Below are 57,671 nucleotides of genomic sequence, written 5' to 3'. Positions count from 1 at the left end.
CCCGGACCGGTGCCTCGTACGGTTTCGGTGACGGCGGTAGCTGGTTGCCGCAGCCTTCCAGCTGGGGCGAGTTGAGCGTCGAGGCGCAGACCGGCGCCCCGGACTCGACGCTGGAGCTCTACCGCGCCGCGCTCGCCGTGCGCCGCGAGCGGCCCGGCCTCGGCGCGGGCGCCGAGGTGACGTGGCGCGAGGACGCGCCGGCCGGTGTGCTGCACTTCGAGCGGCCCGGCTTCGCCTGCACGGTCAACACCACCGGCGTGCCGGTCCGCATCGCCGCGCCCGGCACGGTGCTGCTGTCCTCCAGCCCCGTCACCGTCGAGGACGGCGAGCTCGACCTGCCCGCGGACTCCACCGTCTGGTGGGCCGCGTGACGATTTCGACGCCGCGGGGTGCCGCCGAGACCGGCGGCACCCCGCGGCTCCACGACATCGCGGGGCAGGCCCGGGTCAGCGAGGCCACCGTCAGCCGGGTCCTGAACGGCAAGCCCGGCGTCGCGGCGGCCACCCGGCAGAAGGTGCTCGCCGCGCTCGACGTGCTCGGCTACGAACGCCCGGTCCGGCTGCGACGCCGCAGCGCCGGGCTCATCGGGCTCGTCATCCCCGAGCTCACCAACCCGATCTTCCCAGCGTTCGCGCAGGTCATCGAGCAGGTCCTCGCCGGATACGGATACACGCCCGTGCTCTGCACACAGATGCCGGGCGGCGCCACCGAGGACGAACTCGTCGAGCAGCTGGAGGAGCGCGGCGTCAACGGCATCGTGTTCCTGTCCGGGCTGCACGCCGACACCACGGCGGACGCGGCGCGCTACGCCCGGCTCGCCGAGCGGAAGGTGCCGTTCGTCCTCATCAACGGCTTCAACGAGCACATCAACGCGCCGTTCGTGTCGCCCGACGACCGGTCGGCGGCGCGGATGGCCGTGCGCCACCTCGTCGACCTCGGGCACGAGCGCATCGGCCTGGCCATCGGTCCGACCCGGTTCGTGCCCTCCCGACGCAAGGCCGAAGGATTCGTCGCCGCCCAGCACACCCTGCTCGGCCTGGACCGCGACGAGGCCGAGCGGCTCATCCAGCAGACCCTGTTCACGGTCGAGGGCGGCCACGCCGCCGGCGGCGCCCTGCTCGACCTCGGCTGCACCGGCATCGTCTGCGGCAGCGACCCCATGGCGCTCGGCGTCATCAGGGCGGTGCGCGAACGTGGCCTCGACGTGCCGCGGGACATCTCCGTCACCGGCTTCGACGACTCGCCGCTGATCCCGTTCACCGACCCGCCGCTGACCACGGTGCGCCAGCCCGTACAGGCCATGGCGACCGCCGCGGTGGGAGCGCTCCTGGAGGAGATCGGCGGAACTCCCGTACAGCGCACGGAATTCGTCTTCCAGCCCGAGCTGGTGGTACGCGGGTCGACCGCGCAGCGGGCCCGGCGCGCACCGGTCGCCGCGCTCTGAGGGTGCCGCCGGTCCGGACGCCGGGCGCGTGGGGCCCGGCCGGGCCGGCCCCCCGGCGCCGGACCGGAAGCGTGGTTGAACGTAACACCGCTGGAACTCTTGCGTAAGTCCTTGCAGTCAGAATTGGCAGTTTTCCTCTGAGGGTTGAGAAGGGTGTGCCCAAAGGGTTGACCGTGCTGCCGGTGACTCATACGGTCGCCCCGCAATCACTTGCAGCAAGATTCAACCGATCCCCCCTCAACAGCCGTACGGGCATGGCGCGTTGCCCTTCGCATCAGGAGGAACCATGGCCAGAAAGTCCGTGGCTGCCGCGCTCGCCGTCCTGGCGGGGGCCGCTGCCGCCGTCACGGTCCCGGCCCCGGCGCAGGCCGCGCCGCCCGGTGAGAAGGACGTCACCGCGGTGTTGTTCGAGTGGAACTTCGCCTCCGTCGCCAAGGAGTGCACCAGCACGCTCGGCCCCGCCGGATACGGCTACGTCCAGGTCTCGCCGCCGCAGGAGCACATCCAGGGCTCCCAGTGGTGGACCTCGTACCAGCCCGTCAGCTACAAGATCGCCGGCCGGCTCGGTGACCGGGCCGCCTTCAAGAACATGGTCGACACCTGCCACGCGGCGGGCGTGAAGGTCGTCGCGGACAGCGTCATCAACCACATGGCGGCCGGATCCGGCACGGGCACCGGCGGCTCCTCGTACACCAAGTACGCCTACCCCGGCCTCTACTCGTCCGCCGACCTGGACAACTGCACGGCCACGATCAGCAACTACCAGGACCGCACCAACGTCCAGGAGTGCGAACTGGTCGGCCTCGCGGACCTCGACACCGGCGAGGAGTACGTGCGTGCCACGATCGCCGGGTACCTGAACGACCTGCTCTCCCTCGGCGTCGACGGCTTCCGGATCGACGCCGCCAAGCACATGGCGGCGGCCGACCTCGCGAACATCAAGTCGCGGCTGACCAACCCGAACGCCTACTGGAAGCAGGAGGCCATCTACGGCGCGGGCGAAGCCGTCTCGCCCAGCGAGTACCTCGGCAACGGCGACGTCCAGGAGTTCCGCTACGCCCGCGACCTGAAGCGCGTCTTCACCGGCGGGAACCTCGCCGAACTGAAGAACTTCGGCACGGCCTGGGGCTACATGGCCTCCGACAAGTCGGCCGTCTTCGTCGACAATCACGACACCGAGCGCGGCGGCGACACCCTCACCTACAAGGACGGCGCCACCTACACCCTGGCCGACGTCTTCATGCTGGCGTGGCCGTACGGCTCGCCGGACGTGCACTCCGGCTACGAGTGGACCGACAAGGACGCGGGCCCGCCCAACTCCGGTTCTGTCAGCGCCTGTTACACCGACGGCTGGAAGTGCCAGCACGCCTGGCGCGAGGTGTCGAGCATGGTCGCCTGGCGCAACACCGCGCGCGGCGAGGCCGTCACCGACTGGTGGGACAACGGCGGCGACCAGATCGCGTTCGGCCGCGGCGCCAAGGCGTACGTCGTCCTCAACCACGAGAACGCGTCGCTCACCCGCACCTTCCAGACGTCACTGCCCGCCGGCGACTACTGCGACGTGCAGAGCGGCAAGGGCGTCACGGTGGACTCCTCCGGCCGGTTCACGGCGACCCTCGGCGCCAACACCGCGCTCGCGATCCAGGCCGGCGCGAAGACCTGCGGCAGCGGGAGCACGACCGACCCGACCCCGGCCGCCGGCGCCTCGTTCAGCGTGAACGCCACCACCAGCTGGGGCGAGAACATCTACGTCACCGGCGACAAGAACCAGCTCGGCAACTGGAACACCGCCGACGCCCTGAAGCTGGACCCGGCCGCCTACCCCGTCTGGAAGCTCGACGTGGCCCTGCCCGCAGGCACCTCCTTCGAGTACAAGTACGTGCGCAAGGACGCGAACGGCAACGTCACCTGGGAGAGCGGCGCCAACCGCACCGCGACCGTCTCCTCCTTCGGCGCCGTCGCGCTGACCGACACCTGGCGCAGCTGACCCGCACCCTCCTCCGGCCGCCCGGTGTCCCGCCTCCCCGCAGGCACCGGGCGGCCCCGGCTCCGCCCCCAGCACGAGCGACAGCTCCCGCACCGTCCCCGAAAGGCCCGACAAGGTGAACCGAAGAAGCGGCGCGCACGGCGCGTCACGGAGGCGAGCGGCGGCCGCCGCGGCCGTCGCCGCACTGCTCGCCACGACGCTGCACACCGCGGCGTCGGCGGCGCCCGCCCCGCCGAAACCGCCGTCCGACGCGCGCCTGGCCGCCGAGCCCGCCCGCCACGACGCGACGCGCGAGCAGTTCTACTTCGTGCTGCCCGACCGGTTCGCCAACGGCGATCCGTCCAACGACAAGGGCGGCCTCACCGGCAGCCGCACCTCGACCGGGTTCGACCCGACCGACAAGGGCTTCTACCAGGGCGGCGACCTCAAGGGCCTGACCCGCAAGCTCGACTACATCAAGGACCTCGGCACCACCGCGATATGGATGGCGCCGATCTTCAAGAACAAGCCGGTCCAGGGCGAGGGCGCCGACGCCTCGGCCGGCTACCACGGCTACTGGATCACCGACTTCACCCAGGTCGACCCGCACTTCGGGACCAACGCCGACCTGAAGACCCTCATCTCCAAGGCACACGCCAAGGGCATGAAGGTGTTCTTCGACGTCATCACGAACCACACCGCCGACACCGTCGACTACGCGGAGAAGAAGTACGGCTACCGCCCCAAGGGCGCCTACCCCTACCTCGACACCCAGGGCCGCCCCTTCGACGACAGCGAGAACGGCACCGCGAAGGTCGACACCGACTCCTTCCCGTACACGCCGTCCAACACCGGCGAGATGGTTCCGTCCTGGCTCAACGACCCGACGCTCTACCACAACCGAGGCGACTCCACCTGGGAGGGCGAGTCGACCACGTACGGCGACTTCAACGGCCTCGACGACCTGTGGACGGAACGCCCCGAGGTCGTCAAGGGCATGGAGGACATCTACGAGAAGTGGGTGCGTGACTTCGACGTCGACGGGTTCCGGATCGACACCGTCAAACACGTCGACCTCGCGTTCTGGACGCAGTGGGCCACCGCCCTCGACCAATACGCCGCCCGGCACGGCCGCGACGACTTCTTCATGTTCGGCGAGGTCTACTCCGCCGACACCGACGTCACCTCGCCCTACGTCACCCAGGGCCGCCTCGACGCCACCCTCGACTTCCCCTTCCAGGACGCGGCCCGCGCCTACGCCTCGCAGGGCGCCGACGCCGACCGGCTCGCGAAGGTCTTCGCCGACGACTACAAGTACGCCACCGACAAGGCGAACGCGTACGAGCAGGTCACCTTCCTCGGCAACCACGACATGGGCCGCATCGGTACGTTCCTGAAGTCCGACCTGCCGAAGGCGTCCGACGCCGAACTCCTGCGCCGCGACGAACTGGCCAACGAGCTGATGTTCCTGTCCCGCGGCAACCCCGTCGTCTACTACGGCGACGAACAGGGCTTCACCGGCGCCGGCGGCGACAAGGACGCCCGCCAGACCCTCTTCGCCTCCAAGGTCGCCGACTACCTCGACGACGACGAGCTCGGCACCGACCGCACCCACGCCGACGACGCGTACGACACCACGCACCCCCTGTACAAGACGATCGCGGCGCTCTCCAAGCTCCGCAGGGACAACCCCGCACTCGCCGACGGCACGCAGAAGGAGCTGTACGCGAAGGACTCGGTCTACGCCTTCTCGCGCACCGGCGACGACCGCGAGTACACCGTCGCCGTGAACAACGCGACCGAGGCGAAGACGGTGGAGCTGCCCGTCGAGTCCTCGAAGTTCCACACCCTGTACGGCGGTTCGGGCGTCGTCACGGCGTCCGGCGGCACGGTGAAGGTCACGGTGCCCGCGCTGTCCTCGCTGGTGCTGCGCGCCGAGCACAGGCTCCCGGCGCCGAAGACCGGGCCCACGCTCGCGCTGAAGGCCCCGGCCGTCGGAGCCACCGGCACGGTGACCCTGTCGGCCGACCCGGGCGACACCGCGTCCGCCCGCATCGTCTTCGCCGCGCAGGTGGGCAACGGCGCATGGCGCACCCTCGGCAGCGTCGACCACGCCCCGTACAAGATCACTCAGGCGATCCCGGGACAGGTGGCGGCCGGAACGGCGCTGCGGTACAAGGCAGTTGTTGTGGACCGCGCGGGACGGACCGTGAGCGCCCTCGCCGAGACGACGGCGGGGAAGGCCCCCGCGGCCGAGAAACCCCTCGCCGTGGACCGCGACCAAGCGGTCGTCCACTACAAGCGCGCGGACGGCGACTACGACGGCATCACCCTCAAGTCCGGTGACCGGACAAGCAAGTTCGTGGGGCGTGACGCGTACGGAGCGTTCGCCTGGGTGAAGGTCCCCGACGGCGCGAGCTCGCTCAGCTACACCGTCGAGAAGGACGGCACCGCGGACGGCGCCGCGCGCACGATCGACCTCGCCAGGACCGGAGAGGTCTGGATCGAGCAGGGCAAGGACGACCAGGCGTCGACCCGGCCCGACGGGGTCTACCCCGAGCAGGACAAGACCAAGGCGATCATTCACGTCCACCGCGCCGACGGCGACTACGACGGCTGGGGCCTGCACACCTGGACCGGCGCCGCCACCCCGACCGACTGGTCGAAGCCGCTGCAGCCCACGGGCGAGGACGCCTACGGTCTCACCTTCGAGGTGCCGCTCGCGGACAGTGCGACCTCGCTCAGCTACATCCTCCACAAGGGCGACGAGAAGGACATCCCCACCGACCGCTCGCTCGACCTGACCACGTACGGGCACGAGGTGTGGCTGAACGCGGGGGACAGCACCTACCTGCTGCCGTCCGTGGGCTCCGCCCCCGAACTGGACCTGACCAAGGCGCGGGCGCAGTGGATCGACACCGACACCGTCGTCCTGCCCAAGGACGTCGCGAGCGGCTCCGCGCTCACCACCCAGCTGGTGTACGACCGCACGGGCTCGATCACCGTCGAGGACGGGGCGCTGAGCAGCGAGGGCCGGTGGCTGCGGCTGCGGGCCTCGGAGCTGACCGACACGCAGAAGAAGAAGTTCCCGCACCTGAAGGAGTACACGGCGTTCACCGTCGACCCGCGCGACCGTGACCGCGTCCGCGAGGCGCTGGACGGGCAGGTCGTCCTCACCCAGCGCATCGGCAACGGCGCCCTGGTGACGGGGACGGGTGTGCAGACACAGGGTGTCCTCGACGACCTGTACGGCGCGAAGGCCCAACAGGCCGAGCTGGGACCGGTGTTCAAGGGGAGCAAGGTCACCCTGTCCGTGTGGGCGCCGACCGCGCAGGGCGTGTCCCTCGACCTCGCCGGCAAGAAGCTGCCGATGCGGCGCGACGACGCGACCGGCGTCTGGTCCGTCACCGGCTCGGCGGACGCCTGGCGCGGCAAGGAGTACCGCTACACCGTGAAGGTGTGGGCCCCCAGCGTCCAGAAGGTCGTCACCAACGAGGTCACCGACCCCTACTCGGTCGCCCTCACCGCGAACTCCGAGCGCAGCCTCGTCGTCGACCTCGGCGCCACGTCCCTCGCCCCCAAGGGCTGGTCGGGCCTGCGCAAGCCGAAGGCCGTCGCCATGAAGGACGCGCAGATCCAGGAAATGCACATCCGCGACTTCTCCGTCGAGGACAGCACGACGCCGGCGAAGGACCGCGGTACGTACCTCGCCTTCACCGACAGGAACAGCGACGGCTCCAAGCACCTGCGGGAACTGGCGAGGTCCGGCACGTCGTACGTGCATCTGCTGCCCGCCTTCGACATCGCCACCATCCCCGAGAAGAAGTCCCAACAGGCTTCACCCGAATGTGATTTGACCACGTTCGCGGCCGACAGCGACCAGCAGCAGGAGTGCGTGGCGAAGACCGCCGCCAAGGACGCGTACAACTGGGGCTACGACCCGTACCACTACACCGTCCCCGAAGGCTCCTACGCCACCGACCCGGACGGCACGGCCCGCACCGTCCAGTTCCGGCAGATGGTCAAGTCCCTCAACGAGGACGGCCTGCGCGTCGTCATGGACGTCGTCTACAACCACACCGCCGCCGGCGGTCAGGACACGACGTCCGTGCTCGACAGGATCGTGCCCGGCTACTACCAGCGGCTGATGGCCGACGGCTCGGTCGCCAACTCCACCTGCTGCGCCAACACGGCGCCCGAGAACACGATGATGGGCAAGCTCGTCGTCGACTCCGTCGTCACCTGGGCCAAGGAGTACAAGGTCGACGGCTTCCGCTTCGACCTCATGGGCCATCACCCCAAGGCCAATATCCTGGCGGTCAGGAAGGCCCTCGACGCGCTCACCCTCGCCAAGGACGGCGTCGACGGCAAGAAGATCATCCTCTACGGGGAGGGCTGGAACTTCGGCGAGGTCGCCGACGACGCCCGCTTCGAGCAGGCCACCCAGAAGAACATGGCGGGCACCGGCATCGCCACGTTCAACGACCGGTCCCGCGACGCCGTGCGCGGCGGATCCCCGTTCGACGAGGACCCGGGCGTCCAGGGCTTCGCCACCGGCCTGTACACCGATCCCAACTCCAGCAAGGCGAACGGCACGTCGGCCGAGCAGAAGGCCCGCCTCCTGCACTACCAGGACCTCATCAAGGTCGGCCTCTCCGGAAACCTCGCCGGATACGAGTTCACCGACACCGACGGGAAGCAGGTGAAGGGCTCCGACGTCGACTACAACGGCGCGGCCGCCGGCTACGCGGACGCACCCGGCGACGCCCTCGCCTACGCGGACGCGCACGACAACGAATCCCTGTACGACGCCCTCACCTACAAGCTGCCCGCCACGACCGGCACCGCCGACCGCTCCCGCATGCAGGTCCTGGCGATGGCGACGGCCGCCCTCTCGCAGGGCCCGGCGCTCTCCCAGGCCGGCACCGACCTGCTGCGCTCCAAGTCCCTGGACCGCAACTCGTTCGACAGCGGGGACTGGTTCAACGCCGTCCACTGGGACTGCCGGGACGGCAACGGATACGGACGCGGACTGCCTCCGGCCGCCGACAACAAGGACAAGTGGCCCTACGCCAAACCCTTGTTGACCTCGGTACCCGTGCCGGGCTGCGCGGCGATCCAGGGGACGTCGGCCGCGTACCAGGACCTGCTGAGGATCCGCACGGCCGAGCCCGCGTTCCACCTCTCCACGGCAGCACAGGTCCAGAAGGAGCTCTCCTTCCCGCTCTCCGGCAAGGACGAGACCCCGGGCGTCATCACCATGCGCCTCGGCGACCTCGTGGTCGTCCTCAACGCCACGCCGACGACGCAGCGGCAGACCGTGAAGGACCTAGCGGGGAAGGGCTACCGGCTGCACCCCACGCAGGCCAAGGGCTCCGACCCGGTCGTCAAGTCGGCCACCTACGCAGCGAGTTCGGGCACCTTCACCGTGCCCGCCCGCACGGTCGCGGTATTCACCCGCTGACATCCGTTCCGCTCTGTCCGGTCGTCCCCTCGAGGCGCGCGAGGGGACGACCGCCCCACCCATCGGCCGCACCGTCGCGGCCCGGACCGAGGAGTCCTCGTGCACCTCCCCGCACGCTCCCCGCACAGACGTACGCGCCACAGAAACCTGGTGGGCGCGCTGCTCGCGGCCCTCCTGGTGACCCTGCTGCCCGGCATGCCGCTCGGCACCACCACGGCGCGCGCCGCCGACACGAACACCGCCACCGTCTACTACTCCACGACCGCCACCAACTGGTCAGCCTACAAACTGCATTGGGCGCCGACCGGCGGCACCTGGACGACCGTTCCCGGCGTCGCCATGGAGGCGGCGTGCACGGGCTGGGTGAAGAAGACGGTCGACCTGGGGTCGGCGTCGACGTGGCAGGCCACCTTCACCGACGGAAGCGGCACCTGGGACAACAACGGCGGCACCAACTACCAGTTGGGCACCGGCCTGATCACCGTCAAGGGCGGTGTCGTCGCCCACAGCGACCCGTGCGCGGACACCGAACCGGCCGAAGGCGCCTCCGCCACGGTCTACTACAACGCCGCGACCACCAACTGGGCGGTCACCAACCTTCATTGGGCCCCGACCGGCGGCAGCTGGACGACCGCACCCGGCGTCGGCATGGAGGCGGCGTGCACGGGCTGGGTGAAGAAGACGGTCGACCTGGGGTCGGCGTCGACCTGGCAGGCCACCTTCAACAGCGGCAACGGCACCTGGGACAACAACAACGGCGGCAACTACCAGCTCGGCGCGGGCCTCAACACCGTGAAGGGCGGCACCGCCACCAAGAGCGCCAAGGACCCCTGCGCGGCCGCCGAACCCGACACCACGGCCCCCACCGCGCCCAAGAACGTGAAGGCCACCGCCACCGGCACCTCCGTCGTCCTCACCTGGGACGCGGCGAGCGACGACACGGGCGTCACCGGTTACCAGATCACCCGCACCGGCGGCACGAAGGGCACCTCCGTCATCTCCGCCACCTCAACCGTGTACTCCGACACGGGACTTGAGGCGAGGACCGCGTACACATACACGGTGAAGGCGCTGGACGCCGCCGGGAACGTATCGGCCGCGAGCGCGTCGGCTGATGCCACCACCGGCGAGAAGGCCGCCCAGGTCACGGGCACCCCGCTCGGCGGCGACCCCCGCAAGGACCCCATCTACTTCGTGCTCACCGCCCGCTTCTACGACGGCGACAGCACCAACAATCGCGGCGGCAACCAGCACAAGAAGACCGGCAACGAAGCGAACAACGACCCCATGTTCCGCGGGGACTTCAAGGGCCTCGTCGAGAAGCTCGACTACATCAAAGGCCTCGGCATGTCCGCCGTCTGGATCACCCCGGTCGTCCTCAACCGCTCCGACTACGACTATCACGGGTACCACGGGTACGACTTCTACAAGGTCGACCCGCGCCTCGAATCCGCCGGCGCCTCCTACCAGGACCTGATCGACGCGGCCCACGCCAAGGGCATGAAGATCTATCAGGACGTCGTCTACAACCACTCCTCGCGCTGGGGCGCCAAGGGCCTGTTCACCCCGACCGTCTACGGCGTCCGCGACAGCCAGTGGAGCTGGTACTACGACGAGAAGCAGGAAGGCTTCGAGTACGACGGCCTGACCGTGGAGCCCGTCTCCGGCAAGTCGTACTACAACGGCGACCTGTGGTCGACGGCCGAGCCGTCCGGGAACACCTGCCTCAACTGGGGCAAGCCCACCGGCGCCAAGAGCCCCGAGGGCTACACCCTCTACAACTGCCAGTGGCCCAGCCCCACTTCGGGCATGTTCCCCAAGTCGCTCTACCACACCTGCTGGCTCGGCAACTGGGAGGGTGAGGACTCCCGCTCCTGCTGGCTGCACGAGGACCTCGCTGACTTCAACACCGAGAACACCCAGGTGCAGAACTACCTGATCGGCGCCTACGACAAGTACATCGACATGGGCGTCGACGGCTTCCGCGTCGACACGGCCGTGCACATCCCGCGCGTCACCTGGAACCGCCGCTTCCTGCCCGCCATCCAGGAGCGCGTGGCCCAGCAGTTCGGCACCGAGAAGGCGAAAGACTTCTTCGTCTTCGGTGAGGTCGGCGCGTTCGTCAACGACAAGTGGAACCGCGGGTCCGTGAACCACTCGGCGCAGTTCTACACGTGGAAGGAGCGCAAGGAGTACTCCGCCGACGACGAGAAGGCCGCCCTCGAACAGTACGACTACGAGGAGCAGTTGGGCACCGGCAACCAGCCGACGTCCACCAACGCCTTCCTCGACGGGAACACGTACCACACCCCCGACCGCAGCAAGTTCTCCGGCATGAACATCATCGACATGCGCATGCACATGAACTTCGGCGACGCCTCCAACGCCTACAACAACGGCAAGGACTCCGACGACTCGACCAATGACGCCACGTACAACGTCGTCTACGTCGACAGCCACGACTACGGCCCGAACAAGAGCGGCGAACGCTACGCCGGAGGGACCGACGCCTGGGCCGAGAACATGTCGCTGATGTGGACGTTCCGCGGCATCCCGACGCTCTACTACGGCTCGGAGACCGAGTTCCAGAAGGGCAAGAAGATCGACTGCGGCACGACCTGCCCGCTCGCGGACACCGGCCGCGCCTACTACGGCGACAAGATCGCGGGCAGCGTCACCGCCTCCGGCTTCGGTACGGTCTCCAGCGCGTCCGGCGCCGTCGCCACCACGCTCGACCAGCCCCTCGTCAAGCACGTCCAGCGGCTCAACCAGATCCGCCGGGCGATCCCCGCCCTGCAGACGGGCCAGTACTCCACGGCCGACATCTCCGGCAACATGGCGTACAAGCGGCGCTACACCGACGCGGCCACGGGCGTGGACAGTTTCGCCCTGGTGAACGTCACCGACGGCGCCACGTATCGGAACATCCCGAACGGGACGTACAAGGACGCCGTCACCGGCGACGTGAAGACCGTCACCGACGGCACCCTCACCTCGGCCGCACCCGGCAAGGGAAACCTGCGGGTGTACGTTCTGGACCTGGGCGGCAAGAACGCGGCGCCCGGCAAGGTCGGAACGGCGGGCCCGTATCTGAAGTAGACAGGCACCAGGCAGGTGAACGTGGAAGGCGGACTGTTTCCCCGCGAACGGCGGGAGATCGCACCAGGGGCCCTCCACGTCCCCGACTGGCTGGACCCGGCCGAACAGCGACGCCTGGTCACCGCCTGCCGCGCATGGGCACGGCCCCCGGCCGGACTGCGCACCGTACGCACACCCGGCGGCGGGGAGATGACCGCACGGCAGTTCTGCCTCGGCTGGCACTGGTATCCGTACGGGTACGCGCGCACCGCCGTCGACGGCGACGGACAGCCGGTCAAGCCGATGCCGCCGGAGCTCGCCGAACTGGGACGGCGCGCGGTGGCCGCGGCCTACGGCCCGGCCACCGTGACCGAGCCGTACGACATCGCGCTGATCAACCATTACGGCGGGGGCGCCCGCATGGGCATGCACCAGGACCGCGACGAGCAGTCGTCCGCGCCCGTCGTCTCGCTCAGCCTCGGCGACACCTGCGCCTTCCGCTTCGGGAACACCGAGACACGGACCAAGCCGTACACGGACGTGGAGCTGCGCAGCGGGGACCTGTTCGTGTTCGGCGGGCCCGCGAGATTCGCGTACCACGGCGTGCCGCGCACCGAGGAGGGCACCGCGCCGCCGGACCTGGGCCTGAGCGGACGCCTCAACATCACGCTGCGGGTCAGCGGACTGTGACCGTGCGGAGTGGCCGGCCGGTGTTCACCGGCTACCATTCCAGACCGTGATCAGGGCGAGGAGTTGCTGATGGGCGGCAGGGCGGCCTCCGGAACCGGAAGCCATACGGCGGGCGGGGGTGCCGCGCGGCCACCGCGCCTGGAGCGGGGCCGCAGCGCGCTCGGTCCCGCACTCGAACTCGTCCACACGGGACGCGCGCCGACCCGCGCCGTCCTCACCGCGGAACTCGGCGTGACCCGGGCCACGGCGGGCGCGGTCGCCGCCGAACTGGAGGCCCTCGGCCTGATCAGGATCGACGCCAGGCCGAGCGCCGCCGCCGGATCCCAGGGCCGCCCTTCGCACCGGCTCTCCGTCGCCGAGGACGGACCGGTCGCGCTCGCCGCTCAGGTCCACTCGGACGGCTATCGCGCGGCACTGGTCGGGCTCGGCGGCCGCATCGTCGCCACCGCGCCCGGCTGCGAGATCATCGACCCGGACCCGGCCGACGTGCTGCGTTCCGTCGTGGAGGCGGGAGTTCGGCTCCTGGACGAGACGGGCCTGCGCTGCGTCGGCGCCGGTCTCGCCGTCCCCTCCGCCGTCGCCGAACCGGACGGCACGGCCCTCAACCCGCTCCACCTGGCCTGGCCCGTGGGCTCCCCGGTCCGCCAGATCTTCGCCGACTGCGTGCGCGGGGCGGGCCTGGGCATCCCGGCGTTCGCCGCGAACGACGTCAACCTCGGCGCGCTCGCCGAGCACCGGCACGGCGCCGGGCGCGGCGCCCGCGACCTGCTGTGCGTCGCCACCGGGCACCGCGGGGTCGGCGGCGCCCTCGTCCTCGACGGCCACCTGCACACCGGCAGCTCCGGCCTCGCCCTGGAGGTCGGCCACCTCACCGTCAACCCGGAGGGCCGGCCCTGCCACTGCGGCAGCCGCGGCTGCCTGGACGTCGAGACCGACCCGCTGGCCTTCCTCACCGCGGCGGGCCGCACCCCCGACGCCGACGGCTCGCTCCTGTCGCAGGCGCTGGGCCTCCTGGAGAACGAGCCCGGCGACCCGGGTGTCCGCGCGGCCACCAAGGCGCTCGTCGACCGGCTCGGCCTCGGACTCGCGGGCCTGGTCAACATCCTCAACCCGGACCGCATCATCCTCGGCGGCCTGCACCGCACGCTCCTCGACGCCGAGCCCGAGCGCCTGCGGGCCGTCGTGGCCGACCGCAGCCTGTGGGGGCGCAGCGGAGGCGTCCCCATCCTGGCCTGCACGCTCGACCACAACAGCTTGGTCGGAGCGGCGGAACTTGCCTGGCAGCCGGTCCTCGACGACCCGCTCGGGGCGCTTACCGCGAGCTGACCGGCAGGGGGCGGCGGAACGCTGTCCGGGACGGCGCGGCGCGCGTTCCCGCGCTCCGTCAGGTCCGGTACGAGCGTGGCGATCCCGGCGATCGCGAGCGCCGGGCCGAGCCAGAGCGGCGCCCGCAGCCCGTACGTGTCGATGACCCCACCGCCCACCGACGTCGTGATGACGATGCCGAAGGTGATGAACGACGTGTGCACGGAGTTGACCAGCGCGCCCGCGTTCGCCCGCCGCTGCACCCGCACGGCCATCGCCGGATTCATCGTGACGCCCACCAGGCCGATGCCCAGCATGCACACCACCGCCGCGGCGCTCAGCTCCGCGAAGAGCGCGAAGCCCAGCAGGAAGTGGGAGTTGAGGCCGAGGCCGACGAGCAGCACGGTCAGCGTGTGCCGGTCCGCGAGCCGCCCCACGACCATGTTGCCGACGACGGTCGCCGCCCCGTACGCCACGAGCAGCAGCGGCACCGCGCCCGCGCCGAACCCGGTGATCTCGGTGAGGATCGGGTTGAGGTAGCTGAACGCGGCGAACGTGGCGCCGATGACGAGCGTGCTGGTGGACAGCGTCAGCCACAGCCGCGCCGACCTGAACACCCCGAACTGCGAACGCAGTCGACCCGCCCCCTCGGTCCGGTCCACGTCCGGAACCCCGACGAGGGTCTCCGCGGCGGCCAGCACGGCGAGCGCCGAGATCACCCAGAACGCGGCACGCCGGCCCAGGTGTGCACCGACGAACGTGGCGAGCGGCAGCCCGAGCAGCGTGCCCAGCATCAGCCCGTTCAGCGCCACCGACACGGCGCGGCCGCGCACTTCGGGCCGGGTCAGCTGCGCGCACAGCGACAGCGCGACGCCGAAGAACGCCTGCGAGGCGATGCCGGTGACGATGCGCGCGGTCATCATCACGGGGTACGTCGACGCGGTCGCGGCGAGTACGTTGCCGGCCAGGAAGACGGCGAACAGGACGTTGAGCGCTGCCTTTTGACGCATCCTCAGCAGGGCGACCGTCAGGAACGGGCCGCCGAAGGCCATCGCCATGGCGAACGCGGTGATGAGATAGCCGATCTGCGGGATCGTCGCGCCCAGGCCGCCCGCCATCTGCGGCATCAGGCGCGCGACCACGAACTCGCTGGTGACCATGGCGAAGATGCCGAGGGCCAGGACGTATACGGCGCGTGGCCTGGGTGGTCCTCCGGGGAACCTGGTTCTGGACAGAGGTTTGGATAGATCAGTTCAAAATCAAGGCATGACGGAACCCTGCGTGGCGCCGGGTGCGGCGCCGCGAGGTTGGGGGAGGGGTCAAGGGGTCAGGGAGTGAGGGCGTCCAGTGCGATCCGTGCCGTGGACTCCAGGACGCCGCGATCGGCGCCGCCCTGCCCGGAGACACGCATGCCGCCGATCACGGCGTTGAGGAAGCGTGCCAGGTCGTCCGGGGAGCGTCGCGACGTCACCGTGCCGTCCCGCTGCCCCGCCGCGATCGTCGCCGCGAGGGCGGTGAGCCGGATCCGCAGATCCCGCTCCAGGATGCTCGCCGTCTCGGGGTCGCGCCCGGCCAGCTCGACCGTGGAGTTGACCGTCAGGCAACCGCGGCTGCGGCCGTCCTTGCGGGTCTCGATCTCCGTGTCGATGATCACCGCGAACATCGCGCGGATCCGGTCGAGCGGCGGCAGCCCGGCGTCCTCGAGCAGGGCCACCTGGTCCGCGGTCTTCTGCTCGGTGTAGCGGTGCAGGGAGCGCGTGAACAGGTCGTGCTTGCTGGCGAACGTGTTGTAGATGCTGCTGCGGCCCAGTCCGGTGGCGGTGCACAGGTCCTGGGTGGAAGTGGCCTCGTAGCCGTTCTCCCAGAAAGCGTGCATCGCCGCGTCCAGGGCTCGCTCCTCGTCGAACGTCCTCGGTCGGGCCATGAGGGAACCATAGTCATTGTGGAACGGTCGGTGCACTATCTGTTCGGGATCACTCGGCCCGGTCGAGCCGCTCCTCGGGAACGCCGGCCGAACGCCCGTACTCCCGTGCGCGCTCACGTCCCGCCGCGTCGCGATCCCGCGCCTCGAAGTCGATGAGCGTCCGGTCCGCGGGCTGCCATGATCCCGCCCGTGCGCCTCAGCGCCACTCCACGGCGAACGCCTCCGCCGGATTGCGGACGAGGACCTGCTCCACCACGTCCTTGCCGAGCGCCTCCTCGAGACGCGGCCGGACCCGGCGCAGCAGATACGGCATGCCGGGCCCGCCGTTCACCGACCGCGCCCCGGCGGTCGTCGTGTCGCCGCCGAGCAGCAGCCGGTGGGCGTGTCCGGCGTCGGCGAGCGCCGCCATCGCGTCCGGCATCCGCCAGTCCGTCGCGTGGTTGGCCCGCGACGGCCCGTCGAAGGCCAGGTACGCGCCCGAGCGCGCGGCCTCCCGCTGCGTCACGAAGTCGGGGGAGCGGTTCAGGTGGCCGAGCAGGATGCGGTGCGCCGGCACCTCCAACTCCTCGCAGAGCAGGTCGAGCACGTCCAGCGCGCCCGTGCCCAGCTCGTGGTGGACGGCGATCGGTGCCCCCGTCGCGTGATGCGCCTCGGCGGCGGCGCGCATGGTCCGGCGGGCGTGCGCGTCGAGCCCGTGGAAGCCGCCCGCCACCTTGATCAGTCCGGCCCGCACACCACTGCCCGCGATGCCCTCCGTCAGCTCGCGCACGAACACCTCGGCAAGATCGTCCTTGCGCGCCGCGAGCAACTCCGGTGCGTAGTGGGCGGCTTGGTGCATGCCCGTCGCCGCGACGATCCGCACGCCGGTCGCCTCCGCGAGCGCGGGCAGCCCGGCGGCCCGCCGCCCGAGACCGTACGGCGTCCACTGCACGACGGTTCCGCCGCCGACCGCGGCGTACGCGGCGAGCTCCTGCCGGGCGAGGTCGACGTCGTCCAGTTCCTGGCCCGCCAGGAGCGGACTGCGGAAGAAGAGGTGGTCGTGGGCGTCGACGATGCCCAACCGGCCGGGTTCCAGGTCGCCTTGGACACTGCGGACGGTCGGCGCGGCGTCGGTCACCACTGCTGTCCCTTCGGGAGTCGGTCACGCTCGGGTTCGGAAAGGTGCAGGACCTGGTAGACGTCGCCGGGCGCCTTGGGCGCCTCGTGCTCCCAGACGGAGAACGTCACCCGTTCCCAGGTGCGCGGGTCCACCCCCGACGCCGCGTACAACACGCCGTCCTCCGCGGCCAGTTCGGCCACCTCGCGCGCCGCGTCCGCGACCAGATCGGGGAGGTGCGCGGCGGCCTCGATCGGTGTCCGCTCACGCACCGCGGTCCTGGCCGTCGCGCCGGTCGCGGCTCCTTCCCCGTACGCGACACCCGCCCAGTGCTGCACGACCGGCCGCCCGAAGTCGCGGGCGAGGCCCTGAAAACCAGGGCCCCAGAGGAAGGAGTTCATGCCCTGCGGCGTGGTCCAGAGGTAGAAGGGCGCGTACTGGTTCACGGGTGAACCGTGCACACCGCGCTCGCGCATCAGATACGCCTTGGCGCCGAGCCCGGGGAAGTCGTCGAGCAAGTGCCCCTTGGTGGCGACCCGTTCACGGATCACGTCCATGTCGTAGTCGGCGGGCAGTGTGATCTCGTACTGCATCACATGCATGGTCCTGTGCCTCTCAACTCACCGCGTCGGCGTGCGCGTCCTCGACGTGCGCGCCCCAACAGGTGGTCGTCCCGTCCTCGGTCGCCTCGACGGCCGCCAGGTGCGTCATGAACGTCCGCGGCCCGGCGCCGTGCCAGTGCCACTCGTCCGGCTCGATCCGGACCGTGTCGCCCGCCCGGATCACCTCGACCGCGCCGCCCCTGCGCTGCACCCGTCCCTCGCCCTCCAGGACGTGCAGGACCTGACCGTGCGGGTGGGTGTGCCAGGCGGTGTGCGCGCCGGGCGCGAAGTGCACGTGGAACATCCGTAGCCGGGCGGTCGGGTGAGGCCCCGCGATCTCGTCCAGCCAGACCGTGCCGGTGAAGTTCTCGGCGGGGCCCTGTCGCGTGTCGGGGCGGTTGCGCGTGATGTGCATGGAGGTGTCCTCAGGCAGTCGGGGCGGGGGAGGGGGCCAGGAGCGCGAGCAGGCCGCGCACCCCCGTGTCGAAGGCGTCCGTGTCGCCCGAGGCGCGCGCGAGGACGTAGCCGCCCTGCACGGTCGCGACGACCGCCGCCGCGATCTCGCGGGGCACCAGGCGGGACGCGAACTCGCCGCTGTCCACGCCCTCTTGGACGACATCGGCGAGCCGGCTCTTCACGTACGAGATCGTCTCGTCGACCGGAGCGCGCAGCTCCTCGCTGGCGATCACGTCCGGGTCCATCGTCAGCCGCCCGACGGGGCAGCCGCGCATCACGTCGCGCTCGCGCAGCAGGTACGCCTCGACGCGCTCGTACGCCGAACCGCCCGCGCCGAGCAGTCGGTCGACGGTGGCCCGCATCTCCTCCCCGGTGCGCCGGATCGCGGCGAGCGCGAGATCCTGCTTGCCGGTGAAGTGGTGGTACATGCTGCCCTGGCCGACGCCCGCACCCTGCAGGATCGCCTTCGGGCTGGTGCCCACGTAGCCGCGCTCCCACAGGAGCTCGCGGGTCGTCTCGATCAGTCGCTCCTGAGTGCTCATGAGCACACCGTACATACTAGTAGTTACAGAAGGCAATGCCCGGCACATGTCCGGCGCGAACCCGGCGGGAGCAGCCCAGGACAGCCCGCGTACTCCCGGAGTGGTACGCGCACTGCCGCTGGCCGTACGACGACCGGGACCCCCTCGCGGCGCGACGCTCGACTCATCGCGAACAAGCGCGACCGACTTGTTGGAGATGAGCCAGATGCAGACCCTCGCGCACTTCGGCCCCGGTGACGGCCCCGGCCCGTGGATCCTGCTCCTCCCGCTGATCTGGGCGGCCGTCGTGGTCGGCGTCGTCACGCTGCTGCGCCGCACCGTGTGGCGCGGACGCCGCGGCCCCTGGCGGCCGGGACCCCGCGTCGACGAGCACTCGCCGATCGCCGTCCTCGGCCGCCGGTTCGCCGCCGGCGAGATCGACGAGGACGAGTACTGGCGCCGCCTGTCCGTCCTGAACGAGGAGTTCGGACTGCGCGGCGGCGCGGGCAAGGACGGTGCGGCATGAGCACCGTGACGCTCACCGCCGCCGCGGCCCGCGTCGAGCACGCCGTCAAGGTGTACGGCTCCGGCGACACCGCCGTCCGTGCCCTCGACGGCGTCAGCGTCGCCTTCCACGCCGGACGGTTCACCGCGATCATGGGGCCTTCGGGCTCCGGCAAGTCGACCCTGATGCACTGCGCGGCCGGGCTCGACACCCTCACCGAAGGCTCCGCCCACATCGGCGACACCGACCTGAGCGCCCTCGACGACAAGCGCCTCACCCTGCTGCGGCGCGACCGGATCGGCTTCGTCTTCCAGGCCTTCAACCTCGTACCGACACTCACCGTCGCCGAGAACATCACGCTGCCGCTCGACCTCGCGGGCGCCCGGCCGGACCGCGAGTGGCTCGACGCGCTCGTCGACACCGTCGGGCTCCGTGACCGGCTGCACCACCGGCCCGCCGAACTCTCCGGCGGACAGCAGCAACGCGTCGCCGTGGCCCGGGCGTTCGCGGGCCGCCCCGATGTCGTCTTCGCCGACGAACCGACCGGGAACCTCGACTCGCGCTCCGGCGAGGAGGTCCTCGGCCTCCTCGGCGACACCGTGCGCCGCACGTCCCGCACCGTCGTCATGGTCACCCACGACCCGGTCGCCGCGGCCCACGCCGACGAGGTCGTCTTCCTCGCGGACGGCCGCCTCGTGGACCGCATGACACAGCCCACGGCCGACAAGGTCCTCGACCGGATGAAGGCCTTCGACGGCGGACAGGGGGCCCGGTCGTCATGAACGCCTCGACCCGCCTCAGCCTCAAGTCGCTCGTCGCGCACAAGCGGCGCTTCGCGGGCACCTTCACCGCGGTGCTGCTCGGCGTCGCCTTCCTCGCGGGCACCCTCGTCATGGGCGACACCCTGCGCGCGAGCTTCGACACGATGTTCGCGGGCGCCACCAGCGGCACGGACGCCGTGGTGCGCGGCGCGAACGTCATCACGACGCCCGGCGAGAGCCAGGGCACCCGGCAGCCGGTGGACGCCGCCCTCGCCGACGACCTCGCGAGGCGGCCCGGCGTCGCCGCGGCCGTGCCCAGCATCCAGGGCGCGGGCCAGCTCATCGGCGCGAACGGCGATCCCATCGGCGGCCAGGGCCCGCCCACCCTCGCCGGCAACTGGATCGCCGACCCGAAGCTGAACCCGTACCGGCTCGCCGAGGGGCGCGCCCCCGAGAAGAGTGGCGAGGTCGTCGTCAACCGGGGCGCCGCGAAGAAGGGCGACCTCAAGATCGGCGACACGACCACGCTGCGGACGCCCGACCCGGTCCGGGTGACCGTGGTCGGCCTCGCGACCTTCGGCGGCGAGGACGGCATGGCCCAGGTGACCTTCACCGGCATGACCCGCGCCGACGCCGAGAAGTACCTCACGCCGAAGGCGGGGGAGGCCTCCTCCATCCAGGTGCGGGCCGGCCCCGGCGTCGGTCAGCAGGAGCTGGTGGACTCGCTGACTCCGCACCTTCCCAAGGGAGTCGAGGCCATTTCCGGCCAGGAGTCGGCCCAGGAGAACACCGACATGATCTCCGGCCAGTTCCTGACCCTGTTCACCACCTTCCTCCTCGTCTTCTCCGGGATCGCGCTGCTCGTCGCGACGTTCTCGATCCACAACACCTTCGCGATCGTCGTCGCCCAACGCACCCGCGAGAACGCCCTGTTGCGGGCCATCGGCGCCTCCCGCCGGCAGGTCACCGCGTCGACCCTCGTCGAGGCGAGCGTCGTCGCCGTCCTCGCCTCGGCCGCCGGACTCGCGGGCGGCATCGGCATCGCGGCCGGACTCCAGGCGCTCTTCCCGGCCATCGGATTCCCTTTCCCCGAAGGGGAGTTGGTGATCAGCGCCCTGTCCATGCTGCTGCCCCTCGCCGTCGGCGTCGCGGTGTGCCTGGGCTCGGCCCTGCTGCCCGCCCTGCGCGCCGGACGCACCGCGCCCCTCGCGGCGCTGCGCGAGACCGCCGTCGACGACTCGGGAGCCTCGCGCCGCCGCGCCGTCGTCGGCGGCACCCTGGGCGCGGCCGCGCTCGCCGCCACCCTCGTCGGCGTCCTCGTGTCCCCGTCGCTGCTGCTCGCGGGCATCGGAGCCGTCCTGGCCCTCGCCTCGTTCGTGGTGCTCGGGCCGGTCGCCTCGTCGTCGGCCGTACGCGTTCTCGGCGGCCCGCTCGACAGGCTCCGCGGCGTCACCGGCGGGCTCGCCCGGCGCAACGCGCTGCGCAGCCCGAAGCGCACCGCCGCCACGGCGAGCGCGCTCATGATCGGCGTGGCCGTGGTCTCGCTCTTCACCGTCTTCGGCGCCTCGCTCAAGGCCACCATGAACCAGACCGTCGACCGTTCCTTCGCGGGCGACCTCGCCGTCTCCACGCCGTCCTTCGGCGCGGGCGGCAGCGGCCTCAGCCCCGAGCTGGCCCCGGCCATCGGCCAGCGGCCCGAGGTGGACACGGCGGTCGGACTCGGCAGGGGCGTCGCGGACGTCGGCGGCGAGGGGCGCGCCCTCACCGTCACCGACCCGGCCGCGCTGTCCCGGGCCTTCGACCTCGGCACGGTCCAGGGAACCCTGACGGACCTCGGCACCGACGGCATCGCGCTGACCCGCGCCGAGGCCGACGCGCAGCACCTCCGGGTCGGCGACACGGCCCGGCTCGCCTTCACCGACGGCAAGACCGAACCCTTCACCGTCCGCGCCGTCTACGGGCGGTCCGAACTCGCCGGCGACTACGTCATCACGCGCGAGGCATGGGCCCCGCACCGGAGCCAGGACTCCGACACGCTGATCTCCGTCACCTTCAAGGACGGCGTCACGGCGGCCGACGGCAAGGCGGCGGTCGAGAAGGTCGCGGCCGCGTACGGCGACCCGGAGGTCCAGACCCGCGACGAGTACGCGCAGTCCTCCGCGAGCGGCATCGACATGATGCTCACCCTCGTCTACGCGCTGCTGGCCCTGGCCGTCCTGATCGCACTGCTCGGCATCGCCAACACGCTCACCCTCGCCGTGCACGAACGCACCCGCGAGCTGGGCCTGCTGCGCGCCGTCGGCCAGACCCGGCCGCAACTGCGGGCCATGGTCCGCTGGGAGTCCGTGCTCGTCGCCGCGTTCGGCACCGCGGGCGGGCTCGTGCTCGGCGGATTCCTCGGCTGGGTCCTGGTCGAGGCCTCCGACGGGGCGAGCGACAGCACCTTCGCGTTCGCGCTGCCGCCGGTGCAACTGCTGGTCGTGGCGCTGGTCGGGCTCGGCGCGGGTGCCCTCGCGGGACTCAGGCCGGCCCGCAGGGCGGCACGCCTGGACGTCCTGCGCGCCATCGCCACCGAGTGACGTACGCCCGGTGGGACCGAGCGACGTAGGCCCGGTGAACCGAGCCGCGTACACCCGGTCCGGCCGAGCGACGTACGCCCCGGTACAACCGAATGACGTACGCCCCGCTGGAAAAGATCACCGCCCGGTCAGCCTGCGACGGCCGACCGGGCGGGAGCATGCTGGGGCGCTTCGGTACGGAGCGCGTCGGACTTCCCGTACAGCGGAGGCAGCGCGGGCAGTGCCACCGCGGGGGACGGCACCGGGAGCGCGAACCAGACGACCTTGCCGCCGTCGATGTGCGGCCGTACTCCCCAGCTCTCGCTCACCGAGGCGACCATCGCGAGCCCGCGGCCGCATGTGGCGAGCGGTTCCGCGTCCCGTACCTCGGGAAGCCGCGGGTCGTGGTCGTGCACCGACACCGTGAGGGATCGCCGGTACAGCTCGATCTCCACGGTGCACAGCTTGTCCGGCTCGGCGTGCCGGTGGACGTTGGTGAGCAGCTCGGTGACTCCGAGCGCGGCAAGGTCGATCAACGGATCGAGATGCCAGTAACGCAATTGCGCCGATACGATTCTGCGGACCTGTCCGATCCGCGACGGCAGGGCTTGGAGCTCCACCGTGCAATGCCTGTTCGGCTGGCTGATCACGGCTGCGACTCCCCGAATTGAGTCCGGAAGAAGACGAGAACGGATCGAGCGGAGCGGCCGCGCTGTGACAGGACCGCCCGCTGCTTGTGTCCGGCGGGCTGGTTCGCAGCGTCATCGCCGGTAAACCCTGAGTAGTGATGTGTGACCAGAGTGACCCAGGGGGTACGGGCATGCAACTTCGGCGGTCGCTCCTCATGCTGGGGTGAGCGCTGGGGGACGCCGCGTGCGGTGCGAGGGCTCTACGTCGTGCGCGCCGCGGCCCGGCGCACGGCGTCGATGAACCGGCGGGCCGCGGGCGGCCCCGCGTCACCGCCCTGGCCACCGCCGAGTCGCAGCAGGTAGCGCCTGCCGTCGACCTCGGCCGTGGCGCGGTCCTCGGAGCCGAACCAGGGCTTGCCCGCGCGGACTTCGTCGAGCGGGGCGCTGTCGATCTCGCTGCCGTAACTCGTCAGCAGTTCCAGCCTGCCGCCCGTGATCCGGACCTGGCCGGCCCGGGTCAGCGAGCGCAGCCGCCGCCCGATCCGCACGCCCGTCGCCGTGAACTCCGGCTCCGCCATGCCGCTTCGCCCCCTCGAGTGCCTGTGTGCGGTGCAGTCTGCACGCACCTGGCCAGGAGCACCAGTGGGCATGTGGACGCGGTGTGAAGAAGTGGGCGCATACGGAATGCGCGCCCCCTTCGCACGCGCGTTCCCGGATGTCGACCGGTGTTCGCCAGGTGTGCCTTTGAGGTGCTCAAAGGTGCGTTTATGCAGGTGAGAAGCGTGCGGAACGTGTCTATGATCGAGGCGTGAGGTCATGTTCGACCGATCCCGCACCGGTCCGTACCCCGTCCCCGTCCTGGGGATCTCGTCCGGGCCGATGCTCGGAACGACACGAAGGAGCCGCGCGGTGAGCACCACGGAACAAGGCCGCCCCGTGGGCGGCGGCGCGGCCCCGGAGCCGATGCCGACGCTCGATGTCGACCACACCGACCCCGACTATCGAACCTGGCTCAAAGAAGCCGTCCGCAAGGTCCAGGCCGACAGCAACCGCTCGGCCGACACCCACCTGCTGCGCTTCCCCCTCCCTGAGCACTGGGGCATCGACCTCTACCTGAAGGACGAGTCGACGCACCCCACGGGAAGCCTCAAGCACCGGCTCGCCCGCTCGCTCTTCCTCTACGGACTGTGCAACGGCTGGATCCGGCCGGGCCGACCGGTGATCGAGGCGTCCAGTGGGTCGACTGCCGTCTCCGAGGCCTACTTCGCGAAGCTGATCGGCGTCCCCTTCATCGCGGTGATGCCCCGTACGACGAGCGCAGAGAAGTGCCGACTGATCGAATTCCACGGCGGGCAGTGCCACTTCGTCGACGACCCCCGGATGATGTACGAGGAGTCGGCGGCCCTCGCCGTGCGCACCGGCGGCCACTACATGGACCAGTTCACCTACGCGGAGCGGGCCACGGACTGGCGCGGCAACAACAACATCGCCGAGTCGATCTACCGGCAGATGGAGCTGGAGCGTTACCCCTGTCCGACCTGGATCGTGGCCACGGCCGGCACCGGCGGCACCTCCGCGACCCTCGCCCGCTACGTCCACTACATGCAGCACGACACCCGCATCTGCGTCGCGGACCCGGAGAACTCCTGTTTCTTCGAGGGCTGGACGACGCAGAACCCCGGTGCCACGAGCGACTGCGGATCCCGCATCGAGGGCATCGGGCGCCCGCGGATGGAGCCGAGCTTCGTGCCCGGCGCCATCGACCGCATGATGAAGGTCCCCGACGCGGCGAGCGTGGCCGCGGTGCGCGCCCTGGAGGCCACCATCGGCCGCAAGGCGGGCGGCTCGACGGGCACGGGCCTGTGGAGCGCCTTGAAGATCGTCGCGGAGATGGTGGCGGAGGGCCGCAAGGGCAGCGTGGTCACGCTGCTGTGCGACCCGGGCGACCGCTACCTGGACAAGTACTACTCGGATCAGTGGCTGGCCGAACAGGGCCTGGACATAAGGGTGTACGCGGAGGCGATCACGCGGCTGCTCGAGACGGGCGAGTGGTCCGACTGACCGGAGCGGCCTGCCCCGTCAGGCCGGAGCGGCGGCCAGCCGCCGCTCGAGGGACCCCACCGCATCCCGGAACGCCCGCCCGAGCCCGGCCCTGCCCACCTTCAGCCCCACGCGGAACGGGGCGACCCCGTCGGCGGCGAAGGTCCACTGCACCCGCGCCCCGCCGCTCGCCGTCGGAGAGATCCGCCACTCCTCCAACAGGGCTCGCATTCCAGGGGCGTTGGCCTCGTCGACCCGGTACGCGTACACCGCGTCCGGTTCGGCGGCCACGATCGTCTCCAGGAACCGGGTCCCGCCCTTGAGCCGTATCTCCCGCCGCGGCCCGTCGGCACCGTCCTCGACCGGCCGCGCCAGCGTCACCGCCGAGAACCACTGCGACCAGCCCTCGACGTCCTCGGCGAGCGCCCGGTACACGGCGCCGGGCGACGCCGACACCTCACGCGCGAACACCAGCCGCAGGGGCGCCGTTTCGACGAAGTCGAGGCCGACGGGGAGAAGGTGACGTGCCATGAGTGCTCAGCCCCCAAACAGGACGCGATCCAACCGTCAGGCCGGCCCAACGGGCAGTGGATGCAGGCCGGTTGACCGGGCACGGTCACCATAGCTGGCGCTCCGTCAGATGTCTGTACCGCTGGTCCGTACCGCTCGTCCTGGGGTCGGACTCCCGCTAGATGTCCGCGGCGTCCGAACCGGAATCGGGCTCACCGGCGACGAGGAGCCGCATGTGCTCGGAGATCTCCGTACGGGCCTCGACCGGCAGCCCCGCGTCCGTCACGAGCGTGTCCACCTGATCGAGCGCGGCGAACGAACTCAGGCCCACCGTGCCCCACTTGGTGTGGTCGGCGACCACGACCACCCGGCGCGCGGACTGCACCAGACGCCTGTTGGTCTCCGCCTCCGCCAGGTTCGGCGTCGACAGACCGGCCTCCGGGCTTATCCCGTGCACCCCGAGGAACAGCACGTCGAAGTGGAGAGCGGCGATGGCCTGGTCGGCGACCGGGCCCACCAGCGAATCGGAGGGTGTGCGCACGCCGCCCGTCAGCACGACCGTCGCCGCGCCCTGCCGGTTGGCCGCGGTGCGCTGCGCGGCGTGGAACACATCGGCCACCCGCACCGAGTTGGTCACCACCGTCAGGTCCGGCACGTCGAGCAGCTGCTGCGCCAGCGCGTACGTCGTCGTCCCTCCGGAGAGGGCGATCGCCGTGCCCGGCGCGGCCAGCGGCGCCGCCGCCCGCGCGATGTCCTCCTTGGCGGTCAGCTCCAGGCCCGACTTGGCCTCGAAACCCGGCTCGTGGCTGCTCGCCTCGACGACGGGGACCGCACCGCCGTGCACCTTCTCGAGCACGCCCTGCCTGGCCAGCGCGTCCAGATCGCGCCGGACGGTCATGTCGGAGACGCCGAGCTTCCTGGTCAGTTCGTTGACACGGACACCGCCCCGGCGCCGGACCTCGTCGAGGATCAGGGCGCGGCGCTGCTCCGCGAGGAGGTTCTGATTCTCGCTCACGTCCCGTGGGGTCCCTTCGACTCGTCACATCCGCCACACGGCCTGCCGGCCACTGTCTTCGTCATCCTCGCACGCGACACCGACCCCCGTACCACCGCCCGCACAACACGCCACCTGGGAGGGAGCGGCGAATCGTCCGGGTGACGTCGGGGGAGATTCCGTGACGAGGGATGCGCGAGGGGGCGGTGAGCCGGGATCCTGGTGAGCGTCAGGAACGGGGGACACACATGGACACAGCACGCGCAGAACAGCGTGAGGGTGTGGCGGCGGCCGACGAGACCGCCCTGGAACTACTCGTCCACGGAGTCGGCGGCACCACACCGCAGGAGATGCTCGACGACCCGAGCACGGTGCGGGTGTCGGGCGACGGGACGGCGGCCGTCTTCCGTCGCGGTGAGGACGTCGACGCGGAAGAACGGCCCGAGGACTACCGGGGCAAACCCGTCCCGGAGGCGTACGTGTGGTGCAACCTCACGTCGGGCAACGGCTCACGGGCGCTGTGGCTGTTGTTGCTGCCCTTCATGGTGGTGAACCTCGCCCACTGGATGCGCCCCAACGCCCGCCGCAGGTCCCGCAACGTCCGTCTGTACGGCCTCCTCGTCCGCATCGCGGGGCTCACGCTCACGGTGCTGTTCGTGGCGGGCGCGTGCGAGGTCGCGCTCGATCTGACGGCCTGGCAGTGCGCGGGCACCCCGGCGTGCGCCGCGCGACGGACCTGGCTCGGCTTCCTCGCCGACGGCTGGTGGAGCCAGCCCGGACGCCGCCTGGCGCTCGCCGCGCTCGTGCCGACCGCGCTGACCGTCCTGCTCTGGTACCTCTCGCACCGCACCTGGAGCGCCTACGAGTCGCAGCGCCCGCTGACCCACCGGCCGGACCCCGACGGCGCCGACGGCTCGGCGAGCAACGCGCTGGCCAGGCCCGGCTTCTGGTACGGGCGGCGGCTCGTCTCGCGGCTGCGCGCCGCCCACACCGCGGCGGGAATGCTCACCGTGGCCGCGGCCGTCGGCACCCCGGCGGCCCGGTACGACCGGCAGGCCGGTGGCCCCGCGCTCCTCGACACCCTGGGCTGGATCCTCGTCGGCGCCCTGATCGCGAGCACCCTCGCCGTCATCGGGGTGGTCGTCCGCCGCGGCCGCAGCGAGAACAAGCTCGACCTGGCCCTCGACCACGTCCTGGTGCGCGTCCTGCCGCACGGCACGCTCGTCCTGCTCGCCCTGACCATGCTCTACGCGGGCTGGTCCCGCCCGCACTGGCACTCCTCGGGAAGGCTGCCGGGCGACATGATGTTCGGTGGGATCGTGCTCGCCCAGGTCGCCCTGGTCGTCGCCCTCGCCGTGGTGGCGAAGGCCATCTACCGCACGGCCGTCGACCGGCGCACCGCCCTGCGCGGCCTCGGCGGACCCGCCACCGCGATGCTGGCCTGCGGGCTGGGCGGCGTGATGACCGGCGGCATCGCGCAGCGCGTCGCCGACTGGCTCGACGGCACCACCGGCCTCATCACGGGCCCGCCGGTGCTGCTGTCGTGGCAGGCCTCCGTCATCCCGCCCCTGCTGGTCGTCCTCGCCGTGGTGTGCGCCGTGTTCGCGGTGCGCACGGCCCGCAGGAAGAAGGCGGAGACCGTACAGGTCGTCGCCGACTACCACCTGGATGAGCACGCCGAGGCCGTGGGGGAGCGCCCGGACCCCGCCCGTACGTCGCGCATCGCGAGCACGCGCGCGCGTGCCGCTCTCACCGACCAGGCCCCCGTGATCATCGGTGTGGTGTCGTCCGTGTCGCTGCTCCTCGGCGCGCTGGCCGTGGCCGGGGCCTGGGCCACCGGGAAAGTCCCCGGAGCAGCCGCCGAGGGTACGTTCCCGCTCCTCGAAGGCGCCGCGGACACCGCGCAGGCGCTCGGCTCCTGGTTGATCGGCGCCGGCTTCATACTGTTCGTCACCTGGGGCCGCCGCGCGTACAAGGACCCCTCGGCCCGGCGCACCATCGGCATCCTGTGGGACGTGGGCACCTTCTGGCCGCGCGCCGCGCACCCCTTCGCGCCGCCCTGCTACGCCGAGCGCGCCGTGCCCGACCTGACCTGGCGCATGGTCACCTGGACGCGTACGACCGGAGGCCGGCTGATCCTCTCCGGCCACTCACAGGGCAGCGTCCTCGCGGCAGCCGCCGCCTGGCAACTGCCACCCTCAGTAAGGCGGCGCGTCGGACTGCTCACCTACGGGTCGCCTCTTGAGCGCCTGTACGGGCGCTGGTTCCCGGCCCAGTTCGGACCCTCGGCCCTCACGACGCTGCACCGCCAGGTCGACTGCTGGCGCAATCTGCACCGCAGGACCGACCCCATCGGCGGCCCGATCGACCTGCCCGGCGAATGCGGCCCGCAGGTCGATCACACGGCCCTCCTGGACCCGCTCGCCTACGGCCGCACCGAGGAACACCCGCTGCCCGCACCGATCCTGGGCCACAGTGACTACCAGGCCGACCCGGTCTTCGCCGAGGAGCGGGCCCGGCTCCTCGCCCGGCTCCGGCACGGGGTGCCCGCTCAGGGCAGCTCGGGCAGGTCGTCCACGTAGAGGAGCGTCAGGTCGTCCGTGCTCGGCTCGCTGACCTGGGCGACCCGGCCCGCGTGCCGCTCCACCATCGACTCGAACGTCTGCCGTGCCGTGCGGCCGTTGCCGAACGCCGGGCCCTTCGGGATCGCCGTGAAGTACTTCAGGAGTGCTTCCGAGGTCCCGGAGCCGAGCCGGTACTCGTGCTCGTCCGCCTGCTGCTCCACGATCCGCAGCAGCTCTTCGGGAACGTAGTCGGAGAAGGTGATGGTCCGTGAGAACCGTGACGCCACACCGGGGTTGACCGACAGGAACCGCTCCATCTCCGCCGTGTACCCGGCGACGATCACGACGACGGCGTCCCGCTGGTCCTCCATCAGCTTCACCAGCGTGTCGATCGCCTCACGGCCGAAGTCTCGGCCCGAGTCCTCGGGGGAGAGGGCGTACGCCTCGTCGATGAACAGGACGCCGCCATGAGCCCGTTGGAAGGCTTCTTGGGTGCGGATCGCGGTGGAGCCGATGTGCTCGCCGACCAGGTCGACGCGGGACACCTCCACGAGGTGTCCCTTCTCCAGGACACCGAGGGAGGCCAGGATCTCGCCGTACAGGCGGGCCACCGTCGTCTTGCCGGTGCCGGGGGAGCCCGTGAACACCAGGTGCCGTCGCACGGAGGCCGCCTTGAGGCCCGCCTCCTGCCGCCTGCGGCCCACCTCGATCATGTCGGTGAGCGCCCGCACCTCGCGCTTGACGCTCTCCAGGCCCACCAGGGTGTCGAGTTCACCGAGCACGGCGGTCGACGTGCGTGACGGCGGCTCGGGGGCCTCCTGCGCCTGCTGGACCGGCTGGTCGGGGACGCGGCTCAGCAGGCCCACCGTCTGCGGCGCGGTCTGCGTCTGAACGACCGGCTGCGGGGTGGACGTCGCTCCCGGCCTTATCCCACCGCTCTCGTCGCTCGTGCACTCCTCGACGATCGGGCCGTCCTCGGCGAACTCGTAGCCGCCGCGCGAACACCGTTCCGTACGGCACTTCTTGAGGGTCGTGCGGCAGCCGTCGATCACATGGAAGCCGTAGCCGTCGCTGCCCGTCACCCGGCAGCCGTGAAAGCTGCCCCGGCCGCCCGCCGAGACGTAGAAGCCCGCTTCCGCGGGCGCGGTGACCGTGCAGCGCTCGATGGTCGGGTCGGCGCCCTTAGTGACGATGACGCCGGTCTGGATCGCGTCGACCGTGCAGTTGGCGAGGGTGCCGCCGCTGCCGTGGTCGCGGAACCAGGCTCCGGTCGCGGCCTCCCGGATCCGGCAGTCGTCCAGCTGCGCCGTGGCTCCGTCGCTCACCGACACCGCCGTGTTGCGCACCTGGGACAGATCGCTGTCGACGACGTCGACGCGCGAGCCGCGGTCGAGCACGAACAGCGCGTCCGGCACGTCGTGCACCCGGCAGGCGTCGAGCACCGCGGTCGCGCCGTCGCTGACCCAGACCGCCGGATAGTCGCCCGTGCTGTCGTGGATCTCGCACTGATTGGCGTCCACGCGCGTGCCCGGGTCCCACACCGACAGTCCGTTGCGCCCGAACTGCCGCACCGTGGAACGGGTCAGCGTGAGGACGGAACGCGACCGCAGGTCCACCGCGTTCTCCGGGATGTCGTGGATGCGGCAGTCCGCGAGGGTGAGCACGGCGTCGGTGTCGAGCGTGACCCCGTCGGCCGTGGTGCGGTGCACGTCGCAGTCGGTCAGGTGCGCGGTGGCCCGGCCGGTGATCTGCACACCGGAGCCCTTGATCTCGTAGACCTCGCAGCCCACGGCCTCCAGGCCGCTGTGCTCGCCGGTCGCCGAGATCCCGGAACCCGAGGCGTGGTGCACCCGGCAGCGCTCCAGGCGCGGGTGCGCGCCGCCGCGCACCGCCACCCCGGCCTGCCCGGCCGCGACGACCTCGCACTCCTCGAAGACACCGCCCCCGCCGTCCAGGACGGCGATGCCGATGCCTCCGGGGTTGTCGACCGTGCAGCGCCGCACCGTCGGCCGGGCCCCGCCGCGCACCTCGATGCCGGACGCGGACCGGGTCACGACCCGTACGTCGATCAGCTCCGGCGCGCCCTCCTCGACCAGGAGCGCGGGAGCCGCCGAGTCCTGGCCCTCCACGTGCAGGTCCTGCACGGTCGCCGAGGCCCGGACGGTCAGCGGCACCCCGTCGACGGGCGCGATGCGCACCGAACCGGGGGAGCCCTCGGGGCCGCGCAATGTCACCGCGCGCATCACCACCAGATTTTCCCGGTACGTGCCCGGGGCGACGGTCAGCACGTCGCCGTCACCGGCCGCTTCCAGGGCGGCGGCCAACGACGCGTACTCACCTGTGCGGCGCCGCCACCGTGATGTGCCGGTGTGCGTCACCTGGACCGTGCCCTGTGCCATAGCGGTGCTGTGCCCCCACCTCGTCGTACGCGGGTCGTACTCGCGCCCCGACGGGCGCTGTTCCTGCGAAAGGTGGGTCCACCGTAGCGCGCGCGGGGCACGGCAGTTGACCGGAGTGGAGACCCCGTCAGCTGCCCGTGCCGGTCCTGCCCCAATCGGGGCCCGCGATGTCCCAGGCGTGGTCCCAGCGCGCGTACCTGCGACGGACCATGCGCCAGACCATCAGCCTGCGGGTGCCCTCGATGAGCCCGCCGGCGGCGACGGCCGCGCCGAAACCGGCGAGCACCGCGTGCGTCGTCGCCGTGGCCCGGTCGAGCGGGCGGCCCACCACGCGGCCCCGCTCGTCGGTCCACAGCGGGAACGTGTCGCCGGTGTGCGGGGCCTTGAGCGCGGCGATGACCCGGTCCCGGTGCGCCGTGCCGTCGGGCGCCGTCCAGGTCGCGACGACGCGGCTGTGCGCGTCCCGCGCGGTGGAGGTCTCCGGGTCGGGGTCGAGGGGCGGCTGCGCCATTTTGTGGACTACCGTCGCGGTGACGGCGTGGCGGTGACTGCGCTGCTCGTCCACCGTGCTGTACAGCGCGTCGCGGGAGAGGGACCCCGCCACCACACCGATCAACGGCGCGGCCACGACGATGAGGACCAGCGCGACCAGTGCGACCCAGGCCTCCGCCAGGTCGGTGCCGCGGCGCAGTGGATTGTGCCGCCAGCGCCAGAGTCCGGTGATCGCCCGCACGGCCTGCACCCCCTTCCGCGTCCGTCATAGCCCCGAACAGCAGTGCCCATGCGCGAGTGGGGCGAAGAGAGAGCGATATCACCCCGCTCGACCCGCTTGCCGGTGGTTCCGGCACTGCCATTGTCTCTCAACGAGCAGGCCGGGCTGCCGGGTTCCCTCACCGGGGGACGGTTATTCGACGATCGTCAGCGGATCCCCGGTGCGGACGGAGCCGGGGGTCTCGGGCACCAGGTTCGTGCCGAAGCACAGCTGGTCGCCGAAGCGGCGGTGGTGGGCCAGCGTGCGCAGCGGCTCCTTGCCGCGCTCGGCGGTCTCCTGATCGGTGGTCGTCACCACGCAGCGGCCGCACTTCTTGGTGATACGGAACGTGACCTCGCCGATCGTGATGCGCGACCAGTCGTCCTCGGCCCAGGGCGCGGTGCCGGAGACGACCACATTCGGCCGGAAACGGTTCATCGGCAGCGGGCCCTCGTCCGCGTGGTCACCCTGCGCGATCAGGGAGTTGAGGGCGTCGAGCGAGGAGAGCGTGGTGAGCAGGAGCGGATAACCGTCGGCAAAGCTCACCGTCTCGCCGGGCCGCGCGTATTCCGGGTCGATCGGGCGCCGGCGGGCCGGGTCGTCGAGGTGCATCATGCGGACCTCGGACTCCAGGTAGGCGCTCCACCAGGCGTGCGCGGCGTCAGCGGCGGGAACGGCCTCCACCTTGTCGCCCCACACCTGGACGGTGGCCGTCCGGTCGGGCCGGGGCACCTCGACGGTCAGCGGCCGCGCACCGGGTGCGGACAGCCGGACGGCGCCGCCGGGCAGCAGCTCGGCGGCGGCCAACGCCATGCGCGGATGCGGGCGTTGCGTGACGATCTTGCCCGTGGCGTCGACCAGTACCCAGCGGCGGTCCCCCGCGAGCCCCCACGGTTCCACGACCGCCTCGCGCGGTGCGTGCCCCCGAACCGCCTTCAGCGGGTAGACATGAATCGAACTGAGCACCGGGTTCTGCGACATGGGGCCATCCTGCCAGGGGGCACCGACACCCCCATGTCCGGGCCGGGCGAGGGCCGTGACGGTGGCCCTTGGGGTCAGTAACCCCGGTACTGCTGACGGTTGTACGGATCCTCGTACGGCGCGGGGGCGGGCGCGGGCCGCGGCGCGGCCGGACGCATCGCCTCGTAGCCGGTGCCGGCGGCCGGACGCTGCTGCTGGGCCTGGGGAGCCTGCTGGGCCGGGTAGCCGCGCGGAGCGCTCGTCTGCTGCGGGATGTAGGCGGTCGGGGCGGCCTGCATCGGGGCCTGGTGCGGGGCGTTGTAGCCGTACTGCGGAGAGGGTGCGGAGGGACCCGACGGCAGCGCGGGCAACGCGGCCGGGAGGGCAGGAAGATGACTGCCGGTGTCGTACGCGGAGGGCACCCGGATCGGGGCGATCTGGGGCGTGCCCCGCTCAGCCACGAGGGAGTCGTAGATCGGTGTGTCCGGGAAGGACGGCGCGGAGTAGTAACCGCCGCCATAGGTGGAGCGGGGGGAGGTCATGGCACATAAGTTAAGCCCACGATGTGGTCGTTGGGGTAGCCCGATAAGAGGGTTCTTTTGCGCGCCGTGTGTGACGGCGCGTCCTCAATCCGAGCGAACTCGGGAAAAACGGTCGCCGCGCGGCGTTGGGATCATGTAAAGGCAGAGTTCTGAGTGGGTTACCGCGGGTTGGCCAGTGATCTTCGAACGCGGTTCCGGGGTCCGGTCGGGGCGGAGAATAGGTTGAGCGAGAAGCCGGTGCCGAGTGTTTGGGGGCAGACATGACAATGGCCAAAGGGGCGAATGTCGCGGTGCCGGCTGCGGCCGTGCGCGTCGAATTGGGGTGGCGTACCGGTCCCGGCGTACCCGACGCCGATGCCTCGGCGCTCCTTCTCGTCTCCGGAAAGGTCCGCACCGACGCGGATTTCGTGTTCTACAACCAGCCCGCGCACACCTCCGGAGCGGTACGCCACGAAGGCAAGGCGACCACGGGCGGCGCGGTGACGGACACGCTCCGTGTCGACCTCGCGCGCGTGGAACCGGCCATCGAACGGGTCGTGCTCGCCGCGTCGGCGGACGGCGGAGCGTTCGGCCGGGTGCCCGGGCTGTACATCCGTGTCCTCGACGCCGCCTCCGGCACCGAACTCGCCCGCTACGACAGCACGGACGCCACGGTGGAGACCGCCTTCGTGCTGGGCGAGCTGTACCGGCGGCAGGGCGCCTGGAAGTTCCGCGCGATCGGCCAGGGCTACGACAGCGGCCTCGAGGGGCTCGCGACGGACTACGGGATCACGGTCGACGAACCCCAGCGGGCGGCCGCCCCGACGCGGGCCGCGACGCCCCCGCCGATGCCCACCGCACCGCCGTCCGCCCCCGGACCCGTGCATCTGACCAAAGTCACGCTCACCAAGTCCGCGCCCTCGGTGTCGCTGGCGAAGCAGGGAGGCACCTCCGGCGCCATGCGCGTGAACCTCAACTGGGAGGTGCGCAAACAGTTCAGCGGCTGGGGCAGCAAGCGCGGCAGGGCGACCGCGGGGCACCGCGATCTCGATCTCGACCTGTGCGCCCTGTACGAACTGGCCGACGGCCGCAAAGGAGTCGTGCAGGCCCTGGGCAATGCGTTCGGAGCGTTGCACCAGCCCCCGTACATCCACCTCGACGGCGACGACCGCAGCGGAAGCGTCGCCACCGGCGAGAACCTCACCATCAATCTCGACCACAAGGACGCGTTCCGCCGCATCCTCGTCTTCGTGACGATCTATGAAGGCGCGCGGAGTTTCGCCGACCTCCACGCCACGGTCACGCTGCAGCCCTTGAAGGGCGCCCCGATCGACTTCTCCCTGGACGAGTGCACCGTCCCCTCCACGGTGTGCGCTCTCGCCCTGCTCACCAACGACGGCGGCGACCTGACCGTGCGGCGCGAGGCCCGCTACCTGGTGCCCGACCGGGGCGTCAGCCCGCAGCGGACCCTGGACCGTGCCTACGGATGGGGCATGAACTGGACCCCGGGTCGCAAATAGTCGCGAGCGGCCGCCGACGACGGTCAGGGCGTGGCATCGGGCCGGGCGTACGTCCGGCCCTTCCACGCCGCGCCCCGCCCCCGGTAGTGCTGCACCGCCGAATCCACCGTCATCAGCAGGTACAGCAGCGCGGTGAACGGCAGCAGGGGCGCCAGCCACAGGGTCTGCCGGTAGTAGCGCAGCATCGGGACGTACGTCGCCGCCATCACCGCCCAGGCGAGGCCGCCCAGCAGCGCCGTGCCGGTGTTGTCCGCGGCCAGACCGACGAACAGCGCGATGGGCGGCACCAGGTACACGAGCACGAGACCGAGCACCGTGCCGAGCAGGACCAGCGGGTTGTGCCGCAACTGCGCGTACGCGCTGCGCGACACCATGCGCCACAGGTCCGCCAGACGCGGGTACGGGCGCACGCTGTCGACGTGCTCGGCCAGACCGAGCCAGATGTGGCCGCCCGAGCGCTTCACGGCCCGCGCGAGCGACACGTCGTCGATGACCGCCTGCCGGATGGAGTCCGGGATCCCGGCCCGCTCTGCCGCCTCCGTACGCAGCAGGACGCAGCCGCCCGCCGCCGCGGCCGTGCGCGAGCCCGCCCTTGCGATGCGCCGGAACGGATACAGCTGCGCGAAGAAGTACACGAACGCCGGGACGACGAGCCGCTCCCACACGCTCACCACGCGCAGGCGCGCCATCTGTGACACCAGGTCGAAGCCGCCCGCGCGGGCGGCCGCCACCAACTCCCGCAGGCTGTCCGGCTCATGGGCGATGTCCGCGTCGGTGAGCAGCAGGAACTCCGGGCCACGCGCGCGTGCCAGTGAGATGCCGTGCCGCACCGCCCACAGCTTCCCGGTCCAGCCCGCGGGCGGCTCGCCGGGGGAACCCACCGTCAAGGGAAGGCCGCCGTGCCGTTCCGACAGGGCGCGGGCCAGTTCACCGGTGCCGTCCGAGCTGCCGTCGTCCACGAGGAAGATCTCAGCGCGCCCGGGATACACCTGCGCGAGCAGCGACGGCAGGCTCTCCGGCAGCACCTCCGCCTCGTCGCGCGCCGGGACCACCACACAGACGTCCGGCCACTCGCGCGGTTCCGCGCGCGGCGGCAGCCGCAGATCGGTGCGCCAGAAGAAGCCCTGGCAGAGGAGCAGCCACAGCCATGCGGCGAGCGAGGCCGCGGTGATCCACACAACGACGTACATCCGCCGCAGTCTGCCCCACCAGCGCGGTCCCGTCGGACCGATCGTCTATGGTTTCCGGGTGAAGATCGCGCTCATGGACTCGGGAATCGGACTGCTCGCGGCCGCCGCCGCGGTACGGCACCTGCGGCCCGACGCCGATCTCGTACTCTCCTCCGACCCGGACGGCATGCCGTGGGGACCGCGCACCCCCGAGGACCTCACCGAGCGGGCCCTGGCCGTCTGCGAGGCAGCGGCTGCGCACCGACCCGACGCGCTGATCATCGCCTGCAACACGGCTTCCGTGCACGCCCTGCCCGCGGTCCGTGCCCTCCTCGAGCCGGAGATCCCCGTCATCGGTACCGTGCCGGCGATCAAGCCCGCCGCGGCCGGCGGTGGACCCGTGGCGATCTGGGCCACCCCTGCCACGACCGGCAGTCCGTACCAGCGCGGCCTGATCCGAGACTTCGCCGCCGGTGTGGACGTCACCGAGGTGCCCTGCCCCGGCCTCGCCGACGCCGTGCAGTGGGCCGACGAGGACGCCATCGACCGGGCCGTCGCGGCCGCCGCCGCGCTCACCCCCCGTGATGTACGCGCCGTCGTCCTCGGCTGCACCCACTACGAACTGGTGGCGGAGCGTATCCGCGCGGCGGTCCGGCAGCCCGGCGCCGAGCCGCCGGTGCTGCACGGCAGCGCGGGCGCCGTCGCCGCGCAGGCGCTGCGCAGGACCGGCGAGCGCGCGCAGGCCGCCGCGGGAGGCCGCGGCAGCCTCACCGTGCTCCTCAGTGGCCGGGAGGAAACGCTTCCGCAGGCGGCACTCACGTACGCCGAGGGCCGCGAGCTGCAGGCCGTCAGCCACGCCGGGTGATCGTCGCCACCGGTCCGGAGCAGTCACTCTCCGCGAGGCGATGCCTTCGCAGCTGAACATGAGTAGGCTCGTTTACATGAGGGAAGACGCCCCCGACGCGCACCCCGGGCGACGCGACTCCGCCCAGGTGACCGAGATCTGGATCGGCCGCGCACACAACCGTGTGCAGTGGCTGCTCGCGCTGGGCGGCTTCGCCTGCCTGGCGCTGGGCATCGAGCTCGCCGTGGACAATTCGTGGGCCACCGGCATCGCCGCGCTCGCCATGTCCGTGGTCGGCCTGATCGCCGTCGGCCTGCTCGTCCTGTTCGGCACCCTCGCGTTCCTGCACGTCGCCGTGAAGGTCGACAAGGACCACCTCGAGGTGCGCTGCGGTCACGTCGGGCTGCCGCGCCGTCGCATTCCCCTCGCCCATGTCGTCGACGCCGACTTCGCGCCGCGCGTCACACCCCGCCAGTGGGGCGGCTGGGGATACCGCTGGCGCCCCGACATCGGCACGGCCGTGGTCGTCCGGCGCGGTGAGGGTGTGGTCCTCAGCCTCGGTGACGGCCGGAAGTTCACCGTGACGGTCGACGACGCGGAGAGCGCGGTGCGCCACATCCGCGACCGGCTCAAGCCCACGGCCGCAGGACCGGTGGTCTGACCCCACCCAAGGACTCAGCCGCGGCCGCCCCGGACATCGACCGGGGCGGCCGCGGCGTCGTCGGGCGGCTCGTCGGTGAGCGGTTCGGCGGTGGCGATGCCCGCGAGCAGGCCCACGCCGACCGTCACGGTCGTGAAGCTCAGCGGGTTCCCCACCGTCGCGAGCACGGCCACCGCCGTCAGGGCCGCGCCGGCCGCCAGCACCACCTGCGTCGACCGCGCCGAGCGCCACAGGACGTACAGCAGCCAGCAGTACGCCGCCGCCAGCAGGGCGAGGCCGACGACACCCTGCTCGGCGAGGACCTGCAGGACCGCGGAGTGCGGTCTGCCGTCCGGCAGCGCGGGCTGGGGCGGCACGCCGGTGAAGTCCTCGAACCGGCCGGGGCCCGCGCCGAGCAAGGGATCCGACGCGGCCAGGTCCAGGGCCTGGTGCCACAGCAGCATCCGGCGCTCGGGCAGCTGAGCCGCGAGCGAGGAGGCCAGACCGGACGGCAGTGCGCCCTGCGCGAGCGCGACGCCGAGCCCGGCCACCGCCGCGGTGGCCAGTCCCAGCCCCGCGAGCCCGATCGCCCGGCGCCGCAGCCGGGCCGACGCGAGCGAGCACAGCACCACGCCCGCGCACGCCGCCGCCCCGGCCCCGGAGCCGACCACGGCGGCCACGACGACGGTCGCGGCGGCCGGCACGTGCAGCGCGACCCGCAGCCCGCGCGCCCGGGACGCCCAGGCCGCGCAGCACAGTGCCCCCGCCGACAGCGCGAACAGCGCGGCCGTCGCACCGGCGCCGCCCAGCGTCGTCGCGGTGTTCGGCGCGGGCATCGCCGGTGGGGACGCGCAGGCCAGGCAGAGGCCCCCGGCCGCGACCAGGCAGGACGTGGCGACCGGCACGAGCGCGCCGCCGATCCGCCCGCCCGCGTACCCCGCGGCGACGGCGAGCACGGCGAGGAGCATTCCCTCGGGACGGCCCGCGTGAGCGGTCGCCGTGATCAGGGACCAGGCCGCGCAGCCGCCGAGCACGGCGATGCCCGCGGCGTCCGAGCGCCCGCGCCGCCGCCGGGCCGTGCCCGGCCCGGTTCTTGTGGACCACCCCGTCGAACCCACCCCGTCGCCCCCCGACTGTGACGGGCCCCGGACGTGGTGGCCGGATCGGGCCGTACGTCGGGGACTCGGGCACACGGTAACGGCTGGTGCGGCGGTTTGGGCCGGAGTTGCGCAGGAACGTTCCTGGCCGGGTCCCGCGGGTCTTCCGCCGCGGTTCGGCGGTGCCGTGAGGGCGCGCTCAGCGGGTGTCGCGGTGGAGCAGCAGATTCATCGCGGTGAGGGTGAGCACGGTCTCGTCGTGCTGGTTGAGAACCCGCACGTCGGTGTGGACGAGACCGCGGTCCGGCTTGGAACGCGAGAGGCGTGCCGAGCGGACCGTCGCGAGCAGGGACAGGCTGTCGCCCGGGCGGACCGGGCGGGGCCAGCGCAGTTCGTCGATGCCGGGCGAGGCCAGACTGGCGACCTTGCTGACGTAGTGGTCGGCGTAGAGCCGCATCATCACCGAGGCGGTGTGCCAGCCGCTGGCGATCAGCCCGCCGAACGGACCGGTCGCGGCCGCGGCGGGATCGGCGTGGATGCTCTGCGGGTCGAACTCGGCCGCGAACCGAAGGATGTCCTCCTCGGTCACGGCGATGCTTCCGTACGTGTAGCTCGTACCGGGGACGTAGTCCTCGAAGTACCGCTTCTCGACAGGGGTGTTGAAGTCCGGACCGATGGCGGAGGTCGATGGCGTCGTCGTCATCCGCGCACGGTAGCCGACGGGGACCGGACATCTGGGCGAGGGTACCGGGCAGGGGCACCGGTTCCGGCACTGCCGGAACCGGTGCCCTGGCGGACTTCTGAGGAGAGCGGATCACCCGGTCCAGGACCAGGCGGCGATCTCGGGCAGATCGGTGCCGTGGGCGCGGATCCAGGCGTGGTGCCGGGTCCGCGCGTCGGTCATCGCCTGGCGGACGGCGGCGGCCCGGACGGCGAGACCGGGCACCCGGTCGATGACGTCCATGACGAGGCGGAAGCGGTCGAGGTCGTTGCGGACGACCATGTCGAACGGCGTGGTCGTGGTCCCCGACTCCTTGTAGCCGCGCACATGGAGGTGGTCGTGGCCGGTGCGCCGGTAGGCGAGCCGGTGCACCAGCCACGGGTAGCCGTGGTAGGCGAAGATCACCGGCCGGTCGGCGGTGAACAGCGCGTCGTACGCGAAGTCGGCCATGCCGTGCGGGTGTTCGTCGCGCGGCATGAGGCGTGTCATGTCGACGACGTTGACGACCCGGACCGCCAGCTCCGGCAGGTACTGGCGCAACAGGCCCGCGGCGGCGAGGACTTCCTGCGTGGGGACGTCGCCCGCGCAGGCGAGCACCACGTCCGGTTCCCCGGAGCCGTTCTCCGTGCCTGCCCACTCCCAGATGCCGGCGCCGCGTGCGCAGTGCGCGCGGGCCTCGTCCAGGGACAGCCAGTCGAAGCAGGGCTGCTTCCCGGCCACGACGACATTGACGTAATCGCGACTGTGCAGGACGTGTTCGGCCACGGACAGCAGGGTGTTGGTGTCCGGCGGCAGGTACACGCGGACGACGTCGTGACTCTTGTTGAGGACGTGGTCGACGAAGCCGGGGTCCTGGTGCGAGAAGCCGTTGTGGTCCTGGCGCCACACGTGCGAGGTGAGCAGGTAGTTGAGGGACGGGACAGGCGCCCGCCAGGCCAGTCGGCGTGCCGTCTGCAGCCATTTGATGTGCTGGTTGACCATCGAGTCGACGATGTGGACGAACGCCTCGTAGCACGAGAACAGGCCGTGCCGTCCGGTGAGGAGGTAGCCCTCCAGCCAGCCCTGGCAGAGGTGTTCGGACAGTACTTCCATGACGCGGCCGTCGCGCGCCAGGTGTTCGTCGGTGGCCGTCGTCCGTTCCTGCCATGCCTTTCCGGTGGCGTCGAAGAGGGCTTGCAGCCGGTTCGACGCGGTCTCGTCGGGACCGACCACGCGGAAGTCACGGCGCTCCGCGGTGTCCCGCATGACCTGGCCGAGCAACTCGCCCAGGACGCGGGTGGGTTCGTGGAGCGTGGCGCCCGGCTTGTCGACGGGGACGGCGAAGCGCTCCAGCGGCGCGGTCGGCAACGGACGGGTGCGCAGACCGCCGTTGGCGTGCGAACTCGCGCCCAGGCGGCGTGTGCCCTCGGGGACGTGGGCCAACACCCTTTCCGTGGGCCGTCCTTGAGTGTCGAAGAGTTCCTCGGGGCGGTAGGAACGCAGCCACTTCTCCAGCTGCGCCAGGTGCTCGGGGTTCTCGCGGACCGACGGCAGCGGGACCTGGTGCGCGCGCCAGGTCCCCTCGACCGGCTCGCCGTCCACCGTCCGCGGCCCCGTCCAGCCCTTCGGTGTACGCAGCACGATCATCGGCCAGCGTGCGCGGGCGCTGCCGCCCGAGGCGCGGGCCTCGTGCTGGATGCGGGCGATGCGGTCCAGGCAGCGGTCGAACGCCCGCGCCAACTCCCGGTGCACGCGCGCCGGTTCCGAACCGGAGACGTGGACGGGGTCGTGGCCCAGGCCGCGCAGCAGTTCGTCGAGCTCGGCCTCGGGGATGCGGGCCAGGACCGTCGGGTTGGCGATCTTGTATCCGTTGAGGTGCAGGATCGGCAGCACCGCGCCGTCGTGCACCGGGTCGAGGAACTTGTTGGAGTGCCAGGAGGCCGCGAGGGGGCCCGTCTCCGCCTCGCCGTCGCCGATCACGCAGGTGACGAGCAGGTCCGGGTTGTCGAGCGCGGCGCCGTAGGCGTGGGCGAGGGAGTAGCCGAGCTCGCCGCCCTCGTGGATCGAACCGGGCGTTTCTGGAGCGACGTGGCTGGGCACGCCGCCGGGGAACGAGAACTGCCGGAACAGCCGGGCCATCCCGGCCGTGTCCCGGGTGACGTCCGGGTACGTCCGCGTGTAGCTGCCGTCCAGCCAGGAGTTGGCCAGGACCGCGGGCCCGCCGTGGCCGGGGCCCCAGACGCACAGGGCGTCGAGGTCACGCTCCTTGACGACCCGGTTCAGGTGGGTGTGCACGAGGTTGAGGCCGGGTGACGTGCCCCAGTGGCCCAGCAGCCGGGGCTTGACGTGCTCGGGCGTCAGCGGCTCGGCCAGGAGCGGGTTGTCGAGCAGGTAGATCTGGCCCACAGCCAGGTAGTTGGCGGCGCGCCAGTGCGCGTCGAGCGCGGCCAGCTGGTGCTTCGACAGGTCCTTCGCCATCGGGCGTCTCCAAGCGGGGAGTCGGGTGTACGAGGACGGGGCGCGGGTTGCCCGTCGGGGCCGGGCCGGTGCTGCGGGACCCCGGGGCGGCGTCCGCCCGCCCACGCTGGCACCGGGAGCGGGCGCGGTGGAGGGGCGAACAGGCCCTGTCGCAGGGGTGGTTCGGCCCTTTCGAGGGGCCGGAACGCGACGGGGGAGGGGACGGTCCGTCGGGGACGGACGTGCGGGCGTGTCCTGCTGGGGCGCGGGCCGTCGGCCGGTGACGGTGAACACGGCGCACCACCTTCAAGGGGCCGGACGGCCCTGCTCGGGTGCCCGGGCGGCCCCTGACGGCCGGTGGGCGTCTGCCGGGACGCTGAGGAGAGGGCCGGACCCGCAGGACGGAAGGAGCAGCCGTCGTGCGGGACACCATCGGGGCGATCCGCACGGCCCGCGCACCGCTCCCCGACGACGCCGCTTTGGCCGCTTCCGCCGACGCGGTCTCGTTGCCCTGGCCCCGCAACAGCCTCCGCGGCGACCGGCGACGCACTCGTCCGTTTCCTCTCCCGTGCCCCCGGACGAGGTCGCACCCGAACGGTTGCCGCGGTCCCTCTCGAACGACTTCCGTCGGCACCGCGACGCACCGGACGAACCAGCGGGGCGCGGCGTCACCGGGGGCCGGCTGCGCAGACTCCGACCCGCCCGCGCCCGTCCGGAGGAGGCCGACGCCATGGACGACCGCAAGGAGCACCGGGTGCCCTTCGCCCACGGATCGACGTACGGTCCCATCGCCGAGATCGCCGAGATCGCCGAGATCGCCAAGCACGTCGCCCACGACGTCGTCTCGGCCGGCGAGGAGTGACGGCATGCGCGTCGGTGGGCCGTTGCGCCGGTGTCTGCGCAGGAACCCGCTGCGGCGCCGTTCCGACGTCGTCGAGGGGTGGACCGTGCTGTGCCTGACCGGGGTCGTCCTCGTCGGCGCGCCCGTCGCCGGCGTCGCCGCGGGTGCCCCGGCTCTCGCCGCCGCGCGGGCCGAGTCCCGCGCGGCGCACGCGGAGAGCCACTCCGTGCGCGCCGAACTCCTCGACGACGCACCGCCGTTGGCCACGTGGGCCGGTGCGTACGGGTCGGCGCCCTCGCGTTACCGGGTGCCCGTGAGGTGGACGACGGACGGTGGTGTCACCCGGACCGGCTCCGCCCGCGTGTCGGCCGGTACGCGCCGCGGCGAGCACACCGAACTCTGGCTCGACCGCCGTGGCCGCCCGACGCGACCGCCACCCGAAGCCTCGGACGTCTGGCTGCGGTCCGTGACGGTGGGCATGGGTGCCGCCTCCGGCGTGACCGCCGTCGCGGTCCTCACGGGCTGGTCGGTGCGCCGCCGCCTCGACCGTGGGCGGCTCGCCGCGTGGGAGCGGGAGTGGGCCTCATGGGCGTAGCCGATCGAGCGCACGGGCCCGACCGGACGGGCCGACCGGCGCGTCGCGGGCCCACCGGGCCCTGGGCACCGGCCCCGGACAGGCGCACGCTGGAGACGTACGACGGAGCCTTCCGTGAGGGAGGTCCGGGGTGGCCGGAACGTCGGACCGGGACCCGCACAGGCAGACGCTCCACCCGGCACGCCGAGGAGGTAAGGCGATGATCGCGACGACCACCCCGCGGATGGGGCAGGCGCTGCCCGCCGCGCACCGGGGACTGCTGATGAGCGTCTCCCGGCAGGTCATCTTCCATGACGGCGTGCGGCTGTTCGAGGAAGGCGGCCGAGCCGACCGGTTCTGGATCGTCCGCACCGGCACGGTCGCCCTCGACATGCACGTGCCGGGGCGCCGCCCCGCGGTCATCGAGACCCTCGGATTCGGTGAACTCGTGGGCTGGTCCTGGCTGTTCGATCCGTATGTGTGGCAGCTCGGCGCGGAGACCGTGAGCCCGGTGCGGGCCTACGAGTTCGACGCGGCGCGGGTGCGGGAGATGTGCCGGGACGACGCCGACATGGGGCGACAGGTCGGCCACTGGGTCGGACAGGTGCTCGCCCACCGGCTGCTAGCGGCCCGTATCCGCCTCCTCGACCTGTACGCGCCGCAGGGCAGCGGACTGCCCAGGTGACGGTACGGACCGACGGGAAAGCGGTACCGGTATCAGTCGACACTCCCGGCGCCCGGGTGGCCGCGCGGCGGGCTCGTCGCCCTCGCGGACGATGCACGGGGTCAGGTTGCGGGCGGCGAAGAGCTGGCCGGCGCTGCCAGTGCCCGGGCCGCGACATCACGAACGGCTCCTCCCGCACGTCCTCCATCCCGGCTCGTGGTGCAGATGAACGCTGTCCGGGCCGTCGCCCGATATCGGCTGCGACGCCCCGCGCAGGTCGACGTCCCGGGCGTGCACCGCGCGGTGCACGCCGGCGGCAGCCATCTGGTGGAGCTGTACGTCGATGTCGGGGTGGGCCCGCCTGAAGGCGGCCAGCGGGTCCGTGACGGTCAGGAACGTCTCCGAGGCGAGCCGCACGCTGCCGATCCCGTCCCGCGCGGCGGGCGCGGACCCCCGCCCCCGACGCCGGGCTCAAGGACACCGTCTCGCTGCGGCCCGGCGAATCGGCGGAGATCATCACCCGCTTCGACGGCAACCGGGGCCGCTACCTCTTCCACTGCCACCACGCGGAGCACGAGGACATGGGCACGATGGCCAACCTCCGGATCACCTGATGCCCGGGGTGGTGGCTGTGACGACCGCCCTGCCGCCCTGACAGGGGTGCGCCGTACACTCCCCGGGTGACCGCCACCGCACCTCCTGTCGCCCCGTCGGACGAGCCCGACGCGCAGCCCGCGCGCCGCTCCTACCTGCGGCGGTTCGCGCCAGTCGTCCTCGCGGCGATCGCCGGACTCCTCCTGTACGTCACCTTCCCGCCGCGGGAACTGCCGTGGCTCGCGCCGCTGTCGCTCGCGCTGTTCGGCATCGCCGTGCACGGGCGGCGGCTGCGCGCGGGCTTCGGCCTCGGGCTCGTCTTCGCGCTGGCGTACCTGGTGCCGCTGCTGTCGTGGACGGGCGTGGACGTCGGACCGCTGCCGTGGCTGGCGCTCGCGGCCGCCGAGGCACTGATCCTCGCCTTCGCGGGGATGGGCATCGCCTACGTGTCGAAGCTTCCGCTGTGGCCGTTGTGGGCGAGCGGTGTGTGGATCGCGGACGAGGCACTGCGCGCCCGCTTCCCGTTCGGCGGCTTCCCCTGGGGCAAGGTCGCCTTCGGCCAGCCCAGTGGTGTCTTCCTGCCGCTCGCCTCGCTGGGCGGCACCCCGCTGCTCGGCTTCGCGGTGGTGCTGTGCGGCTTCGGCCTCGCGGCTCTGGCGTTGCGCGTCAAGAAGGTGCGCGCCTCCGGTGACGTACGCGTACTGCGCGACCGGGGAGTCGCCGCCGCGGCCGCCTTCACCGTCGCACCCATGATCGCCGGAGCGGCCGCCATGCCGCTCGTGGCGACCGGGGCCGAGGCGGGCACCGCGCGCGTGGCGCTCATCCAGGGCAACGTGCCGCGCATGGGTCTCGACTTCAACGCCCAGCGCCGGGCCGTGCTCGACTACCACGTGCGCGAGACCATGAAGCTCGCCGCGAAGATCAAGGCGGGCACGGTGAAGAAGCCCGACCTCGTGCTGTGGCCGGAGAACTCCTCGGACATCGACCCGTACGTGAACATGGACGCCTACGAGGAGATCCAGAAGGCCGCCGAGGCCGTCGACGCACCGATCTCGGTGGGCGCCGTCGTCACGGACAAGAACGGCGACGCGCGCAACCAACTCATCCTGTGGGACCCGAAGACGGGCCCCGGCGCCACGTACAACAAGCGGCACCTCCAGCCCTTCGGCGAGTACATGCCGTACCGCAGTTTCTTCCGCATCTTCAGCAAGGACGTGGACCGGGCGGGCAGCTTCGTCCCCGGCAAGAAGGCCGTCGTCTTCGACATGGCGGGCACGAAGATCGGCAACGTCACCTGTTACGAGGCCGCTTTCGACGACGTCGTACGGGATCAGGTGGACGAGGGCGCGCAGATCCTCTCCGTGCCCAGCAACAACGCCACCTTCGAGCGCAGCCAGATGACCTACCAGCAGCTCGCCATGGACCGGGTGCGCGCCGTCGAGCACGGGCGCGCCGTGATGGTTCCCGTCACCAGCGGCGTCAGTGCCGTGATCCGTCCCGACGGCTCCATCGCGCAGAAGACCGGCATGTTCGAGGCCGACACCCTCGTCGCCGACGTCCCCAAGCGCACCACCAAGACGCTCGCCACCCGCGCGGGTGTGTGGCCCGAGGCGCTGCTCGTCGCCCTCGGCGTCGGCGGTCTGGCCTGGGCCGTCGTCCGGTCCCGCAGGGGACGCGGGAGGGCGGCCTGACCTGCCGGTTCGACCGGGCGAACAGTTAGGGTCGCGCCCATGGCTACTCCTGAATACATCCGCGCCATCCGCGCCACCGCGGGCCACCAACTGCTGTATCTGCCCGGCGTCACCGCCGTCGTCTTCGACGACGCGGGCCGGGTCCTGCTCGGGCGCCGCGCCGACACGGGCCGGTGGGCCGTTCCCGCGGGCATCGCCGAGCCGGGGGAGCAGCCCGCCGACGTCGCCACGCGCGAGGTGTTCGAGGAGACGGGCGTGCAGTGCGTCGCCGAACGCGTCGTCCTCGTGCAGGCCCTGAAGGAGGCGATCACCTACCCCAACGGTGATCAGTGCCAGTTCATGGACATCACGTTCCGGTGCCGTGCGCTGAGTAACGAAGCCTGGGTCAACGACGACGAATCGCTGGAAGTCGGCTGGTTCGAACTGGACGCGTTGCCACCGCTGGATGAGCACGGCTCGTTCAGGATCAAGCAGGCCATGCAGGATGGACCGGCTTGGTTCGAGGGCGGTTCGACGGCTTGAGGGGCTACCTCGGTCGGCTCAGAGTAGGAAGGCCGCCTCGTAACCCTCGGTGACAGCGGGAGGGGGCCGCCTGCCTAGGTCAGCACGGAGTCAGCACGGGTTTGTTGTGTGTCCCGGCGCGTACGGCCCGTAGGCCGCGCTCAAGATCTGTTGACAGCGTTCCCAGCCGTCCTGCGTGAGGTGGCCGTAGGTCGCTGCCGTCACGCTGATCGCGGTGTGTCCCATCCACCGTGCGGTTTCGTGGAGCGAAGCCCCTTGGGTCAGCACGACGGTTGCCCATTTATGCCGAAGGTCATGCGGCTTGTACCGCGGCATGTCGAGTCGCTCGATGGCGCGGTACCAAGATTTTCGCACGAGACCGCCGTGGGGTATTCCTCCGTGCTCGTTGAGAATGGGCAGTCGATGGGTGAACTCATCGAGGAATGACGGAATCGGAACGTCTCGCCACTGCCCTTCTCGCCTGTGTTTGAGAGGTGCATAGACGGCGGAGTACTTCCCTGATTCCTCACGAATGCGAACTACTTGACGCCGTACGCGGAGTACACCGTCCTGGATGTCCTCGGGAAAGACGCCGAGTGACTCGCTGATGCGGAGCCCGGCACACGCCATGAGCCAGACTGCGGGTTCCAGCCGCTCTCCGATCGATTTTGCCAGAGCGGCGATCTCCTCAGTAGACGGCAATTGGCGCTCGTCCACGGGCGTGATCGAGGTGAGAGGCTTCTTTGCATCCTTCACCGGGCTGTGAGAGATGCGCTTATGCCGCACCGCGTGGGCGAACATGGCTGCGAGAGGGATTGCACGGTTGGTCACGGTCATCGGTGCCGCGCCACCGCGTCGCCAGGCCGCATAGAGGGCTTCGATGTCCGACGCTGTCACCTGGGACATCGTCTTGTCGCCGAGGTGTGGGAGGACATGGCACCGAAAGATGCTCTCGTAGGCTGCTTGTGTGCTGGGAGCCCTACCGTCCAGGGTCAACCACTGAGCGGTGTAGCTGCGGACAGAAGTGCGCCCGGCTGTCGGGTCGACGTAGGTGTGCTCGCGCTTGTCGTTCTCCACCTTGGTGGCAAAGTCGACGGCGTCCTTCTTGCGAGCGAAGGATTTCTGACGCTGCCGACCAGTGCGCCCTCCCGGCTCACGGTAGCGAACCAGCCATCGATTTCCGGCTGCTGAAGCGCCAGTGTCAGTGATTGTTGCCATGCGGCATACCCTTCCCATCGGCAGGGCTCAGAGCCCGTGCTCACGGTTTACGTGAGCTGTTGTAGCTCTGATTTCCGGCAGCACCAAATGGTGGCGTTTAGGGTCCAACTGCTGCCGACCGCGAAGCCAGTCCGAGTGGTACTCGTTAAGTGGGAGTTTGATTCTTGTTGGGCTGCGTTAAGTACCGTTTGGTACGGGCGGGTTGGCGTCGGGAGCAGAACACGGCTGGCGTCACAAGCCCGGTCGGCGGAGTAGGTGCACCTGACGGCGTCCGGAGTGCGGGCAGAGCGTGGCCCCTGAACAGCGCGAAGATCAGCCCGCGATGTTGCATAGCGGAGCCGGTTACGGCGGCTCTCCGCCCGGGTGCCGGAGTCGGCACCCGGGCGGAGACGGGTCACAGACCGATCAGCAGGCTCAGCCGACCTCGAAGGCGCCGAGGTCCGGCGCATCGCCCTTGTACGACAGTCCGACGTCGGTTCCCTGGTCGATCAGGTCGCCCGTCGTCGCAGGGCGCAGGTTCGGCAGGGACGGGAGGCTCCCGTCCGACTGCCGGGAGGCGTCCCACCCAGTGGTCGACGTGCTCTGGAACTGTCCGTCGGACAGCGGTGTTCCGAGGTCCCACGTGTTGTGGGACGAGTCGGTGCCGGTCATGTTCGAGGTCAGGGTGCCCCCGTAGGCGATATTGTTGCGGAGGGTGCCCAGACCGATGGCCTCTCCGGTGGGCGAGACGCCGAGCATGTTGAAGTCGGGGTGGTTTTTGTATCCGGTGTTGTTGAAGAAGTCGCTCGCCACGGTGTGGTGGTTCGCGTAGAAGCCCGCGGCCTCGTTGTTGAAGGCGACGGACTGGCGCACCGTGTGCTTGACCCCGTAGTCGACGTACTCGCCGCCGTAGCCGCCCGCCTTGAAACCGTTGCCGTCCCCGGCGCGTGTGCTGGTTCCTGGGACGTATCCGCTGGACCACGCCCACGACGACTCGATGGTCACCGAGGAGCGGGCGCTGATGAGGTCGAACCCGTCGTCGGAGTTGTTCCAGGCCCGGTCGCCCCGGAAGACGTTGCCGGGATTGTCCGCAGGGATGTGCGCGCCGAAGCCGTCGGCGTTGGTACCTGCGCCGCTGGAGCTCTTCGCATCGTAGTTGTCGTGCGAGTCCGTGTTGAGGACGAGGTTGCCGCCGCCGTCCTGTAGGAACAGGCCCGGGCCTGCGATGTCGTGGATGTCGAGGCGCTCGTAGGTGTTGTTGCTTCCGGAGTTCCAGACGCCCCAGGACTCGTGGTTGAGGGTGTTGTTCTGCGGAACCCCGGAGATTTCCAGGCCCTTGAGGTGGATCCAGCTGCCGGTGACGTCGAGGCCCTTGATCCGGCAGTCGTCGGTGATGCCCGAGAAGTCGAGGACCGGCTTCTCCCCGGGGTACGCCCAGTAACGGATCGGACTGCCCGAGGTGCCGCTCTTGTTTAGCGTGACGGCGTCGACCCGGGCGGTCTGGCTCGCGCAACTGGCGTTCGCGTGCGTGTAGTTGTACGTGCCGCCGCGGAAGTAGACGGTGTCGCCCGGCTGGGCCACGGCCTGGGCATGAGCGAACGAGGCCCAGGGAGCGTCTTTCGTGCCGGTCGCGCTGTCGCTTCCGCCAGGTGCGACGTAGTAAACGCCGCCGGCCAGCGGATGCGGTTGGTCAGCCGTTGCGCCTTGCGCCGTCGCCGAGTTGGTGACCACCGCGAGGACACTCACGATCGCGGCCGAGCTCAGCAGAGCTTGCGTGGCGCGCTTGGATGTTGTCATTCGCTCACTCCAAATCGTACGGACGTACGGGTGACTTGCGGGTGCGAGGGGCTAGGGAACGCGGTGTTCACCGCATCCGGTGGCCATCAGGCTGCGCACTTGCACGGATGGCCGTGTGATCAGCCGCGCCTGGTTTCGGCCCAGGTGTCGATCGGCGTCGGGGGCCGGCCTGCGTCGGAGTTCACCGCGTGCCATGTTCCGGCCCCCGACGCCTCGGTCACTGCTCGTCTGCCGTCGGTGGCGCTATGAGGAAGCCAGCCGCCGGCAGGTGAGCACGGGCGGCCTCCCGTGCCACGAGGCCGGCCAGTGCGGTGGCGCCTGAGGCATTGAAGTGGGTCTGGCTGCGACCGGCCGGCAGTTCGGCGTACAACTGCCAGGAAGCGTCGGGGCCGAGCTGTTCCATGAGCGCTGTGCTGTCGGCCGTCAGGTCCAGCAGCGGTACATCGTGCTGCTGCGCGACATCACGCATGACCGCAGGAAGGTCCACACCGAGGCTGTTGACGATCCGCCCGGTGCTAGTGATCTTTCCGTTGGCGTCGAACAGGTGGCGGACCGGCGGCGTGACCAGGACGGGCCGACCGCCCCTGGAGCGCACGCCGTCGAGGAGGCTGAGGAGGTTGGCGCGGTAGGTGTCCTCGGGGGTGGTCTTGTCGTTATGTGCGAGCTGGATGAGTACCGCATCGCCCCGATGGATCTGGGGCTTGAGTGCTGCGAACAGAGCGGGGTTCTGCAGCCATGAGACGGTACTGGAGCCGGAGACACCCCAGTTGGCGACGGCGAGGCCGGGGCCGACGTGCTGCGGAAGCTCCTGCGCCCAGCCGCGCTGGACGGTGTTCAGCCAGTCGCATGCCGTCGAATCGCTGACCACGAACAGCCGCGGAGCGTGCGGGTGAGGGGTGACCCGCAGACCGGCGAGGGCGGGCGCCGAACCGGTGAGCTTGAGCTGCAGGCCCGGGGTCCCGTCGCCCTCCTGACCGTCGGGCATGCTCTCCGGGGTGCGCACATCGACGGTGACGGACCGTACGACGGTGTGGCCGGCCCGGGTGGTCACCGGGGTGAGCGCGGTGCGGTTCGCTTCGACCTCAAGCCCTGTGTTCGCGGCGGAGGTGCGACTGCCCAGGGCCACGCGCACGTCGTAGACACCGGGCGGGACGTCGAATGAGCAGGTCAGGTCAGTGTTGTCGGCACTGGCGGTGCAGTGGCGGTGCATCTGGTCGCCGGGCAGCGGAGCACCGGCTGCTGCCACAGCGCTACCCGGCACCGTGACTGCGGCGGCTGTGGTGACTGCCAGCGCGCCCAGCAAGCGGCTGAATCTCTTCACGAGCACTCCCGTTCTTTGGATGGGGCGAGATACAGGTGAGGGGGAGATGGGCCGATGGACCGTCACGGGGCCTGGTCCGGGGCGACGGCGAGCAGGGCGATGGTCGCCAGGATGTTCTGGGCGACGCCGTTGGTGCCGAAGTCGGCCTGGGGCAGCTCGTCGACCTGGCTGAATACCGCCGACCCGTCGATGTGTACGGGGTCGGGCCAGGCCTTGCCCCCGCCGTCGTTGCGGAACGTGTCCCAACCGCGCTGCTGCACGGCCGGTTCCTTGGTCTGCTCGCCCGCCCAGGCCGTCATCCGCGAGTAGAAGACGCCAGGAGCGCCAGTGCTGAACTTGAAGCCGAAATGGTCGGTGATCTCTGCGGCCGGTGCCTGCACGTAGCGGCAGAACTCCACCAGCTTCGCCCGGAACTCGGGTATGTCGATCAAGTCGATGGTCTCCCACAGGATCTGCTCGCCGCAGAAGACCATCGACAGGTTCACCTTGCCCCAGTCGCCGCCGAGCTTGAGGTCGCTGATGTGGCCGGTGGCGGGGTCGTAGCCGACGGCGCCCCCTTGCTGACCGGTGAACAGGCCGGCCGGGAGCTTGGCGATGTCCCGCATGCCGGTGACGATGCGGTCGCGCCACTTGCTGTCGCCGGTGCGCTCCCATTCGGTGAGCCAGTTGCTGACGAGCGCGTACCAGTCGGGGCCGAGGCGGATCACGGTCGGAACACCTGCGGGAGCGTCGAGGTAGTCGCGCAGCGGCGGGTACTTCAGCAGGGTGGAGTCCAGCTGCAACGGAACGCGCATGGCGTCGCCGATGAACTCGTCGGCCGTCAGGTAGTACATGAAGCGCTTGGTGTAGGCCTCGGAGACGCGGGGTTCCTTGCCGCCGTCGGCGAAGTGCTGCACGTCGTGGCGTGAACCGAGCCCGGCGAACGGTCCGGCGTGGATGGTGTCCGTCTCGGTCACGTGCCGGGTCATCGCCCGGGCGAGGTGAAAGGTCTGCGGGTCTCCCGTGCGCAGGAACTGGTACCACAGCGCCGCGTCCGAGCCGAGTTCCGCGTTGTCCCAGGCGAAGCCGCCGACGTCGTAGCGCCACGTGTGCCGGTCGCTGTCGTAGGTGTGCATGATGTCGCCGTAGTCCCAGAACCCGTACCACTGGCGCTGCTTGACCTGTTCCGCGTAGAAGGCGACGCTGTCGGCGATCGAGTCCTCGAGTTGCTTACGGGCCGGGGTAGCGCGGTCGGGCAGGCTCCACCGGCCGAACACGTCGACACCGTGGTACGTCTTCGGGTCGGCGACCAACTGGGGGCGGGCGAGGGTGGCGGCGAGGGTGGCCACACCGTCGCGGGACGGCGTGGCGTCGAGTGCCCACAGCTGCATGTCCGTGGAGCGGGCCATGCCGGTGGACATGCCGAAGCCGTAGCGGTCGTCCTCGTAGGCGAGATCGAGGCCATGGCTGGCCTCGTCGTAGGCACGAAGGTCCATCGGCTCGGCGTGCGGCGACCAGGACCACAGGGTGACCGTCGCCGTGTCCTTGGTCGCGTCACGGATGTCGAAGGCGCGCGGAAACTGCTGCCAGAAGTCCCGCAGCCCGACGCCAAGACCGCCGCTGACCCCACCGACGTACCCGAACCCGGGTGCGCGGTCGGCGAACCCGGCGTGCTTCAGCCAGGCGGCCTTCTGCGATGTGCGCTTCCACACCGCACACTGCGCGGCCGAGTGCTGCACCAGGCTGAAGTCCCCCCACTGCGGAAGGTCCTTCCAGCCCGCCTGCACCGTCGACGCCCATTCCGACTCCGGCGGTGTCGCGGTACCGGCGATCTGGGCCGCCCGCACCGCCGCACCCGGGTCGCGTCGCAGCCCGGTCAGCCCGACGACCGACTCGCCCCACACGCCCTTGTCCGGCCCGGCGAAGCGGATGTGCCGGTTGTAGGGCTGGTCACTCATCGGCACGGACAGCTGCAGCCCCAGCCCCCGGATGAAGTCGCTCGACGCCTTGCCGTCCCAGACGAACTGGTGCATCACCCGCAGCGACTCGTCCCCGGCACCCAGGTACACGCGCATCGTCCAGGGAAGGATCCCCCGGCTGCCTCTGCCATGGCGTGAAGACGAGTCCTGCCGGTACCGGCCGGTCAGTTTGACCACGGCACGCACCGGCCCTGACTGCTCGATCTCGGCCTTCTCGACGACTCCGCTCCACGAGGTGTGCCGTGGGTTCGCCGTGTCCTCGGGCCCGTCCTGCAGCATCAGTATCAAGCGGCCGTCGTGCGCCGTGGTCCGGCCGCCGCGGGCTATCGACCGGATCGCCACGGGACCGCTGCGTGCGATACGTATGTCCACGACGCCGTTGGCCAGCCGGATCTCATCCCCGCTGCGCTTCGCCGTCACCGGCTGCTTCGGGTCGGACGGCGTCCCCGGGGCCAGGTGGTAGCCGTCGGCGAGGGTGGTGGAGGACATGGCGTGGCCGGTCCACTTCAGCGTCCCGTCCGGCCAGTAGGCCAGCGGCCAGGACTGCACCGGCACCTGGTCGTCGTCGTGGTCCCGCAGCGCGAACGTCGTGTCGGCGGCGACCTTGCCCTGAGGCCAGGGCACACCCCAGGCGGTGCCGGTGGTGGCGGCGGGCCGGCCGTCCAGCCAGTGCAGGTCCACCCCCTGAGCGGCATCGGTCGACGATGCGGCTGTTGCGGCACGGGGCGTGTCGGCGGCCGACGCCCGGCCGCCCGGCCCGAGGGCGAGAGCGGCCGCGGCGATCGATGCGCCGCTGAGGAAGGTGCGGCGGTTGAGCGGGGATCCCTCGGACATGGGCAGCCTCCGGTTGGTTCAGAAGTACGTAGGTGAGAGCGGGGGAGCGAACGGCGAGAGCCGGGATGCGCGCATGCCGACAGGAGGCTCCGGCGAAGAAGGCGGAGCCGGCCGAGTGTCGGACGAAGCGCGGTCAGGGAATCGTTGTCAGGGTGTCCCGCTTACGCGGGCGGCGCGTTGCCGCCCTCGGACAGGGTGAGCAGATCCGCTGAGACATGGCGGCGAGCGCCGTCGGGAAACGTCAGCACCAGTTCCTGACCCTTTCCGATCTCGGCGCGTGCTCCGTGGTGGAGAGCTTGCGCGTCGTGCCGGATGTTGGGATCACGGGTGAGGACGACCAGCGTGACCAGCATCCGTACGCCCACTGCGGACGTGGTGAGCAGCGGGACGGCCGAGTGCTGCCCGAAGGCGTTGAGCCCCTCGTCGCGGACGACGCGTGCCGCACCCAGGTGTTCCGTGCTCTCCCAGCCCAACAGCCCGGCGACGACGGTGGTCAGGCCGTCTGGGCGGCGGGCCAGCGCCCATCCGTCACCAGTCTCACCGGCCACCATGGGTTGCTCGTCGGCCACCGCCCATCCGCTCTCGCGGATGGTGACGGCGTCCTCGGTCTCGACGCGGTGGACACGTATCTCCCAGGGGCCATGGACCACGCTCATCGTGCTGATGACCGCGTCGGTGTGATCGGCGAGCGTGGAGGCGCTGTGCCACGAGGCGGCCCGATCGCCCTGGCAGTACAGCGGGTGGATCCGTCCGCGGCGCGTCGCGATGTCGGCGGCTGCCTCGGCCCAGATGTGGTTGTCCGCGACCGCGGGAACATCGTCGGGCGGAGTCTGCGGGGCGGTGGCGCTGGAGTAGGCGAACCGTGTGTAGTGAGGGCTTTCTGGGAGTGTCGAAGGAGGTGGCGGCTGCCGGTCGCTGCCGTGGTTGACCAGGCGGACGATTCCGTCGCCGGCAGTGGACTGCAGCAGCCAGCCGGGTGCGGGCAGCGACACCACTTGGTCGCTGCGGTCGACCGGCGCCGGTTCCTCCTTCGCTGTCCACACCGGATGGTCGGCATCCAGCAGCAGCCCCAGGAACGCCTTGCTCGCCCAGTACGGGGACGCAGGACCCGAGTAGGCCTGCGTGACGGGCAGATAGGGCCGGTACCAGCCCAACGTGAGCACGCCGTCCTCGCCCGGGACCCCGCGGTCGGCGAAGTGCTTGAGCGCCCCGGACGCCAGACGTCGGGTACGGCCGGGAGACAGGGGATTGGCATCGGCCAGGGCCGCCACCCACAAGGGCGCCGCGGTGGCATAGCGGTACGTGAGGGACCTGCCCTGGTGGACCGGCGCACCGTCGGAGCCGAAGAAGTGCTGGTGTACGTCGACGAACGCGCGCAGACGCTCACGGTGCACGGCCACCAGCCCAGCATCCGCGCGCGGTCCGGCGATGCGCGCCCACAGAGCCGGATACAGGTGCAGGGCCAGGGCGTTGTAGTAGTCGAACTTCTGGCCGTCGCCGTCCGTGTACCAGCCGTCTCCTCGGTACCAGTCGTCCAGGCGCGCCAGCCCGGCGTCGATCTCGGCTCGGCTGTGCGGGGCATCGATCGAGGCGAGGAACTCCTCCACGATTACTTGGAAGAGGCGCCAGTTGGAGTCATTAGTCGTGGCGCCGACGAAACCGCCCAGCCATATCGCGGTGTTGTGCCGCACCCGTTCGTCGAGGTGTTCCCACAACCACTGCCGCGTCTCGTGCAGCGCGACGGCGATGGACGCGGCCTCGACCATGGACTGCGAGCGGTCGGTGATCGGCGGCCAGTGCTCCGGGTGTGCCGGGTCTGTTCCGGCAGCCAGTCCGGCCGCGTACCGCTCGATCAACCCCGAGATCATGTTGCTGCCGGCGGCGTCCTGTCCCTTGGCTCCCGCGATGCGGAAGGCCGCCAGCATGAAAGACCGCGCGTAACCCTCCAGGCCGTCGGACCACGCCCCGGCATACCCGGTCCGCCCGGGAAGGCGGTACTGGGCCCATCCCGGCGAGGCGTGGGGGACAAGCCCCGCGAGGAGACGGTCGGCCGCCGACTCCCAGTGCCCGCGCGTGTAGCCGGTGTAGGGGGACAGGCCGTGGTTCGGTGTGGGCGCGGCAGAGGTGACGTCGATGCCGTGTTGCGGCGCGGTCATGCTGGTATGTCCCCTTCGCTGGTGAGTAGCGCGCTGGGCGGGAGTTGCTGCTGGTCGTCCGCTGCCCGGCTGGGGTGAACGCGGCGCGGGGACACGCTGTCGCGCAGGATCACGCTGGTGGGAAGCATGAGAGCGGGAGCCGTGGGATCGATCGCGAGTTGTACGGCGGCGCGTCCGAGGTCTTCCGTAGGTGTGTGGACCGTGGTCAGGGCGGGGCTGAGGTCCTGGGCGAGCGGGATGTCGTCGAATCCGACCACGGAGATGTCATGGGGAACCCGCAGCCCGTGGTCTGTGACGGCTCGTACGGCACCGGCAGCGCCCAGGTCGTCACCCGCGACCACCGCAGTGAAGTCCGGTTGTCGGGCCAGACGTTCACTGATCGCCAGATACCCCTGCGTACGCCCCCCACCACAGTTGATGACCGAAGCAGTGTCCGGAGGCAGCCCATGGGCTGCGAGCGCGGCTCGATACCCGGCCACCCGGGCATCGAGCACCGTGTTCCCAGGGACTCCACCGCAGAAGACAATGCGTTCGTGACCGGCGGAGAGCAGATGGCCGGTGATGGCGCGGGTGCCTCCTGCGTTGTCGTACTCGACCACGGAGACAGGCAATTCCGGGTCGGGGGACGGGCGTCCGCACAGCACCAGCCGGGAGCCGATGGACTGCAGGGCGTGAGCGTAGTGAGCGATGCGCCTTCTGTAGGCGTGATCGTCCGTGGCACCTCCGACCAGGATCACGGCTTGCGCGCCCTCTTCTCGCATCAGCCGTATGAAGTCGGCCTCCCGGCGGGGGTTGCCGTCGGTGCTGGCGATCAGACACAGCCGGCCGTGGCGAGCCGCCTCGGCCTCCGCCGCCTCGGCCACCTGGGCGCTGAAGGGGTGCGTGACGTGGCGCAGGACCACTCCGACACTTCCCCGGCCCACGCCCACCAGGGCGCGAGCATGGGTGTTGGCCACGTAGTCCAAGGCGTGAGCTGCCTCAAGTACGCGTGCACGGGTGGTGGGCGGCACGGGGTGGTTGCCGCTGAGTACCCGTGAGACCGTGGCCGGAGACATCTGTGCTCGCGCTGCCACGTCACGGATGGTGATCCGGCCGCTGGCCGTCATTCCCGCGATCCCTTCTCGCGTCGGTATGCGTGGTCTGCCGCGTCAGCTGTTGGCGGCGTGTTCCTTCGCCAGCTCCTGGGCGATCTTGTCGCCGCCGCGCGAACGCCACTTCTTCACCGCGGCGTCCAGGTCGGACATGGAGGAGCGGCCCGCGATCACCGCGGTGATGGTGTCGTCCATCAGCGCACGCAGTGTGGCGCCCTGCGCGACGTCGGTACGCGAGACGAGACCGAACGCGGCGTTGCGGATGGTCACCGGCACGACCTTCTCCT

The 57,671-nt window shown here is 71.1% G+C and carries 45 protein-coding genes and 2 pseudogenes (2 of these 47 cut by a window edge); 21 read left to right on the top strand and 26 right to left on the bottom strand.

The window, feature by feature from the left end; translation table 11 throughout:
- The 7 genes from B072_RS0121895 to B072_RS47395 all read left to right on the top strand — a co-directional run.
- Positions 1 to 371 carry the 3' end of a glycoside hydrolase family 13 protein gene (locus B072_RS0121895; protein ID WP_018532121.1) on the top strand. Its footprint begins 1,291 nt before the window's first position, so the window shows 371 of its 1,662 coding nt (coding positions 1,292-1,662); its start codon lies beyond the left edge, outside the window; the stop codon is at positions 369 to 371.
- Positions 359 to 1,444 carry a LacI family DNA-binding transcriptional regulator gene (locus B072_RS0121890; protein ID WP_018532120.1) on the top strand — a complete coding sequence of 362 codons (1,086 nt, stop codon included), beginning with the start codon at positions 359 to 361 and terminating at the stop codon, positions 1,442 to 1,444. Before B072_RS0121895 ends, B072_RS0121890 begins: the two co-directional genes overlap by 13 nt.
- A 286-nt stretch (positions 1,445 to 1,730) precedes the next feature.
- Positions 1,731 to 3,431, top strand: a complete 1,701-nt coding sequence (locus B072_RS0121885) for a carbohydrate-binding module family 20 domain-containing protein (protein WP_018532119.1) — start codon at positions 1,731 to 1,733, stop codon at positions 3,429 to 3,431.
- A 115-nt stretch (positions 3,432 to 3,546) separates the two neighbouring features.
- The gene (pulA, locus tag B072_RS0121880; protein ID WP_018532118.1) at positions 3,547 to 8,874 is read left to right on the top strand and encodes a pullulanase-type alpha-1,6-glucosidase; all 5,328 of its coding nucleotides are present in this window, start codon (positions 3,547 to 3,549) and stop codon (positions 8,872 to 8,874) included.
- A 195-nt stretch (positions 8,875 to 9,069) separates the two neighbouring features.
- Positions 9,070 to 11,973 carry a carbohydrate binding domain-containing protein gene (locus tag B072_RS0121875; protein ID WP_078506535.1) on the top strand — a complete coding sequence of 968 codons (2,904 nt, stop codon included), beginning with the start codon at positions 9,070 to 9,072 and terminating at the stop codon, positions 11,971 to 11,973.
- A gap of 21 nt (positions 11,974 to 11,994) precedes the next feature.
- Positions 11,995 to 12,642 (top strand): alpha-ketoglutarate-dependent dioxygenase AlkB family protein, encoded by a 648-nt coding sequence (locus tag B072_RS0121870; protein ID WP_026246133.1) that lies wholly within the window; start codon positions 11,995 to 11,997, stop codon positions 12,640 to 12,642.
- Between the two features lie 69 nt (positions 12,643 to 12,711).
- On the top strand, positions 12,712 to 13,968 hold the full coding sequence (locus tag B072_RS47395; RefSeq protein WP_018532115.1) for an ROK family protein: 1,257 nt from the start codon (positions 12,712 to 12,714) through the stop codon (positions 13,966 to 13,968).
- 110 nt (positions 13,969 to 14,078) lie between these two features.
- On the opposite strand, the pseudogene B072_RS47390 reads toward B072_RS47395, so the two are convergent.
- The 6 genes and pseudogenes from B072_RS47390 to B072_RS0121830 form a co-directional block, all read right to left on the bottom strand.
- Positions 14,079 to 15,074: pseudogene (locus B072_RS47390) on the bottom strand (MFS transporter); the annotation flags it as partial.
- Between the two features lie 200 nt (positions 15,075 to 15,274).
- On the bottom strand, positions 15,275 to 15,871 hold the full coding sequence (locus B072_RS0121850) for a TetR/AcrR family transcriptional regulator (RefSeq protein ID WP_018532112.1): 597 nt from the start codon (positions 15,869 to 15,871) through the stop codon (positions 15,275 to 15,277).
- 196 nt (positions 15,872 to 16,067) lie between these two features.
- On the bottom strand, positions 16,068 to 16,988 hold the full coding sequence (locus tag B072_RS0121845; protein ID WP_018532111.1) for a phosphotriesterase family protein: 921 nt from the start codon (positions 16,986 to 16,988) through the stop codon (positions 16,068 to 16,070).
- Positions 16,985 to 17,569 (bottom strand): DUF4865 family protein, encoded by a 585-nt coding sequence (locus B072_RS0121840; RefSeq protein WP_026246132.1) that lies wholly within the window; start codon positions 17,567 to 17,569, stop codon positions 16,985 to 16,987. Before B072_RS0121840 ends, B072_RS0121845 begins: the two co-directional genes overlap by 4 nt.
- Positions 17,570 to 17,582: 13 nt before the next feature.
- Entirely contained in the window at positions 17,583 to 17,984 is a 402-nt protein-coding gene (locus tag B072_RS0121835) for a cupin domain-containing protein (protein ID WP_018532109.1), read from the bottom strand.
- Positions 17,985 to 17,994: 10 nt separating this feature from the next.
- A complete protein-coding gene (locus tag B072_RS0121830) occupies positions 17,995 to 18,582 on the bottom strand; it encodes a TetR/AcrR family transcriptional regulator (RefSeq protein ID WP_018532108.1) in 588 nt (195 codons plus the stop codon).
- Between the two features lie 190 nt (positions 18,583 to 18,772).
- Here B072_RS0121830 and B072_RS0121825 point away from each other — a divergent pair, with 190 nt between their 5' ends.
- From B072_RS0121825 to B072_RS0121815, 3 genes are read left to right on the top strand one after another with little or no spacing between them, the layout of a single operon-like run.
- Complete coding sequence (locus B072_RS0121825) at positions 18,773 to 19,072, top strand: SHOCT domain-containing protein (RefSeq protein WP_018532107.1); 300 nt, start codon at positions 18,773 to 18,775, stop codon at positions 19,070 to 19,072.
- Entirely contained in the window at positions 19,069 to 19,833 is a 765-nt protein-coding gene (locus B072_RS0121820; protein ID WP_018532106.1) for an ABC transporter ATP-binding protein, read from the top strand. Before B072_RS0121825 ends, B072_RS0121820 begins: the two co-directional genes overlap by 4 nt.
- Complete coding sequence (locus B072_RS0121815; RefSeq protein ID WP_018532105.1) at positions 19,830 to 22,391, top strand: ABC transporter permease; 2,562 nt, start codon at positions 19,830 to 19,832, stop codon at positions 22,389 to 22,391. The genes B072_RS0121820 and B072_RS0121815 overlap by 4 nt, the downstream gene beginning before the upstream one ends.
- 128 nt (positions 22,392 to 22,519) lie before the next feature.
- Here the strand turns inward: B072_RS0121815 and B072_RS0121810 are convergent, their stop codons facing one another.
- Positions 22,520 to 23,020 carry an ATP-binding protein gene (locus tag B072_RS0121810; protein WP_026246131.1) on the bottom strand — a complete coding sequence of 167 codons (501 nt, stop codon included), beginning with the start codon at positions 23,018 to 23,020 and terminating at the stop codon, positions 22,520 to 22,522.
- A 239-nt stretch (positions 23,021 to 23,259) separates the two neighbouring features.
- On the bottom strand, positions 23,260 to 23,577 hold the full coding sequence (locus tag B072_RS0121805) for a hypothetical protein (RefSeq protein WP_018532103.1): 318 nt from the start codon (positions 23,575 to 23,577) through the stop codon (positions 23,260 to 23,262).
- Between the two features lie 385 nt (positions 23,578 to 23,962).
- Between B072_RS0121805 and B072_RS0121800 the strand changes: the two genes are divergently transcribed.
- Positions 23,963 to 25,060, top strand: a complete 1,098-nt coding sequence (locus tag B072_RS0121800) for a PLP-dependent cysteine synthase family protein (protein WP_043244451.1) — start codon at positions 23,963 to 23,965, stop codon at positions 25,058 to 25,060.
- Between the two features lie 18 nt (positions 25,061 to 25,078).
- Here B072_RS0121800 and B072_RS0121795 read toward each other — a convergent pair whose 3' ends face one another.
- Positions 25,079 to 25,570, bottom strand: coding sequence for an SRPBCC family protein (locus B072_RS0121795; protein ID WP_018532101.1), 492 nt, complete (start codon positions 25,568 to 25,570; stop codon positions 25,079 to 25,081).
- A gap of 157 nt (positions 25,571 to 25,727) precedes the next feature.
- Positions 25,728 to 26,564: a DeoR/GlpR family DNA-binding transcription regulator gene (locus B072_RS0121790; RefSeq protein WP_018532100.1), complete on the bottom strand. Its 837-nt coding sequence runs from the start codon at positions 26,562 to 26,564 to the stop codon at positions 25,728 to 25,730.
- A gap of 227 nt (positions 26,565 to 26,791) precedes the next feature.
- On the opposite strand from B072_RS0121790, the gene B072_RS0121785 reads away from it, so the two are divergent.
- Positions 26,792 to 29,125, top strand: a complete 2,334-nt coding sequence (locus B072_RS0121785; RefSeq protein ID WP_051127259.1) for a hypothetical protein — start codon at positions 26,792 to 26,794, stop codon at positions 29,123 to 29,125.
- Here B072_RS0121785 and B072_RS0121780 read toward each other — a convergent pair.
- The 4 genes from B072_RS0121780 to B072_RS0121765 all read right to left on the bottom strand — a co-directional run bounded on the left by B072_RS0121780 (position 29,095) and on the right by B072_RS0121765 (position 33,759).
- Positions 29,095 to 31,506: a right-handed parallel beta-helix repeat-containing protein gene (locus B072_RS0121780; RefSeq protein ID WP_018532098.1), complete on the bottom strand. Its 2,412-nt coding sequence runs from the start codon at positions 31,504 to 31,506 to the stop codon at positions 29,095 to 29,097. The genes B072_RS0121785 and B072_RS0121780 overlap by 31 nt on opposite strands.
- Before the next feature lie 127 nt (positions 31,507 to 31,633).
- Positions 31,634 to 32,239 carry a hypothetical protein gene (locus B072_RS0121775; RefSeq protein ID WP_026246130.1) on the bottom strand — a complete coding sequence of 202 codons (606 nt, stop codon included), beginning with the start codon at positions 32,237 to 32,239 and terminating at the stop codon, positions 31,634 to 31,636.
- Positions 32,240 to 32,410: 171 nt separating this feature from the next.
- Positions 32,411 to 33,238 (bottom strand): MOSC domain-containing protein, encoded by an 828-nt coding sequence (locus tag B072_RS0121770; RefSeq protein WP_018532096.1) that lies wholly within the window; start codon positions 33,236 to 33,238, stop codon positions 32,411 to 32,413.
- Positions 33,239 to 33,312: 74 nt separating this feature from the next.
- Positions 33,313 to 33,759 carry a DUF6643 family protein gene (locus B072_RS0121765; RefSeq protein ID WP_018532095.1) on the bottom strand — a complete coding sequence of 149 codons (447 nt, stop codon included), beginning with the start codon at positions 33,757 to 33,759 and terminating at the stop codon, positions 33,313 to 33,315.
- 266 nt (positions 33,760 to 34,025) lie between these two features.
- Here B072_RS0121765 and B072_RS0121760 point away from each other — a divergent pair, with 266 nt between their 5' ends.
- On the top strand, positions 34,026 to 35,258 hold the full coding sequence (locus B072_RS0121760) for a TerD family protein (RefSeq protein ID WP_018532094.1): 1,233 nt from the start codon (positions 34,026 to 34,028) through the stop codon (positions 35,256 to 35,258).
- A 23-nt stretch (positions 35,259 to 35,281) separates the two neighbouring features.
- Here B072_RS0121760 and B072_RS0121755 read toward each other — a convergent pair whose 3' ends face one another.
- On the bottom strand, positions 35,282 to 36,448 hold the full coding sequence (locus B072_RS0121755) for a glycosyltransferase (protein WP_043244409.1): 1,167 nt from the start codon (positions 36,446 to 36,448) through the stop codon (positions 35,282 to 35,284).
- Positions 36,449 to 36,506: 58 nt separating this feature from the next.
- Between B072_RS0121755 and B072_RS0121750 the strand changes: the two genes are divergently transcribed.
- Positions 36,507 to 37,292: an aspartate/glutamate racemase family protein gene (locus B072_RS0121750; protein WP_026246129.1), complete on the top strand. Its 786-nt coding sequence runs from the start codon at positions 36,507 to 36,509 to the stop codon at positions 37,290 to 37,292.
- A 76-nt stretch (positions 37,293 to 37,368) separates the two neighbouring features.
- Positions 37,369 to 37,932 carry a hypothetical protein gene (locus B072_RS0121745; protein WP_018532091.1) on the top strand — a complete coding sequence of 188 codons (564 nt, stop codon included), beginning with the start codon at positions 37,369 to 37,371 and terminating at the stop codon, positions 37,930 to 37,932.
- 14 nt (positions 37,933 to 37,946) lie between these two features.
- Here B072_RS0121745 and B072_RS43725 read toward each other — a convergent pair whose 3' ends face one another.
- The 3 genes from B072_RS43725 to B072_RS0121730 all read right to left on the bottom strand — a co-directional run bounded on the left by B072_RS43725 (position 37,947) and on the right by B072_RS0121730 (position 42,186).
- Positions 37,947 to 39,029, bottom strand: coding sequence for an O-antigen ligase family protein (locus B072_RS43725; protein WP_199791076.1), 1,083 nt, complete (start codon positions 39,027 to 39,029; stop codon positions 37,947 to 37,949).
- Positions 39,030 to 39,207: 178 nt separating this feature from the next.
- Complete coding sequence (locus B072_RS0121735) at positions 39,208 to 39,711, bottom strand: MaoC family dehydratase (protein WP_018532089.1); 504 nt, start codon at positions 39,709 to 39,711, stop codon at positions 39,208 to 39,210.
- A 111-nt stretch (positions 39,712 to 39,822) separates the two neighbouring features.
- Positions 39,823 to 42,186: a phosphoketolase gene (locus tag B072_RS0121730; protein WP_018532088.1), complete on the bottom strand. Its 2,364-nt coding sequence runs from the start codon at positions 42,184 to 42,186 to the stop codon at positions 39,823 to 39,825.
- 709 nt (positions 42,187 to 42,895) lie between these two features.
- On the opposite strand from B072_RS0121730, the gene B072_RS49635 reads away from it, so the two are divergent.
- From B072_RS49635 to B072_RS0121715, 3 genes are all read left to right on the top strand, one after another.
- Entirely contained in the window at positions 42,896 to 43,027 is a 132-nt protein-coding gene (locus B072_RS49635; RefSeq protein ID WP_018532087.1) for a hypothetical protein, read from the top strand.
- 4 nt (positions 43,028 to 43,031) lie between these two features.
- Complete coding sequence (locus B072_RS0121720) at positions 43,032 to 43,601, top strand: hypothetical protein (RefSeq protein WP_018532086.1); 570 nt, start codon at positions 43,032 to 43,034, stop codon at positions 43,599 to 43,601.
- A 199-nt stretch (positions 43,602 to 43,800) separates the two neighbouring features.
- Positions 43,801 to 44,265, top strand: a complete 465-nt coding sequence (locus B072_RS0121715) for a Crp/Fnr family transcriptional regulator (protein ID WP_018532085.1) — start codon at positions 43,801 to 43,803, stop codon at positions 44,263 to 44,265.
- Between the two features lie 156 nt (positions 44,266 to 44,421).
- On the opposite strand, the gene B072_RS43720 is transcribed toward B072_RS0121715, so the two are convergent.
- Positions 44,422 to 44,661, bottom strand: coding sequence for a LysR substrate-binding domain-containing protein (locus B072_RS43720; protein ID WP_018532084.1), 240 nt, complete (start codon positions 44,659 to 44,661; stop codon positions 44,422 to 44,424).
- Between the two features lie 23 nt (positions 44,662 to 44,684).
- Here B072_RS43720 and B072_RS46645 point away from each other — a divergent pair.
- From B072_RS46645 to B072_RS0121700, 3 genes and pseudogenes are all read left to right on the top strand, one after another.
- Positions 44,685 to 44,858, top strand: a pseudogene (locus B072_RS46645) (multicopper oxidase domain-containing protein); the annotation flags it as partial.
- A 66-nt stretch (positions 44,859 to 44,924) separates the two neighbouring features.
- Positions 44,925 to 46,529, top strand: a complete 1,605-nt coding sequence (gene lnt / locus B072_RS43715) for an apolipoprotein N-acyltransferase (protein WP_018532083.1) — start codon at positions 44,925 to 44,927, stop codon at positions 46,527 to 46,529.
- Positions 46,530 to 46,568: 39 nt separating this feature from the next.
- Entirely contained in the window at positions 46,569 to 47,051 is a 483-nt protein-coding gene (locus B072_RS0121700; protein WP_018532082.1) for an NUDIX hydrolase, read from the top strand.
- 90 nt (positions 47,052 to 47,141) lie between these two features.
- On the opposite strand, the gene B072_RS46640 is transcribed toward B072_RS0121700, so the two are convergent.
- The 7 genes from B072_RS46640 to B072_RS0121670 all read right to left on the bottom strand — a co-directional run.
- Positions 47,142 to 48,248 (bottom strand): tyrosine-type recombinase/integrase, encoded by a 1,107-nt coding sequence (locus B072_RS46640; protein WP_158689220.1) that lies wholly within the window; start codon positions 48,246 to 48,248, stop codon positions 47,142 to 47,144.
- A gap of 414 nt (positions 48,249 to 48,662) precedes the next feature.
- A complete protein-coding gene (locus B072_RS0121695) occupies positions 48,663 to 50,024 on the bottom strand; it encodes a right-handed parallel beta-helix repeat-containing protein (RefSeq protein WP_018532081.1) in 1,362 nt (453 codons plus the stop codon).
- 217 nt (positions 50,025 to 50,241) lie between these two features.
- Positions 50,242 to 51,345, bottom strand: coding sequence for a GDSL-type esterase/lipase family protein (locus tag B072_RS43710; RefSeq protein ID WP_063746462.1), 1,104 nt, complete (start codon positions 51,343 to 51,345; stop codon positions 50,242 to 50,244).
- A gap of 62 nt (positions 51,346 to 51,407) precedes the next feature.
- Positions 51,408 to 54,137 (bottom strand): hypothetical protein, encoded by a 2,730-nt coding sequence (locus B072_RS0121685; protein WP_018532079.1) that lies wholly within the window; start codon positions 54,135 to 54,137, stop codon positions 51,408 to 51,410.
- Between the two features lie 161 nt (positions 54,138 to 54,298).
- Positions 54,299 to 56,293 carry a DUF2264 domain-containing protein gene (locus B072_RS0121680; protein WP_018532078.1) on the bottom strand — a complete coding sequence of 665 codons (1,995 nt, stop codon included), beginning with the start codon at positions 56,291 to 56,293 and terminating at the stop codon, positions 54,299 to 54,301.
- Positions 56,290 to 57,399: a LacI family DNA-binding transcriptional regulator gene (locus B072_RS43705; RefSeq protein ID WP_078506529.1), complete on the bottom strand. Its 1,110-nt coding sequence runs from the start codon at positions 57,397 to 57,399 to the stop codon at positions 56,290 to 56,292. Before B072_RS43705 ends, B072_RS0121680 begins: the two co-directional genes overlap by 4 nt.
- A gap of 42 nt (positions 57,400 to 57,441) precedes the next feature.
- Positions 57,442 to 57,671: the end of an extracellular solute-binding protein gene (locus B072_RS0121670; RefSeq protein ID WP_018532076.1), read on the bottom strand. It continues 1,420 nt past the right edge of the window; only the last 230 of its 1,650 coding nucleotides appear in the window; the start codon falls outside the window, past its right edge; the stop codon is at positions 57,442 to 57,444.

Source organism: Streptomyces sp. HmicA12 (genome assembly GCF_000373565.1).
In the GTDB taxonomy this organism is placed as follows: Bacteria; Actinomycetota; Actinomycetes; order Streptomycetales; family Streptomycetaceae; genus Streptomyces.
This window is presented reverse-complemented; position numbering and strand designations above follow the sequence as displayed.

Coding starts and splice junctions, on each gene's coding strand:
- B072_RS0121885 (WP_018532119.1), top strand. CDS start 1,731: ATGGCCAGAAAGTCCGTGGCTGCCGCGCTCGCCGTCCTGGCGGGGGCC.
- B072_RS0121875 (WP_078506535.1), top strand. CDS start 9,070: ATGCCGCTCGGCACCACCACGGCGCGCGCCGCCGACACGAACACCGCC.
- B072_RS47395 (WP_018532115.1), top strand. CDS start 12,712: ATGGGCGGCAGGGCGGCCTCCGGAACCGGAAGCCATACGGCGGGCGGG.
- B072_RS0121850 (WP_018532112.1), bottom strand. CDS start 15,871: ATGGCCCGACCGAGGACGTTCGACGAGGAGCGAGCCCTGGACGCGGCG.
- B072_RS0121840 (WP_026246132.1), bottom strand. CDS start 17,569: ATGCATGTGATGCAGTACGAGATCACACTGCCCGCCGACTACGACATG.
- B072_RS0121835 (WP_018532109.1), bottom strand. CDS start 17,984: ATGCACATCACGCGCAACCGCCCCGACACGCGACAGGGCCCCGCCGAG.
- B072_RS0121830 (WP_018532108.1), bottom strand. CDS start 18,582: ATGTACGGTGTGCTCATGAGCACTCAGGAGCGACTGATCGAGACGACC.
- B072_RS0121825 (WP_018532107.1), top strand. CDS start 18,773: ATGCAGACCCTCGCGCACTTCGGCCCCGGTGACGGCCCCGGCCCGTGG.
- B072_RS0121820 (WP_018532106.1), top strand. CDS start 19,069: ATGAGCACCGTGACGCTCACCGCCGCCGCGGCCCGCGTCGAGCACGCC.
- B072_RS0121815 (WP_018532105.1), top strand. CDS start 19,830: ATGAACGCCTCGACCCGCCTCAGCCTCAAGTCGCTCGTCGCGCACAAG.
- B072_RS0121805 (WP_018532103.1), bottom strand. CDS start 23,577: ATGGCGGAGCCGGAGTTCACGGCGACGGGCGTGCGGATCGGGCGGCGG.
- B072_RS0121800 (WP_043244451.1), top strand. CDS start 23,963: ATGCCGACGCTCGATGTCGACCACACCGACCCCGACTATCGAACCTGG.
- B072_RS0121795 (WP_018532101.1), bottom strand. CDS start 25,570: ATGGCACGTCACCTTCTCCCCGTCGGCCTCGACTTCGTCGAAACGGCG.
- B072_RS0121785 (WP_051127259.1), top strand. CDS start 26,792: ATGGACACAGCACGCGCAGAACAGCGTGAGGGTGTGGCGGCGGCCGAC.
- B072_RS0121780 (WP_018532098.1), bottom strand. CDS start 31,506: ATGGCACAGGGCACGGTCCAGGTGACGCACACCGGCACATCACGGTGG.
- B072_RS0121770 (WP_018532096.1), bottom strand. CDS start 33,238: ATGTCGCAGAACCCGGTGCTCAGTTCGATTCATGTCTACCCGCTGAAG.
- B072_RS0121765 (WP_018532095.1), bottom strand. CDS start 33,759: ATGACCTCCCCCCGCTCCACCTATGGCGGCGGTTACTACTCCGCGCCG.
- B072_RS0121760 (WP_018532094.1), top strand. CDS start 34,026: ATGGCCAAAGGGGCGAATGTCGCGGTGCCGGCTGCGGCCGTGCGCGTC.
- B072_RS0121755 (WP_043244409.1), bottom strand. CDS start 36,448: ATGTACGTCGTTGTGTGGATCACCGCGGCCTCGCTCGCCGCATGGCTG.
- B072_RS0121745 (WP_018532091.1), top strand. CDS start 37,369: ATGAGGGAAGACGCCCCCGACGCGCACCCCGGGCGACGCGACTCCGCC.
- B072_RS0121735 (WP_018532089.1), bottom strand. CDS start 39,711: ATGACGACGACGCCATCGACCTCCGCCATCGGTCCGGACTTCAACACC.
- B072_RS0121730 (WP_018532088.1), bottom strand. CDS start 42,186: ATGGCGAAGGACCTGTCGAAGCACCAGCTGGCCGCGCTCGACGCGCAC.
- B072_RS49635 (WP_018532087.1), top strand. CDS start 42,896: ATGGACGACCGCAAGGAGCACCGGGTGCCCTTCGCCCACGGATCGACG.
- B072_RS0121720 (WP_018532086.1), top strand. CDS start 43,032: ATGCGCGTCGGTGGGCCGTTGCGCCGGTGTCTGCGCAGGAACCCGCTG.
- B072_RS0121715 (WP_018532085.1), top strand. CDS start 43,801: ATGATCGCGACGACCACCCCGCGGATGGGGCAGGCGCTGCCCGCCGCG.
- B072_RS0121700 (WP_018532082.1), top strand. CDS start 46,569: ATGGCTACTCCTGAATACATCCGCGCCATCCGCGCCACCGCGGGCCAC.
- B072_RS46640 (WP_158689220.1), bottom strand. CDS start 48,248: ATGGCAACAATCACTGACACTGGCGCTTCAGCAGCCGGAAATCGATGG.
- B072_RS0121695 (WP_018532081.1), bottom strand. CDS start 50,024: ATGACAACATCCAAGCGCGCCACGCAAGCTCTGCTGAGCTCGGCCGCG.
- B072_RS0121685 (WP_018532079.1), bottom strand. CDS start 54,137: ATGTCCGAGGGATCCCCGCTCAACCGCCGCACCTTCCTCAGCGGCGCA.
- B072_RS0121680 (WP_018532078.1), bottom strand. CDS start 56,293: ATGACCGCGCCGCAACACGGCATCGACGTCACCTCTGCCGCGCCCACA.
- B072_RS43705 (WP_078506529.1), bottom strand. CDS start 57,399: ATGACGGCCAGCGGCCGGATCACCATCCGTGACGTGGCAGCGCGAGCA.